This window comes from Pseudarthrobacter sp. WHRI 8279, assembly GCF_040224115.2.
GTDB lineage: Bacteria > Actinomycetota > Actinomycetes > Actinomycetales > Micrococcaceae > Arthrobacter.
On record NZ_CP168162.1, the window covers coordinates 3,594,140 to 3,650,992 of the forward strand.

At 66.1% G+C, this 56,853-nt stretch carries 49 protein-coding genes (2 of these 49 only partly in view); 22 read left to right on the top strand and 27 right to left on the bottom strand.

Going from position 1 to position 56,853, the window contains the following annotated elements; translation table 11 throughout:
• Both ABRP28_RS16495 and ABRP28_RS16500 read left to right on the top strand, forming a co-directional pair.
• Window positions 1–393 carry the final stretch of a LacI family DNA-binding transcriptional regulator gene (locus ABRP28_RS16495; protein ID WP_231456466.1) on the top strand. Its footprint begins 651 nt before the window's first position, so the window shows 393 of its 1,044 coding nt (coding positions 652–1,044); its start codon lies beyond the left edge, outside the window; it ends in the stop codon at window positions 391–393.
• A gap of 10 nt (window positions 394–403) precedes the next feature.
• Window positions 404–1,591, top strand: a complete 1,188-nt coding sequence (locus tag ABRP28_RS16500) for a mandelate racemase/muconate lactonizing enzyme family protein (RefSeq protein ID WP_350001496.1) — start codon at window positions 404–406, stop codon at window positions 1,589–1,591.
• Between the two features lie 141 nt (window positions 1,592–1,732).
• Here ABRP28_RS16500 and ABRP28_RS16505 read toward each other — a convergent pair whose 3' ends face one another.
• The 3 genes from ABRP28_RS16505 to ABRP28_RS16515 all read right to left on the bottom strand — a co-directional run bounded on the left by ABRP28_RS16505 (window position 1,733) and on the right by ABRP28_RS16515 (window position 4,435).
• The gene (locus ABRP28_RS16505) at window positions 1,733–1,978 is read right to left on the bottom strand and encodes a hypothetical protein (protein WP_350001495.1); all 246 of its coding nucleotides are present in this window, start codon (window positions 1,976–1,978) and stop codon (window positions 1,733–1,735) included.
• 254 nt (window positions 1,979–2,232) lie between these two features.
• Entirely contained in the window at window positions 2,233–3,339 is a 1,107-nt protein-coding gene (locus tag ABRP28_RS16510; RefSeq protein WP_350001493.1) for a RelA/SpoT domain-containing protein, read from the bottom strand.
• A 49-nt stretch (window positions 3,340–3,388) separates the two neighbouring features.
• Complete coding sequence (locus tag ABRP28_RS16515) at window positions 3,389–4,435, bottom strand: LacI family DNA-binding transcriptional regulator (RefSeq protein ID WP_350001491.1); 1,047 nt, start codon at window positions 4,433–4,435, stop codon at window positions 3,389–3,391.
• Between the two features lie 175 nt (window positions 4,436–4,610).
• Here ABRP28_RS16515 and ABRP28_RS16520 point away from each other — a divergent pair, with 175 nt between their 5' ends.
• The 4 genes from ABRP28_RS16520 to ABRP28_RS16535 all read left to right on the top strand — a co-directional run bounded on the left by ABRP28_RS16520 (window position 4,611) and on the right by ABRP28_RS16535 (window position 8,474).
• Complete coding sequence (locus tag ABRP28_RS16520) at window positions 4,611–4,829, top strand: hypothetical protein (protein WP_350001489.1); 219 nt, start codon at window positions 4,611–4,613, stop codon at window positions 4,827–4,829.
• A 190-nt stretch (window positions 4,830–5,019) separates the two neighbouring features.
• Window positions 5,020–6,084 (top strand): nucleoside hydrolase, encoded by a 1,065-nt coding sequence (locus tag ABRP28_RS16525; RefSeq protein WP_350001488.1) that lies wholly within the window; start codon window positions 5,020–5,022, stop codon window positions 6,082–6,084.
• Complete coding sequence (locus ABRP28_RS16530; RefSeq protein ID WP_350001486.1) at window positions 6,085–7,512, top strand: MFS transporter; 1,428 nt, start codon at window positions 6,085–6,087, stop codon at window positions 7,510–7,512.
• Window positions 7,509–8,474, top strand: coding sequence for a ribokinase (locus ABRP28_RS16535; RefSeq protein ID WP_350001484.1), 966 nt, complete (start codon window positions 7,509–7,511; stop codon window positions 8,472–8,474). The genes ABRP28_RS16530 and ABRP28_RS16535 overlap by 4 nt, the downstream gene beginning before the upstream one ends.
• A 9-nt stretch (window positions 8,475–8,483) precedes the next feature.
• On the opposite strand, the gene ABRP28_RS16540 is transcribed toward ABRP28_RS16535, so the two are convergent.
• The 3 genes from ABRP28_RS16540 to ABRP28_RS16550 form a co-directional block, all read right to left on the bottom strand.
• Entirely contained in the window at window positions 8,484–9,335 is an 852-nt protein-coding gene (locus tag ABRP28_RS16540) for an SDR family oxidoreductase (protein WP_350001483.1), read from the bottom strand.
• Window positions 9,335–10,915: a succinic semialdehyde dehydrogenase gene (locus ABRP28_RS16545; RefSeq protein ID WP_350001481.1), complete on the bottom strand. Its 1,581-nt coding sequence runs from the start codon at window positions 10,913–10,915 to the stop codon at window positions 9,335–9,337. The genes ABRP28_RS16540 and ABRP28_RS16545 overlap by 1 nt, the downstream gene beginning before the upstream one ends.
• An 81-nt stretch (window positions 10,916–10,996) precedes the next feature.
• Window positions 10,997–11,323 (bottom strand): GYD domain-containing protein, encoded by a 327-nt coding sequence (locus ABRP28_RS16550; RefSeq protein WP_350001479.1) that lies wholly within the window; start codon window positions 11,321–11,323, stop codon window positions 10,997–10,999.
• 104 nt (window positions 11,324–11,427) lie between these two features.
• Between ABRP28_RS16550 and ABRP28_RS16555 the strand changes: the two genes are divergently transcribed.
• From ABRP28_RS16555 to ABRP28_RS16565, 3 genes are read left to right on the top strand one after another with little or no spacing between them, the layout of a single operon-like run.
• Entirely contained in the window at window positions 11,428–12,228 is an 801-nt protein-coding gene (locus tag ABRP28_RS16555; RefSeq protein ID WP_350001478.1) for an alpha/beta hydrolase, read from the top strand.
• A 50-nt stretch (window positions 12,229–12,278) separates the two neighbouring features.
• Complete coding sequence (locus tag ABRP28_RS16560; RefSeq protein ID WP_350001477.1) at window positions 12,279–12,854, top strand: DUF1349 domain-containing protein; 576 nt, start codon at window positions 12,279–12,281, stop codon at window positions 12,852–12,854.
• A 51-nt stretch (window positions 12,855–12,905) separates the two neighbouring features.
• Window positions 12,906–13,871 (top strand): carbohydrate kinase, encoded by a 966-nt coding sequence (locus ABRP28_RS16565; protein WP_350001607.1) that lies wholly within the window; start codon window positions 12,906–12,908, stop codon window positions 13,869–13,871.
• A gap of 23 nt (window positions 13,872–13,894) precedes the next feature.
• Here ABRP28_RS16565 and ABRP28_RS16570 read toward each other — a convergent pair whose 3' ends face one another.
• Complete coding sequence (locus ABRP28_RS16570; RefSeq protein WP_350001475.1) at window positions 13,895–15,073, bottom strand: ABC transporter substrate-binding protein; 1,179 nt, start codon at window positions 15,071–15,073, stop codon at window positions 13,895–13,897.
• Between the two features lie 246 nt (window positions 15,074–15,319).
• On the opposite strand from ABRP28_RS16570, the gene ABRP28_RS16575 reads away from it, so the two are divergent.
• Window positions 15,320–15,778, top strand: a complete 459-nt coding sequence (locus ABRP28_RS16575; protein WP_350001472.1) for an SRPBCC domain-containing protein — start codon at window positions 15,320–15,322, stop codon at window positions 15,776–15,778.
• Window positions 15,779–15,819: 41 nt separating this feature from the next.
• On the opposite strand, the gene ABRP28_RS16580 is transcribed toward ABRP28_RS16575, so the two are convergent.
• From ABRP28_RS16580 to ABRP28_RS16595, 4 genes are all read right to left on the bottom strand, one after another.
• A complete protein-coding gene (locus ABRP28_RS16580) occupies window positions 15,820–17,118 on the bottom strand; it encodes a Y-family DNA polymerase (protein ID WP_350001471.1) in 1,299 nt (432 codons plus the stop codon).
• 24 nt (window positions 17,119–17,142) lie between these two features.
• Window positions 17,143–17,574: a LexA family transcriptional regulator gene (locus tag ABRP28_RS16585; RefSeq protein WP_188809791.1), complete on the bottom strand. Its 432-nt coding sequence runs from the start codon at window positions 17,572–17,574 to the stop codon at window positions 17,143–17,145.
• A 219-nt stretch (window positions 17,575–17,793) separates the two neighbouring features.
• Window positions 17,794–18,750, bottom strand: a complete 957-nt coding sequence (locus ABRP28_RS16590) for a polysaccharide deacetylase (protein WP_350001470.1) — start codon at window positions 18,748–18,750, stop codon at window positions 17,794–17,796.
• Window positions 18,751–18,766: 16 nt separating this feature from the next.
• Entirely contained in the window at window positions 18,767–20,299 is a 1,533-nt protein-coding gene (locus tag ABRP28_RS16595) for a cytosine permease (RefSeq protein ID WP_350001469.1), read from the bottom strand.
• Between the two features lie 108 nt (window positions 20,300–20,407).
• Here ABRP28_RS16595 and ABRP28_RS16600 point away from each other — a divergent pair, with 108 nt between their 5' ends.
• Window positions 20,408–21,955 carry a PucR family transcriptional regulator ligand-binding domain-containing protein gene (locus tag ABRP28_RS16600; RefSeq protein ID WP_350001468.1) on the top strand — a complete coding sequence of 516 codons (1,548 nt, stop codon included), beginning with the start codon at window positions 20,408–20,410 and terminating at the stop codon, window positions 21,953–21,955.
• A gap of 180 nt (window positions 21,956–22,135) precedes the next feature.
• Window positions 22,136–23,089 carry a DUF559 domain-containing protein gene (locus ABRP28_RS16605; protein WP_350001466.1) on the top strand — a complete coding sequence of 318 codons (954 nt, stop codon included), beginning with the start codon at window positions 22,136–22,138 and terminating at the stop codon, window positions 23,087–23,089.
• Between the two features lie 186 nt (window positions 23,090–23,275).
• On the opposite strand, the gene purU (ABRP28_RS16610) is transcribed toward ABRP28_RS16605, so the two are convergent.
• Genes purU (ABRP28_RS16610) through glyA form a run of 7 tightly spaced genes read right to left on the bottom strand, consistent with a single transcriptional unit; the run spans window position 23,276 to window position 32,179 of the window.
• Window positions 23,276–24,172 (bottom strand): formyltetrahydrofolate deformylase, encoded by an 897-nt coding sequence (purU, locus tag ABRP28_RS16610; RefSeq protein ID WP_350001464.1) that lies wholly within the window; start codon window positions 24,170–24,172, stop codon window positions 23,276–23,278.
• A gap of 3 nt (window positions 24,173–24,175) precedes the next feature.
• Window positions 24,176–25,549, bottom strand: coding sequence for an L-serine ammonia-lyase (locus tag ABRP28_RS16615; protein WP_350001463.1), 1,374 nt, complete (start codon window positions 25,547–25,549; stop codon window positions 24,176–24,178).
• Complete coding sequence (locus ABRP28_RS16620; RefSeq protein ID WP_350001462.1) at window positions 25,550–26,188, bottom strand: sarcosine oxidase subunit gamma family protein; 639 nt, start codon at window positions 26,186–26,188, stop codon at window positions 25,550–25,552.
• Window positions 26,181–29,126: a sarcosine oxidase subunit alpha family protein gene (locus ABRP28_RS16625; protein WP_350001461.1), complete on the bottom strand. Its 2,946-nt coding sequence runs from the start codon at window positions 29,124–29,126 to the stop codon at window positions 26,181–26,183. Before ABRP28_RS16625 ends, ABRP28_RS16620 begins: the two co-directional genes overlap by 8 nt.
• Window positions 29,123–29,560, bottom strand: coding sequence for a sarcosine oxidase subunit delta (locus ABRP28_RS16630; RefSeq protein WP_350001459.1), 438 nt, complete (start codon window positions 29,558–29,560; stop codon window positions 29,123–29,125). The genes ABRP28_RS16625 and ABRP28_RS16630 overlap by 4 nt, the downstream gene beginning before the upstream one ends.
• A 37-nt stretch (window positions 29,561–29,597) precedes the next feature.
• The gene (locus ABRP28_RS16635; protein ID WP_231457663.1) at window positions 29,598–30,818 is read right to left on the bottom strand and encodes a sarcosine oxidase subunit beta family protein; all 1,221 of its coding nucleotides are present in this window, start codon (window positions 30,816–30,818) and stop codon (window positions 29,598–29,600) included.
• Window positions 30,815–32,179, bottom strand: a complete 1,365-nt coding sequence (gene glyA, locus ABRP28_RS16640; protein ID WP_350001457.1) for a serine hydroxymethyltransferase — start codon at window positions 32,177–32,179, stop codon at window positions 30,815–30,817. The genes ABRP28_RS16635 and glyA overlap by 4 nt, the downstream gene beginning before the upstream one ends.
• Before the next feature lie 169 nt (window positions 32,180–32,348).
• Here glyA and ABRP28_RS16645 point away from each other — a divergent pair, with 169 nt between their 5' ends.
• Both ABRP28_RS16645 and ABRP28_RS16650 read left to right on the top strand, forming a co-directional pair.
• A complete protein-coding gene (locus ABRP28_RS16645) occupies window positions 32,349–33,020 on the top strand; it encodes a GntR family transcriptional regulator (RefSeq protein WP_350001455.1) in 672 nt (223 codons plus the stop codon).
• A 140-nt stretch (window positions 33,021–33,160) separates the two neighbouring features.
• Window positions 33,161–34,366, top strand: coding sequence for an MFS transporter (locus ABRP28_RS16650; protein ID WP_350001453.1), 1,206 nt, complete (start codon window positions 33,161–33,163; stop codon window positions 34,364–34,366).
• A 34-nt stretch (window positions 34,367–34,400) separates the two neighbouring features.
• Here ABRP28_RS16650 and ABRP28_RS16655 read toward each other — a convergent pair whose 3' ends face one another.
• From ABRP28_RS16655 to ABRP28_RS16675, 5 genes are all read right to left on the bottom strand, one after another.
• On the bottom strand, window positions 34,401–35,489 hold the full coding sequence (locus ABRP28_RS16655) for a LacI family DNA-binding transcriptional regulator (RefSeq protein ID WP_374152877.1): 1,089 nt from the start codon (window positions 35,487–35,489) through the stop codon (window positions 34,401–34,403).
• Between the two features lie 38 nt (window positions 35,490–35,527).
• A complete protein-coding gene (locus ABRP28_RS16660; protein WP_350001451.1) occupies window positions 35,528–36,433 on the bottom strand; it encodes a carbohydrate ABC transporter permease in 906 nt (301 codons plus the stop codon).
• The gene (locus ABRP28_RS16665; protein WP_350001603.1) at window positions 36,430–37,311 is read right to left on the bottom strand and encodes a sugar ABC transporter permease; all 882 of its coding nucleotides are present in this window, start codon (window positions 37,309–37,311) and stop codon (window positions 36,430–36,432) included. Before ABRP28_RS16665 ends, ABRP28_RS16660 begins: the two co-directional genes overlap by 4 nt.
• A gap of 110 nt (window positions 37,312–37,421) precedes the next feature.
• Window positions 37,422–38,756 carry an extracellular solute-binding protein gene (locus ABRP28_RS16670; protein WP_350001449.1) on the bottom strand — a complete coding sequence of 445 codons (1,335 nt, stop codon included), beginning with the start codon at window positions 38,754–38,756 and terminating at the stop codon, window positions 37,422–37,424.
• 43 nt (window positions 38,757–38,799) lie between these two features.
• Entirely contained in the window at window positions 38,800–40,236 is a 1,437-nt protein-coding gene (locus ABRP28_RS16675; RefSeq protein ID WP_350001447.1) for a family 43 glycosylhydrolase, read from the bottom strand.
• A gap of 280 nt (window positions 40,237–40,516) precedes the next feature.
• Between ABRP28_RS16675 and ABRP28_RS16680 the strand changes: the two genes are divergently transcribed.
• Together ABRP28_RS16680 and ABRP28_RS16685 are read left to right on the top strand one after the other, a co-directional pair.
• Entirely contained in the window at window positions 40,517–42,076 is a 1,560-nt protein-coding gene (locus ABRP28_RS16680; RefSeq protein WP_350001446.1) for a glycoside hydrolase family 32 protein, read from the top strand.
• Window positions 42,077–42,207: 131 nt separating this feature from the next.
• Window positions 42,208–43,014: an IclR family transcriptional regulator gene (locus tag ABRP28_RS16685; RefSeq protein WP_350001445.1), complete on the top strand. Its 807-nt coding sequence runs from the start codon at window positions 42,208–42,210 to the stop codon at window positions 43,012–43,014.
• 65 nt (window positions 43,015–43,079) lie between these two features.
• On the opposite strand, the gene ABRP28_RS16690 is transcribed toward ABRP28_RS16685, so the two are convergent.
• Window positions 43,080–44,012, bottom strand: a complete 933-nt coding sequence (locus ABRP28_RS16690; RefSeq protein ID WP_350001442.1) for a LysR family transcriptional regulator — start codon at window positions 44,010–44,012, stop codon at window positions 43,080–43,082.
• Between the two features lie 159 nt (window positions 44,013–44,171).
• Between ABRP28_RS16690 and ABRP28_RS16695 the strand changes: the two genes are divergently transcribed.
• From ABRP28_RS16695 to ABRP28_RS16720, 6 genes are all read left to right on the top strand, one after another.
• The gene (locus tag ABRP28_RS16695) at window positions 44,172–45,476 is read left to right on the top strand and encodes an aromatic ring-hydroxylating dioxygenase subunit alpha (protein WP_350001441.1); all 1,305 of its coding nucleotides are present in this window, start codon (window positions 44,172–44,174) and stop codon (window positions 45,474–45,476) included.
• On the top strand, window positions 45,473–46,888 hold the full coding sequence (locus ABRP28_RS16700; RefSeq protein ID WP_350001439.1) for a ferredoxin reductase: 1,416 nt from the start codon (window positions 45,473–45,475) through the stop codon (window positions 46,886–46,888). The genes ABRP28_RS16695 and ABRP28_RS16700 overlap by 4 nt, the downstream gene beginning before the upstream one ends.
• 242 nt (window positions 46,889–47,130) lie before the next feature.
• Window positions 47,131–49,062, top strand: coding sequence for a BCCT family transporter (locus ABRP28_RS16705; protein ID WP_231457877.1), 1,932 nt, complete (start codon window positions 47,131–47,133; stop codon window positions 49,060–49,062).
• A 3-nt stretch (window positions 49,063–49,065) separates the two neighbouring features.
• Complete coding sequence (gene purU, locus ABRP28_RS16710) at window positions 49,066–50,004, top strand: formyltetrahydrofolate deformylase (protein ID WP_231457876.1); 939 nt, start codon at window positions 49,066–49,068, stop codon at window positions 50,002–50,004.
• Window positions 50,005–50,038: 34 nt separating this feature from the next.
• Window positions 50,039–52,546: an FAD-dependent oxidoreductase gene (locus tag ABRP28_RS16715; protein WP_350001437.1), complete on the top strand. Its 2,508-nt coding sequence runs from the start codon at window positions 50,039–50,041 to the stop codon at window positions 52,544–52,546.
• Between the two features lie 186 nt (window positions 52,547–52,732).
• Complete coding sequence (locus ABRP28_RS16720) at window positions 52,733–52,951, top strand: hypothetical protein (protein WP_350001436.1); 219 nt, start codon at window positions 52,733–52,735, stop codon at window positions 52,949–52,951.
• Between the two features lie 103 nt (window positions 52,952–53,054).
• On the opposite strand, the gene ABRP28_RS16725 is transcribed toward ABRP28_RS16720, so the two are convergent.
• The 3 genes from ABRP28_RS16725 to ABRP28_RS16735 all read right to left on the bottom strand — a co-directional run.
• Complete coding sequence (locus tag ABRP28_RS16725) at window positions 53,055–55,409, bottom strand: FdhF/YdeP family oxidoreductase (RefSeq protein WP_350001434.1); 2,355 nt, start codon at window positions 55,407–55,409, stop codon at window positions 53,055–53,057.
• 139 nt (window positions 55,410–55,548) lie between these two features.
• Window positions 55,549–56,169, bottom strand: coding sequence for an MBL fold metallo-hydrolase (locus ABRP28_RS16730; RefSeq protein ID WP_350001432.1), 621 nt, complete (start codon window positions 56,167–56,169; stop codon window positions 55,549–55,551).
• Window positions 56,169–56,853, bottom strand: partial view of an S-(hydroxymethyl)mycothiol dehydrogenase gene (locus tag ABRP28_RS16735; RefSeq protein WP_350001431.1) — the 3' portion only. Its footprint extends 401 nt past the window's final position; only the last 685 of its 1,086 coding nucleotides appear in the window; its start codon lies off the right edge, out of view; it ends in the stop codon at window positions 56,169–56,171. The genes ABRP28_RS16730 and ABRP28_RS16735 overlap by 1 nt, the downstream gene beginning before the upstream one ends.

The following is a 56,853-nucleotide window of genomic DNA, read 5'->3' on the forward strand; positions in this document are numbered from 1 at the left end:
GGCGTGCCGGTGGACCCGCAGTACATCTACTCCGGCGGCAGGTTCCGGCGGGAAAGCGGCGTTAGAGGCCTGCAGGCGCTGCTCGAGCTGGACAAGCTTCCGACGGCGATCTTCGCCGGCAGCGACACCATCGCCCTGGGCATTCTCGGCGAGGCGGGCCGGCACGGCATCCGGGTTCCCGAAGACCTGAGCCTTATCGGCTTTGACGGAACAAACCAGGGCGAGGAGTCGGTCCCGTCGCTGAGTTCCATAGCCCAGCCGCTGGAGGAGATGGGCCGTGCGGCGTTCCGGTCTGTGCTGCGCCAGGCGCGGGGTGAAGTCCTGGATTCGCACCGCGTGGAGCTCGCCACCCACCTGATTGTCCGCGACTCCACGGCACCACCCGCCGCCTGAGGTCCTGCTGATGAAAATCACCAATCTCGACACTGTTGTTGTCGACTTCTACCGGACGAACCTCATCTTCGTCCGTTTGAGCACCGACGAGGGCCTTACCGGTGTTGCCGAAGCAACACTTGAAGGCCAGGAGCATGCTGTTCGGGGCGCGGTGGCGGTCCTCGCCGACGCTGTCCGCGGCAAGGATCCCACCTGCATCGCCCGGAACATCTACGAACTTAACCGCGACGCCTACTGGCGCGGGGGTCCCGTGACCATGACCGCCCTCAGCGCCCTCGAAATGGCTATGTGGGACGTTTCCGCACGCGCGCTGGGTGTGCCTGTCCACCGCATGCTCGGTGGCCAGGTCCGCGACCGGGTCCGCGCGTACGCCAACGGCTGGTTCTCGGGAGCAAAATCGCCGGAGGACTTCGCGGACGCCGCCGTGCAGACAGTTGCCCAAGGTTTCCGGGGACTCAAGTGGGACCCGTTCGAGGCCGCTGACCTGACCCTCGAGCCGCGGGAGCTGCGGCGCATGCTCGAGCCCGTCGCCGCTGTCCGGGAAGCAGTAGGCGACGATATCGAGCTGTTCATCGAAGGACACGGCCGTTTCGATGTCCCCACCGCAATCCGGGTTAGCCGTGAAATAGAGCAGTTCCAGCCCGTGTTCTTTGAGGAGCCCTGCCCGCCGGACGGAATCGACTCCCTTGTGGAAATACGCTCGAAGTCGCCAGTACCGATCGCGGCCGGGGAGCGCTGGTTCGGACGGAACACTTTTGTGCCCGCCCTGGCACGGCACGCAGTGGACTACATACAGCCGGACGTTACACACGCGGGGGGCCTGCTGGAGCTGTCATTCATCTCCACGCTGGCGGCAGCCCATTACATCCCCTTCGCACCGCACAACCCGAGCGGTCCGCTCAGCACCGCAGCCACCTTGCAGCTTGGCGCGATGCTGCCGAACTTCCGATACCTGGAAATTATGGCCTCCGACGTCCCGTGGCGCGGAGAGATTTCCAATGAGCGCCTCCGGTTGACCGAGGGGGGTGACATCCTCATTCCCGAGGGCGTGGGCCTGGGCATCGAACTCGACTTCGAGGCGATTGCCGAGCACCCCTACACGCCCCATCCAATGCGGATTTTCCATGATGCTGTGGCTGACATCAGGCCCCCGGACGCCCGGTCCTACTTCAACCTGGACGCCGCGCCGGTCAGCTGAACCATGGCAGGGCTAGGGGTGCTGGAGCCGCACGCGGGACGCTTCAACGGTATTTGCTGAGCTGAATTCCGAGGGGTGGCGCTTCGTCATGCCGGCCCGCCGCTGCTGACGCCTGATGCCTGACGCCCGACGGTGGCGGTGTTAGCCGCGGCGCGTGTAGCCGATTTCGGTGTCGCCCAGGGGTGCCGAGTGCAGGGTTACGTAGCTGCCCTGGGCTTTGCTCCCGGTGCGGGTGCCGCCTCCTGGCAGCGAGATGTAGCCTGCCTCGGTGCGGCGTGAGTCGGCCGGGTGACCGGGCAGGGTGACGTAGCTGCCGCCGCGGGGTGTACCGGCCGCGGTGGCCGGGGTTGCTTTGATGGTGACGGGACGTTCGAGTGTCTGGGTCATGCTGTTCTCCTGATGCGTGAGGTTAGGTGGCTGCGCGTCCGGGATCCCTGCCGTTCCCACGTGCCTCAGACCTGCGGGTGGTCCGCAGGGGGCAATGGGGGTGGGGTTCGATGCAGTGCGGGGAGCCGGCGCAGTGGCGCTCGGGGAACTGTTCACCCGCATACAGCCCGGACAGGGCTTCGATGGCCTGGTATCAACGTTACGGCTTATTTTGAGTGCATCAAAATAAGGTGGCGGAACTCACGGGGGAGCCCCTACTTCTTCGTCAGCCGGTACCGCTCAATTTGCCGCAGCCGCCGCATCAGGCTGTCGCGCCGCGGATGCGGGACGGCGTCGGACGCTTCCGCGGTGAGGTCGATGTGTTTGGTGCCGTACTGCCACAGCAGCAGGTCATCCAGCAGCCGGTCGGGGCCGGGGGAGTAGCGGTGGTCCAGGGCCCTCCGGACCTCGGTGATGCGGTTGGCGCTGAGCAGCCCTGCCAGCTGCATGGTCTGGTTGAGGCCGTGCGCGGCCAGGAGCTCGGCGGCCCAGCCCCAGTCGTCGTCCACCTTGCGGTCCACGTGCGGAAGCAGCGTCCGCCAGACATCCCTGATGCGGTTGGGCGTCAGCGGCGCCGCGCCCTCACCTTCGGCATCCCAGAAACTGCGGACTTCCTCGTAGCGCTCGTGGAGGTCGGCGAAGGCAGTCTCCACCGTCTCCAGCATGGCCGCGGTGGCGGTGAACTGCCGGTCGAAGTGCGGGGTCCAGGCACGCGGGTCCTCCGCCTTGAACCGGATGTCGTGCTCGATCTCGCTCCACGCGTGGGCAAAAATGGTGCGGATCTGGCACTCAAAGAAGTAGCTGCCGTTGGGCACGGCGTCCGGGTTGAAAACCTGCTGGTATTCCTTGACGGCCTCATTCTGGATGGTGCGCAGGATCAGGTGCCGGCTGGAATACCCGTAGGTGCCGGATTCGATGGAACCGATGTCCTTTTCGCGGTCACCCCGGCAGTCGAAGAGCTGGCGCTGGTGCTTGATGATGTTGGCCACCACCGCATTCTCGGCAGGCAGCTTGGTGATCACCCGGATCCCCACCATGTCGTTCAGGGTCCGGAACGGGTCCGGGAACTTCAGGACCGGGGGTCCGCCCGGCTCCAGCGGCTCCTCGATGCGGGAGATCTTTTCCTTGAAGGATTCCACCGTTTTGGTGCGCCCGGTGACAAACAGCGGCGTGACCTCGGAGTCCTTCAGCATGTCCCGCAGGGTCAGCAGGACGTCCCGGGTGACCAGTTTCAGGGCAGGGCGGACGCGCTCGTAGATCTCCACGTTTTGCTCCACGGATTCGCGCAGGCTCGCGTCCAGGCTGTCCCAATGACTCGGCATGGTTCCAGCTTACGGCCGGGCACTGACAGAACGACGGCGGCGGGCGCCTTCAGCGTTCCGCCACGGCCGTGGATCCGCGCACCACCAGTGAACTCTCCAGCGTGACCCCGGCCTGTTCGAGCACCTGGCCTTCCATGAGGCGGCGCAGCTGCTCCCCGGCCTTGAGACCCAAGGGAGTGGCGGGCAGGTGGACGCTGGTGAGGCCCGGATTGCTCGTGGCCGAATACGGAAGGTCATCGAAACCGGCCACCGCCAGCTCCTCCGGAATCCGCACGCCGGCCACGCGGGCCTCCTGCAGCACACCGTAGGCGTGAGTGTCGGTGCCGCAGACAACGGCGGTCACCCCCTCCCGCTGCCACCCCGGCCAGGCGGCGGCGAAGGCTGAAGCCGCCGTGCCGACGTCGATGGTGGTGCTGATAATGCGTCCCGCCCCGACGGTGATGCCGCGGGCAGCCGCCTCCTCCAGGAAGGCTTTCCGCCGGAGCGCAAAGGTTTCCGTGCCCGTGACGCTGTCCACGTACGCCACCTCGCGGTGTCCGGCGTCCGCCAGATGCGCCGCGAGTTCCCGCGCACCGCTTGCCACGTCCAGGTTCACCGACGGCGCGTAGGCCTCCAGCCCGGGCGCGTCCAGCAGCACAACGGGCGACGGCGACGCGAGGTCCTCGAGGAAGCCTGCGCTGGGTGCGTCCACCAGGAGTCCTGCCGGACGCAGGGACATCAGCCGCCGGACGTCGTCGGCCCGGGGCGACTCGCCGGCCTCCGTGACGGACAGCAGCAGCTGGTACTGCGGGCCCAAGGACTCCCGCACGCCGGCGATCACCTTGGCGAAGAACGGGTTGGAGATGTCCGGCGCCACCAGGATCACGATCGAGCTCACGCCCTTGGCCAGCGAACTGCCGATGCCGTCCACCACGTAGCCAAGCTCGGCGATTGCCTCCCGGACCCTGGAAATGTTGTCCTCGGAGACCCGGCCGGCGGTCTTGCCGTTGGCCACCAGCGAGACCGTGGCCGTGGAGACCCCTGCCCGTGCGGCCACCATCGCCGCCGTGATCCGCCGCGAACGCACGGGCTGCTGCAGCTGTTCCGCGGATTCCATACCTCGATCGTAGTAGGCAGCGCACCCGCAGGCTGTCCTCCAAGGCCAGGCATGCCATGGCATCACGCGCCGCGGAAGCGGCCACCGGACAGGAAAATGGGCGCTCCCCGGCGCTCCGAAAAATGGGGGTCATACAGGCCTTCCGGACCGGGGGCTCTGGTGGGACGATGCCCGTATGAGCGATACCAGCCATGCAACAGCGCGGGACCTTGGCCCCCACCAGCACGCCCACGTCGCGCCGACGTCCCAGCAGATCCGGACCGTGGGGCAGCGCCGGCGCGAGGCGGAGGAGAAGCTTGAACAGCACCTCCAGGAGGCCCGCCAAAGGTACGAACAGCACGAGGCCCAGGCCCACCCCGAAACCGGGAAGCCCAGCAAGGTGAAGCGCCACTAAACCGGTACCGTACACACGCGACACCAGCCAGCGCCCCTTCGCGCAGGCGCTGGCATCAAGCGCTTGACCTGCGTGTACGTCAAGCGTTTGACGTGTGCCCCACAACACTGCCATGATCTCTCCTGAACGCTTCAGCTCCCCGCGCAACAAGTGATACACCTGCGCGGGCCCCAACGACGTGGAGATCATCGTGGAACCCACTGCCCCTTCCCTTGACCGGCAATCTTCCGGCCGCAAAAAGATCATTCTTGACTGCGACCCCGGGCATGACGACGCTGTGGCGTTGCTGCTCGCCCACGGCAACCCGGACATCGACCTGCTGGCCGTCACAACGGTGGTGGGAAACCAGACCCTGGAAAAGGTCACCCGCAACGCCCTGGCCGTCGGCACCATCGCCGGCATCACCGGCGTCCCCTTCGCCGCCGGCTGCGGACGCCCCCTGGTGCGCAGCATCGAAACCGCCCCGGACATCCACGGGGACAGCGGCATGGACGGCCCGGAACTTCCGCCGTCGGACATTGACCTGGACCCCCGCCACGCGGTGGACCTGATTATCGACACCGTCATGGCGCACGAGCCCGGCACCGTCACCCTGGTGCCCACCGCCGGCCTGACCAACATCGCCCTGGCCGCCCGCAAGGAACCGCGCATCGTGGAACGCGTGAAGGAAGTGGTCCTCATGGGCGGCGGCTACCACGTGGGCAACTGGAGCGCCGTGGCCGAGTTCAACATCATCATCGACCCCGAGGCCGCGCACATCGTCTTCAACGAAAAGTGGCCCGTGGTGATGGTGGGCCTGGACCTGACGCACCAGGCGCTCGCCACCCCGGACGTCGTGGAGAAGATCGCAGCGATCGGCACCAGGCCCGCGAAATTCGTCACCGAACTCATGGACTTCTTCGCCCACACCTACAAGGACGCCCAGGGCTTCGACCACCCGCCGGTGCACGACCCCTGCGCCGTGGCCTACGTGATCGACCCCAGCATCGTCACCACCCGCAAGGTGCCGGTCGACATCGAGCTGCAGGGCAGGCTGACGCTCGGCATGACGGTGGCGGACTTCCGGGCGCCCGCGCCGGCGGACTGCCACACCAGCGTCGCCGTGGACCTGGACCATGAAAAGTTCTGGAACCTGGTCACCGAGGCCCTGGTCACCATCGGTAATCCGCTCATAGGTGCCGCGCGCACCACAACGGACACGGCCGACGTCGACCGCCAGGAACGTGCCGACCTCACCGCCGGAGGGGTCAAGTAAATGACCGCCACCGTCCTCGAAACCCGGACCGCGAAGGGCAACGTCACCGCCCTGATGGCCGCCCTGCTGGCAGCCTGTGTGGCCTTCCAGCTCAACGCCTCCATGCTCAGCCCCGCCTTGGTGACCATGGGCGAGGAGCTCAACACTGACCAGGCCGTCATCGGCCTCTCCCAGACCTGGTTCTTCACCGCGGCCGCCCTGTTCTCCCTGTTCCTGCCCCGCCTGAGCGACATCGTGGGCCGCAAGAAGATCCTTATGGGCATGATGCTCCTGATGGCCGTGGGGTCCGTCATCGCAGCCCTCGCCCCGGACGTTACGTGGCTCTTCGTGGGCCGCATCATCCAGGGCGTCAGCGGCCCCACCGTTCCGCTCTGCCTCATCATGCTGCGCTCCGCTGTCACCAACCCGCGCAAGTACGGCACCCTCATGGGCCTCATCACGGCCGTCAACGGCGGCGTGGCAGGCGTGGACTCCTTTGTGGGCGGTTACTTTGCCGAGCACTTCGGCTTCCGCAGCATCTTCTGGCTGATGGTGGTCCTGGCGCTGGTTGCCACCGCGCTCATCGCTGTCCTGGCTGGTGAAAGCAAGCCGGGTGCCGGCACCCGGATGGACTGGCTGGGTGTGTTCTTCATCGTGGTCGCCGTGGGCGCGCTGCTCACCGCCCTGAACGAAGGCGCCAAGCTGGTGGGCGCCTTCTCCTCCGGCACCCTGATGCTGAGCCTCACGCTGGTGCTGGTGTCCGCCGCCGCGTTCTACCTGTTCTGGCGGACCGAAAAGCGGGCGAGCCAGCCGATGGTGGAAACCGTGCACCTGCGCCAGCGCTCCACCTGGGCGCCGCTGCTCACCACCACGCTGACCATGACCGGCATCTTCGCCGTCATCAACGGCATTGTCCCCGCCTACGTCCAGGCTGCCGACCCCGGTTTCGGCATCGGGCCCACCGAGATGTCGCTCATCATCCTCACGCCCTACGCGCTGCTCGGCTGGGCGGTGGGGCCCCTCAGCGGCAGGCTCGCCCCGGTGCTTGGCTACACCAAGGTGCTGCGCATCGGCCTCCTGGGCAGCATCGCGGCGCTGGCCATCATCGCGTTCTTCGGCCTGGACAGCCTGCCCCTGATGATCGCCGGCACGGTGTTGCTGGGCATCATGTACGCCGGTACGGTCAACATCATGCTCAACGGACTCGGTGTTGTCCTTTCGCCCGCAGGCAACCCGGGCTTCCTGCCCGGCATGAACGCGGGCGCCTTCAACCTTGGCGCCGGGCTCAGCTTCCTGGTGCTGCCGGCGGTCCTGGTGGCGACGACGGCCCTCGGCGATGCTAAGGCGTCCTACCTGACCGTCGTGGTGGTCGGCCTCGTGCTCACCATCGCGGCGTTCGGCGCCTCGCTCCTGATCCCCAAGCCGGTTGAAGCCGAGGTGGCTGAGTGAGCGCCGCCGTCGAACAGACAGGCCGGATCGTCGTCGTCGGCTCCCTGAACGCGGACCTCACCATCTACTGTGAACGCCTTCCGCTGCCCGGCGAGACGGTGCACGGCAACGGGTTCGCGGTGAACCCGGGCGGGAAGAGCGCCAACCAGGCCGTTGCCGCCAGCCGGCTGGGCGGAAGCGTCAGCCTGGTGGGCGCGGTGGGGGAGGACCCCAACGGCGCCATGCTGCTGTCCTCCGCCGCCGGTGCCGGGGTGGACGTTGGGCGCGTCCGCATATCGTCCGAGCCCACGGGTGTGGCGGTCATCGCGGTCGATGCCGGCGGCGAGAACAACATCATCATCTCGGCAGGCGCCAACGGCACCCTGTCGCCGGCGGACGTGGCGGAGGCCTCGGACGTCCTGGAGCAGGCCGCCGTCGTCTGCCTTTGCCTGGAGGTCAGCCTGGACACGGTGCTCGCCGCCGCACAGGCAGGGCACGACGCCGGCGCAACAGTCCTGCTCAATCTCTCGCCGTACGGCGAGGTGCCGGAGGAGCTGACCGTCCTCACCGATGTCCTGCTGGTCAACGCGCATGAGGCCGCGCTGTTCCTGGGCGGCGACGCCGCTGCCCCGGGCCCCGACGCTGCTGATTCCGAGTGGGACAGGGTGCGCCTGCGGTTTGCGCAGCGGGGGATCCGCCAGGTGCTGGTGACTCTCGGTTCGCAGGGTTCGGTGGTGCTGGACTCTACTGCTCCCGAGGGTTCCAAGGTGGTCCGGATTGCGCCCACCACGGTCCAGGCCGTGGACACCACTGGAGCGGGTGATGCCTTCACCGGTGCCGTTGCCGTCCGGCTGGCCGCCGGGGACGCACTGGCCGGGGCCGCGGAGTTCGCTTCCGTGGCTGCGGCCCTGGCCACCACCCGGAAGGGGACGCAGGCTGCGTACCCGGAGGCGGCTGACGTGGCCCGCCTGCTTGGCGCTTAGGGAGTAAGTTCAGGCGCCGCCGCCGTTCTTGGCGCCGGGTGCCCCCGGAACGTCGGCGGGGCGACCGGTGAACCGGTCCATGGTCCGGTTGATGCCCAGGGTATCCATGAGCCGGTCGAAGGCTCCCACCGGAAGCAGCCGGGCGGCGGGGACCAGGTTCACCAAGGGAGGGAGGACCAGCTTCTGCCGTCCGCTTTCGACGGCGTCCAGCACCTTGGCCGCCACCGCCTCCTCCTTCAGGATGGGGAGGAGGCGCGGGAACCGGGTCCGCACGCCGTCGAACATGCCCGTGTCGATGTAATACGGGCAGACCACCAGGGTGCCGACGCCGGTCCTGCCCGCCCGCAGCTCGGCGCGCAGTGACTCGTTGAAGCCGAACGCTGCGAATTTGCTGGCCGAGTAGTCGGTCTGCCTGGCGACGCCCACCAGCCCGGCCGCGCTGGCAACGGTCACCACGGTGCCGCGGCCGCGGGCGGCCATGCCGGGGAGGAACGCGTGCGTCAACCAGTACAGTGCCAGGACGTTGACCTCGAAGGTCCGCTCAATATCCTCGTCGGCGGCATCCAGGAGCAGTTTTCCCGTGACCACACCGGCGTTGTTGATCAGCACGTCCACCGGACCTGCAGCCCCGGCCGCCGTCTGCACGGCCTCCTTGTCCGCCACATTCACCGTCTGCGTCTCCGCCACGCCGCCGGCGCTGCGGATTTCATCGCGGACCCGCGTCCCGCCGTCGGCCGAAACATCCCAGATGACCACCCGGGCGCCCCGCCGGGAAGCCTCCAGGGCCATGCGGCGGCCCAGTCCGCTGCCGCCCCCGGTGATGAGCACGGTGCTGCCGGAGAGCGCTGTTCCGCCGGCCATCAGCGCAGCCGCCCCATCAGCGTGAGCGCGCCCTTGATCAGCCTGGTGTACCGCTCGTTCCCCATGCCGGGCGGAGGGCCGACGGGAACAAGGCGCTGGCTCGCGACTGTCTGGGCTTCCGTGTACTTCAGGATGCCCTCCCTGCCGTGGCGCCGCCCCACGCCGGAATCCTTCATCCCGCCCATCGGGGCATCGTGCGACGCCCAGGCAGCGGAGTAGCCGTCGTTGACGTTGACCGTCCCGGTGAGAAGGCGCCGCCCCACCTCGCGGCCGTGCCGTGCGGACCAGACGCTGGCGTTGAGCCCGTAGTGGGAGTCGTTAGCCAGGGCCACCGCTTCTTCGTCGCCGTCCACCTGGTAGACGGCCACCACGGGCCCGAAGGTCTCCTCCCGCGCGACCACCATCTCCCCGGTCACGCCGGTGAGGACGGTGGGTTCGTAGAAGTACGGGCCAAGGTCCGGCCGCGCACGTCCGCCCGTGATGAGTTGCGCGCCCTTGGCCAGGGCGTCCTCCACATGCGCGCTGACCCGGTCCAGCTGCCGTTGGCCCGTGAGTGAGCCCATGTCGATGTCCCAGCCCGGTCCGGCACCCAACCGGATCGCTTCAACGTGTTTAGTGAAGGTTGCCAGGAAGTCGTCGAAGACAGCGCGGTGGACGTAGATGCGTTCCATGCTGATGCAGAGTTGGCCGGAGTTGGAGAAGCAGCCCTGCGCGGCACCCCTGGCCGCCTTGTCCAGGTCCGCGTCGGCGAGGACCAGGGTGGCATTCTTCCCGCCCAGTTCGCCCGAAAAGCCGATCAGCCGCTCCGCGCACTGCTGCGCCACCACCTTCCCGGTCCCGGAGGATCCCGTGAACATGAGGAAGTCGGCGCCGCCGATCAGGGCGGGGCCCAGCACCGGCCCGTCGCCTGTGACAATCTGGAACAGGTCCGCGGGAAGTCCGGCTTCCCGCAGCAGCTCCAGGGCGAGCAGCGCGGTGAACGGGGTCTGGGAATCAGGCTTGAGGACACAGGGGTTGCCGGCCAGCAGGGCGGGGATCGCGTCCGAGACGGCGAGGGTCAGGGGATAGTTCCACGGGCTGATGATGCCCACCACGCCCTTGGGGATCCGGTACTCCACTGTGCGCGTCAGGCCCGGCGCCGCTCCCGTGCGGCGGCGCGGACGGAGGAAACGTTCGGCCGTGCGCCGGTAGTAGGCCGCGGTCAGGGCGGCATCGGCCAGTTCCTCGAACGCGTTGAGCCGCGACTTGCCGCTCTCCGCCTGGACCAGGTCCAGGATCTCCGCCTCCCTGTGGAGGAGCAGTGCGTGGAACCGCGCGACGACGGCGCGGCGCTCGCGGAGGGGAACGGCGGCCCACTCCCGCTGGGCTGCCCGGGCGCTTTCGAGGGCGGCCACGACGTCGTCCGGCGTGCAGACGGGGACTGCGCCCACCAGGCTGCCGTCCAGCGGAGAGTAGGAAGCCTGCGTTCCCCGGCCCGGTCCGCAAGTCACCAGGTCCGGCAGGTGGGAAAGAGCCGCAGGCGCTGCAAGCTTTCGGCCGGTTGCTGCCGGCGTGGTTCCCGGCTGGGTGGTGCTGATCATCGTGGTCCCCTTTGGCTGCAATGTAATTCCCGAGCCTAGCCGCAGGAGGGCCGCCGATCCTGGACCGGTAGTCCCGGAAATTCAACTGCCCGGCGGCCGGTACTTGATCTCGGCAGCCTTCTGCAGCGCTTCCATCGTGTCCTCCACGCTCATCAAAACTGTGGTTTCAAACGAGCTCAGCGCGCCGCCGCCGCTGATGGCCAGTGCTACCGCCGCCATGGACACATTGTCCGGTGCTTCCCACAGGTTGTAGCCGTCATGGCTCCCAAAGGCGTACCAAAATCCGTGCAGCTTTCCGCCCACGGATTCGATGTACGCCTGCGCGGCTTTCCGCCGGTCCTCCGGGTTGTTGATCAGCCGGCCCCAGGTCTCCGGCGTGTAGCTGAACTTCGACAGATAGAGTGGCATTTTCCTATCCCTTCATTGGGTTCTGGAGTGCGGATTTACCCAGAATGGCAGTGCACGGATGGCACGGCAACGGCTTTGTCATTGGCTGGCGGTACGCTCGGCACATGGTGCAGCGGCATAGGTATGAGTACGGCGGGGACACCAGCCAGTGGGGCGAACTGTTCCTTCCTGACCTGCCAAACGGCGGTACGGACCGGGGCGTAGTGGTGGTGATCCATGGCGGCTACTGGCGGTCGAAGTACGGGGCCGAGCTGGGGGAGCCGCTGGCCGAGGATCTCGCCGCGCACGGAATGGCGGCATGGAACCTGGAGTACCGCCGGGCAGGGAACGGCGGCGGCTGGCCGCACACGTTCACCGATGTCCTGGCGGGCATCGACAAACTGCAGGAGCTTGCCGCGCCCCATGCCCTGGACCTGGACAGGGTGGTGGCGCTGGGCCATTCCGCGGGCGGGCACCTCGCGGTGTGGGCGGCGGGCCGCGACCGGCTGCCCCGGCTGGGGCTGGTGGGTGAGCACAGCGAGGTTGGAGCGAGGGACGACGGCGTCCGCCTCACCGGGGTGGTGAGCCAGTCCGGCTTGCTGGACCTGGCGGAAGCGGAGAAGATGCACCTCAGCGATGGTGCGGTGGCCAACTTCCTGGGCGGGCCGCCGTCGGAATTCCCCGGCCGGTACCGGTACGCGGATCCGATGGCCGCGCTGCCCTTGGACATTCCCGTCTACGCCGTCCATGCCACGGAGGATGAATCCGTGCCGCTGGCGATGTCCACCTCCTATGTGGAGGCGAGCGGGCCCGGGCCTGTGCCGGCGCGGCTCGTGACGGTGCCCGGGGACCATTTCGGCTTGATCGATCCCCATGCCCCGGCCTACGGAACATGCCGGGAACTCGTCCGGGAGCTGATTCGCTGAGCGCGGCGGAGGCGCAATGAGGCGCGCCGGCCTGCAGTACAGTGGCGGCCATGGACATTCCCTGGCAGCACGGTACCTGGACCAACCCGCCCGTTTCCGCCGTCGAGCACGGCACGGATCTGCTGGTCACTGCCAAGGAGGGCAGCGACGCCTGGCGGGTGACGTCGTACGGCTTCGTCCATGACAGCGAGCACGCGCTTCTGGCGCCATTCCGGCAGGATTCCGCCATGGAGGTGGAATTCACCGCAGGCTTCTCGGAGCAGTTCGACCAGGCCGGGATCTTCGTGCGCGTTTCCGCCGAGCGGTGGGTCAAGGCCGGCGTCGAATTCACCGACGGCGCCTGCCAGCTGGGGGCGGTGGTCACCGACGGGATGTCCGACTGGTCCCTGGCCCCGGTTCCGGCCTGGAAGGGAAGCCGGGTGCTCGTCCGGATCAGCCGCAGCGGCAACGCATTGACCATCCGGGCCAAGGCAGGGGACGGGGCCCTGCAGCTGGTCCGGGTGGTTCCGCTCGATCCTGCGGAGGCAGCCCAGGCGGGCCCCTTTATCTGCGCCCCGACCAGGGCGGGACTGGCCGTGCCCTTCCACGCCTGGCGGACCACGGAACCCGACGGCGCCCTGCACTGACCCCGCCCGGCTGGCCCCTGACACCGCGGCCGCCGTCACGGACAGCGTCAGCTGCCCTCTTTCTGGCAGAGTATGACCATGCTCACTGTTATTGGCGAAGGCCTTGTTGACGTTGTCCAGCGCGCCTCGGGAATCGAAGCCCACGTGGGCGGCAGCCCGCTGAACGTGGCGGTGGGCCTGGCCCGCCTGGACCACCCCGTACAGTTCATCGGCCGGTACGGCCGGGACGCCTACGGCGACTCCGTCGCAGCGCACCTGCGGGCCAGCTCCGTGATGCTTCCTCTGGGACCGGACGAGCTGCCCACCAGCGTGGCCACCGCCCTGATCGACGACGACGGCGCCGCCACCTACACGTTCGACCTCACCTGGGAGCTTCCCGGCATCGCCGACCGTCTCGCCTTCATGCTGCAGGGCACCACGCTGCTGCACACCGGCTCCATCGCCACCATGCTGGCCCCGGGCGCCACCGACGTGCTGGCCGCCGTCGAGTACGCCCATCCGCACGCCACCATCAGCTTCGACCCCAACTGCCGGCCCAGCATCATCACCGATGTGGACTACGCGCGCCGGCACACTGAGAAGTTCGTGACCCTCGCGGACGTGGTCAAGGCCTCCGACGAGGACCTCGCCTGGCTGTACCCGGACATGGACGTGCTGGATGCCGCGCGCCGCTGGTTGTCCCTGGGCGGATCCGAGGGGCCGGCCATGGTGGTGGTCACGCGCGGTGCCGACGGGCCCTGGGGAGTGTGCCACGCCGGCGAAGCCAAGGTGCCGGCACCCCGGGTTGAGGTGGCCGACACCTTGGCTGCGGGCGATTCCTTTATGGCGGCTCTGTTGTCCGGGCTGGTGGACCGCGGCCTGGATGGCGCCCAGAACCGCAAGGACCTGCGCGAACTGCCCGCCGAGGGGCTGGCCGAGCTCCTGGGGCATGCTGCCCGGGCCGCCGCGGTGACGGTTTCCCGGCCGGGTGCGAACCCGCCGACGCGCGCGGAGCTGGACGCGCTCCTGGGGGAGTAGGCAGAACTGGAGGGGGCTTGGCGTTACTCCTTCCCCAGCCCCGCAGCCGAAGTCTTCTCGCCCGTTACGCCGTTGAGCGCGGCCAGGTCGAAGATCCCGTTGATATCGGCCTGCTTGGTGGTGCCGGCGGCGACGCCGTCGGCCAGGAGCTTCTCATAGGTTCCGGCCAACGGGTCCACGGTGAACACGATGTTCTTCAGCGAACGGTCAATGACCTCGGCTTTCAGCTCCGCACCCGCGGATTCCTTGAGGGCAGCGTTGATGACGCTGGCCTTGTCGGCATCGGCCGCGTTATTCAGCCATTCGATTGACTTCACGTGGCCCTTGAGCAATGCCTTCACGGTCTCGGGGTGTTCGGCGGCGAATTTCTGGTTGACGATCAGGATGGTGGTGGGGAACTCGCTCGGTTTGCCGGACAGCGAGCCGTCCCAGAGGTCCCTTTCGTCCACCAGTACCTTGGCGCCGGCGGTGAGCACCAGGCGTGAGGCCCAGGGCTCAGGCAGCCACGCGCCGTCGAGCTTTCCGTCCTGGAAGAGCTTCAGCGTCTGGGCGTTCTCGGTGGGGTTGATCGCCACGTCCCCGCTGCCGTCCACGTTGGTCTTGTAGCCCTGGGATGCGAGCCAGGCTCGCAGGGCGACGTCCTGCGTGCCGCCGAGCTGTGGGGAGGCGAGGGTTTTGCCCTTCAGGTCCGCGGCGGAACTGATCTCCGGCTTGACCACCAGTTGGGCGCCGCCGGCTGCAGCGCCGGCGATGATGTTCACTGATTCGCCGCCGCTCTTCACGAACGAGTTGATGGCGGGGTTCGGGCCGATGTAGGTGGCGTCGATGGCGCCGGCGTTCAGGGCCTCGATCGCCGCCGGGCCGGCGTTGAACACCTGGGTGCTGAGGCTGGTGCCGCCGAGCTCCTCCGCGATGTAGCCCTGGCTGACCCCCACCAGGGCGGGCGCGTGGGTGACGTTGCCGAAGTAACCCAGTTTCAGCTCCGCGGCCGTGTTGGCGGCGGGCACGGCTTCCTTAACTGCGGCCGGGCCGCCGCTGGTGACGGCGGAGGCGACGGCGGCGCCCCCGCCAATGAGGGCAAGGATGCCGACGGCGATGCCTACCTTCAGCCCGAGCGGCCGTTTGGGAGCGGCGGACTGTCCGGCAACGATTCGGGTGGAGCTTTGCTGGTTATAGGGGCTCTGGCTCGAGGGATCTGACACTGGAGTTCCTTTGCTGGGGCGGATACTGAGACGAGATTACGGAGCGCCCGGCAGCCCCACAATCGTTCCCGTAGCGGGCGTTCACGGGACGTCTCGGTAGCTCAACGGGACGTAGCGCAGCGACAAGAAACGTCGCCGGACGTCTTTTTCCAGGGCGCCTGAAGGAGTGCCCCCTGTGCAATGGGTTCCAAGGGTTGCCGTTCACCGGGGCCTGTTTCCGGGCCTGAAGCAGACGTACGATCAGGCATGGAAAAGCTGAAATTTGAGGTAAAAATCAACGCTCCCGCCGAGGCAGTCTGGGCCACGATGCTCGAGGATGCCACGTACCGGGAATGGACGAGCGCTTTCAGCGAGACGGGTTCCTTCTATGAGGGCGACTGGAACCCGGGCAGCGAAATTCGGTTCCTCGGCCCGGACGGCGAGGGGTCCGTGGGAGGGATGATCGCAACAGTTGAGGAAATCAGGCCGCATGAGTTCGTCTCCCTGCGATATCTCGGCCAGATCGTAGGTGGTGTGGAGGACAGGACCAGCGATGCGGCGAAGGGATTCATTGGAGCCCACGAAAACTATTCATTCACCGAAGCCGGCGGCGTGACGAGGGTCGAGGTGGAGCTTGACAGCGTGGACGAGTGGGCGGCAATGCTGAATGACACTTGGCCCGTGGCCCTCGCCAAACTCAAGGACCTCGCCGAAGCCCGGGCCTGACCTCTGGCCGTGGACGCCTGGGTGGTTCAAACAGCAGCCGTTTAGGCGGCTTTGACGAGCGGGAGTTCGTCCCAGTGGGTGGTGTAGCGGGGCGAGCGCATGTTCCGTTTCATGGTCCAGTCCAGGCCCGTTTTGATCCCGCCGTGCCCGAGGCCAATGGAGCCGCGTCCGAAGCGGCTGCTTACGTCTTCCAGGAGGGTGCCGATGCGGCGTTCCTCGTGCCGGTTCTCGAACAGCTCCAGCGGGGATTGGTTGCCGGTGGGCCGCAGGTCCGTGAGCATGAGCCCCACTTTGGCGTACCTCACGCCGTCGCGGATATTGGGCAGCAGGGCGTGCGCCGCCCGGGTGAGCAGGAGCGGGTCCGCTGTGGGCATCGGCAGCGGGACGCACACCGATGGATAGGACTGTTCCTGCCCGCTGAAGGGCGAGGTGCCGGCGAATGCCGTGAGGACTTTCGCCTGCAGCCCATGTTTGGCCAGCCGCGCGCTCGCATTCTGGCCGTAGATGCTGAGGACCTGCCGCAGCCCGGCAGCGGTGGTGACCGGGGTGGCGAAGGAACGCGAAAAGATCAGCTGGTCCCGGCCCAGGCGTTCCTCCTCCATGGGGATGCAGGGTGTGCCGTTGAGCTCCAGGACGGTGCGCATCATGACTACCGAGAACTTGTCCCGGATGGCCACGGGGTCGGCGCGGGCGAGGTCCAGGATGGTGTGGATGCCGATCGCGTTCAGGCGTTTGGCCAGGCGGCCGGCGATGCCCCAGATTTCCTCGACGGACAGGCGTGCCAGCAGTTGCTCCCGCACGGCAGCAGGAACGCTGTCCCAGTGGCATACCCCGCCAAACGCGGGGTTGTTCTTAGCCCACTTGTTGCACAGCTTGGCCAGGGTTTTGGTGGGCGCGATTCCAACGCATACCGGCACCCCGACGTTGCGGCGGACGGCGTTTTTCATGGTCCTGCCCAGAGCCAGCAGCTGCTCCGGCTCACCCTTCACCCCGAGGAAGGCCTCGTCGATGCTGTAAACCTCCAACCACGCCGAGTACCTGCTGAGCAACTCCATGACCCGGGCACTGATGTCCCCGTAGAGTTCGTAGTTGCTGGACTTGGCCACCAGTCCCCATTCCTTCGCGCGGGGCGCGAGTTTGAACCATGGCTCGCCGGTGGCAATGCCCAGGGCTTTCGCTTCGGGGGAGCGGGTCACGGCGCAGCCGTCGTTGTTCGAAAGCACCACCAGCGGCCTGCCCTCCAGCGAAGGATCGAAGGCACGTTCCGCCGAGGCGTAGAAGCAGTTCACGTCCACGTGGGCGATCTGCGGCATCTGCCGCATGATGGCGGGCTTGCTCATGGCAGTGCCTGCGGACGGCGGTGGCTAGACATGGTGCAGGCACCTCGTGGCCACGCCCCAGATGGTCAGCTCGGAGAGGGCAGGCACCCTGATGTCCGGATACTTTGGATTTTCCGCCTGCAGCACCACTCCCGTGGCAGTCAGGCGCAGGCGCTTCACGGTCAGTTCCCCGTCCAGTACGGCGATGACCACGGACCCGTCCTTCGGTTCCAGCGCCCTGTTGACGATCAGCTCATCACCGTCGCTGATGCCGGCGCGCTCCATGGAATCTCCCGTTACACGGACAACAAAGGTGCTGGTGATGTCCTTGATCAGGTGGGCGTTCAGGTCGATCCGGCCATCAAAGTAGTCCTGCGCCGGCGAAGGGAACCCCGCGGCGACGGGCACCGGTGAGATCAGCACCGAGAACAATGAGGCGCCCGCATCTATCACGCGGGGACCGATAATAACGCCCACAACACACCTTTATTCGAATATATGTTCGATTACTTCAGTGTAGTCCCTGCCTCTGACAAAGCCATCCCCTCCGGACTGCAGGCCGCGCCGCCGTGGTGGCATCCGCCGTCGCGCCTTAACAAACAGCAACGCTGCCGCGCCTGACGTAGACACCCTTTAAATACAGGAGTGGTGCTGTCCTCATGGGACAGCACCACTCCTGGTTCAAGCTGTTTCCTGTTAGCCGGCAACGGCGGGCCGCGACTCCCGCACCACCGACGGCGTGAACTTCGCCCCGGTGTCCGGGAAGGAAGGCACCTGGATCCGGGCGTGGGTGTGGACTTCCTGAACCGTCCGGCGGGTGTGCTCCGCGATTTCCTCCATGGTGGCCACCCACATGCCGTCCATCCCTTTCACTCGCTCAATTAGCCGCTCCAGGGCCACAGCCTTGGAGGGCCGGCCGGAGATGAACGGGTGGTTGGTGAGGACGAAGCAGCTGCCCTGCGCGTGGTGCGCCTCGGCCTCAAGCGTCCACATTTCCAGCACCTTCGCCGGGCTTTCGATGACGCCGCTGCCGGTGACGCCGGGGTAGAACGCGTACTGCTCCCAGTCGTCCAGCGCCCAGTCCACCGGAATCTCCACAATGTCCCGGGAGTCACCCGGGGCGACGCTGAAGCGGTAGGGGGCGTCGCCGTCGAGCAGGCTCGAATCGTAAAGGAAGCCGCGATCGGCGAGCAGCGCCGGGGAGTGCCAGTTCAGTTCCCACCATGGCGCCCGGTAGCCAACCGGCTCCACTCCAGCCACCTTGGCCAGCGCCTCCAGGCCGCGGTCGATGTACCGGGCCTCCGTCTCGGCGTCGATGCCCTGCATCGGCTCGTGCAGGTAACCGTGGTGCGCCACCTCGTGTCCCGCATCCACGATGCGCCGGACGGTGTCCGGATAGCACTCGGCCGTGAAGCCGGGGATGAAGAAGGTGGCGCGGATGTCCTGCCGCCGGAGGATCTGCAGCAGCCGGGGGACTGCGACCTTGGGCCCGTAGGACTGGTGGGTCATCAGGGACATCCGGCTGGTGCTCTTGGGATCGTGGGCGATGGTGCAGGATTCGGCGTCGACGTCGAAGGTGAAGGAGGCTGCTGCCTGCTTGCCCTCCGGCCAGGTGATCGGGTGGGCGGAGTCCGGGAATGCTTCAAAGGTCATGGCAGGTGTTCCTAAATTAGAGGCCGGCCTGGGCGCTGGGCCTGGCAGGGATTCCGGCCAGGGCCGGGGAGGGCTGGGCGTCGGTACTGGCGGCCGGGGAGGATTCGAGGTACTTGCGGTGTACCCTCGGGCCCAGGATGGCGTAGCTCGTGGCGCTCGCCAGCCCGCCGGCCAGCCAGGATAGATCCAGGCCGCCCATGGCCACGGCGAAGGGGCCCTGCATGGCGGGGACGAGGCCGTACATAAACAGCCAGGTGGCGAAGATGCCCACCAGGAGGGAGGTGACGCCCGCCCAGTTGACGCCCGGCAGCCGCTTGGTGCCCACGCCGTCGAACAGCCGCGCGGGGTTGCCGGGCCAGCGCTTCTCGATCCAGAAGTAGTGCACCAGCATGACGCCGCCCCAGGCAGCCACCCAGGCCACCAGGCCGATGAGCCACGCGTCCAGGACCGCTGCGAAGTCCTCCTGGAAGATGAAGAAAACGACGGCGATCAGCGAGAAGACGCCGACGAACAGGTTCAGCTTGCGGCGGCTGATGGTGATGTCCAGTGACTGGGTGGCCACCGAGAAGGTGTAGATGTTCAGGATGTTGGTGGCGATGGGGCCGTGCAGCACCATCAGCAGGACGGGCAGCGCCAGGACCCCGAAGTTCTGGACGATGAGCTTTCCGGGGTCGATCTCGCCGCTGTTGGTGGCCAGGCTGGCACCCAGGACGCCAAGCCAGACCACCGGGATGAACTGGCCCAGGACGGACGCCAGGTAGACCTTCTTCTTGGGAACTTCCGTGCTGACGAAGCGGGAGTAGTCGGCGGCGTACGTGAACCAGGTGATGCCCCAGCCGATGCCGATGGCGGTCATCACGGCGCTCATGGCTGCGATCCGCTCGGAGCCTTCCAGGATGTTGCCTGCTGGGCCGGCGTAGGCCCAGTCGATCTTCATGCCGAACCAGGCAACAGCGGACATGACGGCCAGGATGATGATGGTGGGCGGGACGGTCCACTTTTCAAAGGCGGCGATTGCCTTGTAGCCAAACCAGGCAATGGCTACTTGGGTGGCCATGATCCCCGTGGCCACAGCAATTTTCCAGGCATAGTTCTGCGCCGTGGGATCCACCCAGCCAAGCGTTCCGAACAGTGCCATCACCAGGTCCAGGATGATCCAGGTGTTCACGGCGCACCAGCCGATCACCAGGAGCGCCTGGATGGCTGCCGGGAGGTAGTTGCCCCGCCGGCCGAAGGCGGCCCGGGCCAGGACCATGCCGGTGGCGCCCGTCTTCTGGCCCAGCAGGACGAAGCAGCCAAAGAGCAGCATGCCGATCAGGTTGCCCAAGACCAGGACGGTGACGGTGTCCGCGAAACCAAGCCCCAGGTGGATTCCGAGGGCGCCGAGCACCCAGTTGATGGGGGCCAGGTTGGCGCCGGCCCAGATCCAGAATTGGCCGGAAACTTTGTGCGTGCGCTGTGACTCGGGAATGGGCTGGAGCCAGGCCTCGCAGTCCTCGGCCGGCGCCATTGCCGGCCCTGACTGCTTCGTGGAGAGGTTGTCTTGCATGGGGAAAGCCTCCATAAGTGAAAGGGATAGATCCAGATTATGTGGCTCATGCCACAACCACCACATACAATGTGTCGTGAAGATTTGCCTTCTATGCGACGGAGTGTCATGCCAATACGGCTGCAGGATGTTTTGAAACATTCCACCCTCACCCCCGCGGATCCAGTAATCCGCGCGGCTGCTGCCATTGCGGCCCAGACGCAGCTGCGCTGGATCCACTCCAGTGAGGTCTTGGACATCGCCCCGTTACTTGGCGGAGGTGAGCTGCTGCTCACCGGCGGCCAGGCGCTGGCCGCGGCGACGGATAAGCGGCGTATCGGCTACATCTGGGAGCTGGCCGAACGTGGGGTGGCCGCGCTGGCCATCGAGACGGGCGCGGCCCTGCCGTCCATTCCGTCCTCCATGGTGGGAGCAGCCGAAGCTGCCGGTCTTCCGTTGATAGAGCTGCGCAAAGTGGTGCCCTTCGTGGGCGTCATGGAAGCCATCAATTCATTGCTGGTGAGCGAGTCGGCTGCGCACCTGCAGCAGGCTGACCGGGCAAGCCATGCCATGGCGGTTGAGCTGGCCCACGGCGGCAGCCTTGACCGGATCCTGGCCGTCCTCGCTGAGGCGGTGGGCGCCGAAGTTGTCCTGACTTCCAACGCGGGAGCTCCGCTGGCAAGTGCATTGCCTGCCGGCCACGCCGGGGATGCCGGGCCGGTGCCAGCCTCAGACGCCGACCAGGACCGTGCACGCACCACCCATATAGACGTGTCCGTGCGCGGCATACCTTCCGCGCGTTTGAGCCTCCACACGTTGGCTGGAGGAGATGTGAACCTGGCGAGGATTGCCGGGAACCGATCGGTGGACATTCTGGCGCTGGCCCTGCTGCAGCGGATGCCGCCCGGCCTGAAGGAGATGGCCGGGGCCGCACTGATCCGCGCCGTTGACTCCGGCACGCAAAACTGGCGGCTCCAGCAGCTCGCACCGGCTGCGGGGATCCCCCCGGCTGCGCAGCTGGTGGCAGTTGTGATCCGTTCCCCTGGTTCGCGGCAGCTCCGTACAACAGTGGAGCAGCTGTTGGACCGGGTGGGCCGGCACAGTGCCAGCTATGCGGACAACCAGGAGCTGTTGGCGCTCGCCGCGTTGCGGACCGGTAAAGCGCAGGAGGACCGGAGCGAGATCCTGGCCGGGCTCCGGACGCTCGAATTGCCCGAGGGCAGTATCAGCGCGGTAGGTCCCGTGGCTTCAGGGATTTCGGCAGCACCGTGGTCGCTGGCAGAGGCGCGGCTGACGCTGGATGTGGGAGCCGGCGACGAGCTGCGGTCTTCCGGGGCACGCCTGACGGGGGCGCTCGACGCCGAGGCGTTTGCGGTGGAACGGATGGCATTCCATTCCCTGGACGCCGCCCGGCGCGAGGATTTTGTGCGCCAGCAGCTGGGGTCCGTGCTCGAATACGACAAGCAACGCCGCTCGCAGCTGGCTGAGACGCTGCGGGTATGGCTGGACTCCGGCTGCAACACTGCCCAGGCTGCGCGGGAGCTGCATCTGGAGCGGCAGTCCATGCACCAGCGGCTGCAGCGGATCTTCTCCCTCTGCGGCGGCGACCCCCGCAGCACCGGCCGCCTCGCCGCCCTGCACCTGGCCACCCGCCTCGCCGCCCTGCACTCCGAGTAGGACGCTCTCTCACTTGATGTCGGTTTTCCGGTGACGCTCTCTCACTTGATGTCGGTTTTCCGGCGACGTTCTCTCAGCTGATGCGGGTTTCGGGCCGATCCTCTCTCACTCGTCCGTAAGCTCGCCGGTGCCTGTGGATAACTTCTGCAGCCGCGTGCCGTCTCGGGGCAGAATGCCAGCATGCGAAAGCAAGTCCTGCCACTTCCGTTGGCAACAGCTCCCTTCACCTTCGTCGCGGCCGGGGCTTCGGGTGTCACCGTCAACCGGCTCCGGCGGAAGGACGTGGTCAACGTGGGCCGGGGTCTTTACCGACCAGCGGACTGGGACTTCGATCTGGAAGGAGCCGCGAGGGCGTTGTCCGCTGCCTCACCCGGGGCCTGGATCTCGCATGTGACCGCGGCGCGGCTCCGGTGCCAACTGCTGCCTCCATGGCTGGCCGACTCTACAGAGCTGCACCTCAGCAAGCCCCGTGCACTGCCGTCAGTCCGCCGGAAGGGCATCTTCGGGCATACCGTTCTGGCGCGTGAAGATGAGGTCGAACTGGTCGATGGCATCCGCCTGAGCACGCGGTCCCGCACCTGGCTCGATTTGGCACGCGACCTGCCGCTCGATGACCTTGTGAGCATGGGTGACGAGCTCATCCGCATCCCGCGCGTGGATTTCGAAGGAAGGACGGAGCCCTACGACACATTGGCGGGGCTGCGCATGCTGGTGGGACGGCACCCGAATCTCCAAGGCATCGTCAGGGCTCGTGAAGCGTTGGACCTGATGCGTGTGGGCGCCGACTCCGCGCCGGAAACGCTGCTTCGGCTGGCTATTGCCAGCGCCGGCTTACCCGAGCCGGAACTCCAGGTGCCATTGCGCGCCGGAGACGCGCGGTCGCCGTCGGCCGATCTCGGCTACCGTCATCGCCGCCTTGCGATCCAGTACGACGGCGGGCACCACCGCGGGGAGGCCCAGATCTTCAGCGACAGGCGGCGGGATAAGGCTTTTGAATCGGCCGGCTGGATGGTCCTCATCTTCGACAAAGATGACCATGCTGACGACTTTCGCCGCGCCGTGGGACAGATCAAAAGGGCGCTCCGGAACGGCTGGCTCGACCACCCTTACGCGTCGGGGTTCGCCAGCAAATAGACGTTGGCGGAGACGGGCACCTGACGACGGCGGCGCTAAGGCAGTGTCGCTCCCTCACCGGAAGTGAGAGAGCGACACCGGAAAACCGACATCAAGTGAGAGAGCGTCACAGGAAAACCCGCATCAAGTGAGAGAGCGTCCGGCCAAAACCGACATCGAGTGAGAGAGCGTCGGGTGGGGGTGGGGCTAGCGGAGGACCACCGTGCGGTTGCCCTGCAGGATGACCCGGCCCTCGCAGTGCCAGCGCACCGCGTTGGACAGGGCCTTGCATTCGGTGTCGCGCCCGGCGGCCACCAGGTCCTCGGGCCCGTAGGTGTGGTCCACCTCCACGGTCTGCTGCGAGATGATCGGGCCCTCATCGAGCTCGCTGTTGACATAGTGCGCGGTGGCACCGACAGTCTTCACCCCGCGCGCGTACGCCTGGTGGTACGGCTTGGCGCCCTTGAAGCTTGGCAGGAACGAGTGGTGGATGTTGATCGCCTTCCCGTCCAGCTTGCGTGTCAGGTTATCGCTGAGCACCTGCATGTACCGGGCCAGCACTACGAGCTCCACGTCGAACTCGTCCACCAGTTCCAGCAGCCGCGCCTCGGCCGTGGGCTTGGTATCAGCCGTGACCGGCACGTGGAAGAACGGAATCCCGTGCCATTCCACCAGCGCCTGATGGTCGGTGTGGTTGGAGACCACGGCCACCACGTCCACCGGCAGCTCGCCGATCCGCGCCCGGAACAGCAGGTCGTTGAGGCAGTGCCCGAACTTGGACACCATGATCAGCACCCGCCGCTTGGAACCGTGCGGCTCCAGCCTCCAGCGCATCCCGAACCGCTCTGCGACGGGACCGAAAGCGGCCCGCAGCGTGTCCGCGGTGGAGGCATCGCCGTCGGACGCAAAATGCACCCGCATAAAGAAGTGCCCTTCGCTGCGCTCGCCGAACTGCTGGTTGTCGATGATGTCGCAGCCGTGCTCCAGCAGGAAGCCGGACACGGCGTGGACAATCCCGGGCGATTCAGAACAGTCCAGCGTCAGGACATGCTCCACAGTGGTCACCGGCTGCGGGACGGAAGTTTCAATGTCAGTAGCAGTCATGGTTCAGCACTCGATCACATTCACGGCAAGGCCCCCTCGGGACGTTTCCTTGTACTTGGTTTTCATGTCGGCACCCGTCTCGCGCATCGTCTTGATGGCTTTGTCCAGGGACACCTTGTGGCTGCCGTCGCCGTGCAGGGCAAGGCGGGCGGCGTTGATGGCCTTCACGCTGGCGATCGCGTTGCGCTCGATGCAGGGGATCTGCACCAGCCCGCCCACTGGATCGCACGTGAGGCCCAGGTTGTGTTCAATGCCCACCTCGGCGGCGTTCTCCACCTGGGCGGGCGTGCCGCCCAGCACCTCGCAGAGCCCGGCGGCGGCCATGGAGCAGGCGGAACCCACTTCACCCTGGCAGCCCACCTCGGCACCGGAGATGGAGGCGTTGATCTTGAACAGGATTCCGACGGCGGCCGCGGCCAGCAGGAAGCGGACCACGCCGTCGTCATTGGCGCCGGGCACAAACTTCACGTAGTAGTGCAGCACCGCAGGAACGATGCCCGCCGCGCCGTTGGTGGGCGCGGTGACGATGCGTCCGCCTGCGGCGTTTTCCTCGTTCACGGCCAGTGCGAACAGGTTCACCCATTCCATCGCCCGGAGCGGATCAGTCACGCCGGTGTCCGCGGTCAGGGTTTGGAACAACGACGGCGCGCGGCGGCGGACGTTGAGCCCGCCGGGAAGGATCCCTTCCGCGGCGCAGCCGTTGTCCACGCATTCGCGCATGACAGCCCACAGCCCCAGCAGCTTCTCCCGGAGTTCCGCTTCAGTCCGCCAGGTCAGTTCATTGGCGAGCATCACGTCGGAGATGGACATGCCCTCGCGCTTGCAGATCTCCAGGAGCTCGTCCGCTGTGGTGAACGGGTAGGGCAGGACGGTGGAGTCCGCCACCACCCTGTCGCCGGCGTCCGCGTCCCCGTCAACAACGAAGCCGCCCCCAATCGAATAGAAGCTCCGTTCGCTCAGGACGGACCCAGTGTGGTCCAGGGCGCGGAAGGTCATGCCGTTCGGGTGGGCCGGAAGGGACTTGCGCCGGTGCAGCAGCACGTCCTCGTCCCAGTTGAAGTCCACCCGATGGTCCCCGCCGATCCACAGCTCGGCGTCCAGGGCAGCTGCGGCAACCTGGTCGTCGGCCGTGAAGGTGTCCACGGTTTCGGGGTCCAGCCCCTTGAGGCCCAGGACCACGGCCTTGTCCGAGCCGTGGCCCCGGCCGGTGGCGCCGAGGGAGCCGAACAGTTCAGCCTGCACGCGCCGGGTGGAGCTCAGGTGTCCGTCGCCCTTGAGTCCGTCGGCGAACAGCTTCGCTGCCCGCATCGGCCCGACCGTGTGTGACGACGACGGCCCGATGCCAACGGAGAACAGGTCCAGGACGCTGAGGGCCATTTAGGGGACCTCGGGGGAGGCGTACTCCCGCATCGCGTCGAGCAGCCAGCGGCCCAGGAAATCCGCGAAGGACGCCCGGGGGAAGAGCCGGAACGTCTCCTCGCCGGTCTTCCAGAGCACCACGGGGATGTTGCCGATTTCGGTGGACAGTGCCGTTCCGGCCTTCAGGACACGCGGGTGCAGGTCCAGTGAGCAGCCCTTTTCCAGGACGGCCCTTGAGCGCGGTCCGGTGAGCTCGAAGGTGGTGCGGTTGGCGGAAAGGTCCACCACCTGGCCGGCACCGTCACCGAGTGCCTCACGCAGCGCACGCAGAAGGTCGCCGCCCAGGGACTCGTGGGCTTCCCGTGGGGCTACCACCAGGAACTCTTCCGGCCCTAGCCACAGCACGGACGTTTCAGGGTTGCCGGCCACGCCGCCGCATCCGGACGGCAGTCCGCCGGTGACGGCGGCGATGCGCTGCCCGGCGTCGCTGTCCCGGTTGACCCGAAGGCCCACCATGGTCAGGAACGCCACTTCGGACAGTTCCACCACGCCCCGGACGGAACCGGTTTCAAAATCTGCGCGGAGCTGGGCGGCGGGGCTGACACGGAGTGAGAGGTTCTTCTCGTAGGAGGTTGCGGGTGCTGCTGTTTCAGCCATCTTTGCGGGTCCCTTCGGGGTCAAAAAGTACGGTTTCGGCGACGACGACGTCCACCAGCTGGTCGCCGGCGGCAGCCACCAGGGTCTCGCCGATCCGGTTGCGGCCGTTCTTGATCAGGGCCAGGCCGAACGACCTGCCGAGCGCCGCGCTGTGGTAGCTGGAGGTGACGAAGCCTTCCATCGGTACCGGCCCGTAAGCCGGGTTGGTGGAACGGCCCTTCTCCACGAGCTGGGTACCTTCCGGCAGCCGCAGCGTCCCGTCCACGGGCAGGACGCTGACCAGGTGCTTGCGGTCCTCGCGCTGGCCGTCGGCCCGTGAGTAGGAGCGCTTGCCGATGAAGTCCTTGGCCTTGGAGACGATCCACTCCATGCCGGCATCCTGCGGGGTGACGGTGCCGTCCGTGTCCTGGCCAACGATCGGGTAGCCCTTTTCGGCGCGGAGCACGTGCATGGTCTCAGTGCCGTAGGGGGTGATGTTGAACTCGGCCCCGGCGGCTGCCACTGCCTCCCAGGTGTTCAGGCCGTACCAGGACGGCACGTTGATCTCGTAGGCCAGCTCACCGGAGAAGGAGATCCGGCAGATCCTGGCCCGGACGCCGGAGGCCAGGGTGGTTTCGCGGAAGGTCATGAACGGGAAGGCTTCGGCTTCCAGCCCGCCGTTGGCGGCCAGTTCCGGTGCCACCTTCGCCAGGACCGCGCGGGATTTGGGCCCGACGACGGCGATGGTGCTCCACTGTTCGGTCACCGAGGTGCAGTGCAGGTCCAGTTCAGGCCATTCGGTCTGCAGCCATTCCTCCAGCCAGTCCAGCACCTTCGCGGCGCCGCCGGTGGTGGTGGTCATGAAGTAGGTGTCGTCGTCCAGGCGCAGGGTCACGCCGTCGTCGAAGATCATGCCGTCCGCCATGCACATCACGCCGTAACGGGCGGAACCCGGGGCGAGCTTCTTGAAGGCGTTGGTGTAGATCCGGTTGAGGAACTCACCGGCGTCCTTGCCCCGGATCTCGATCTTGCCCAGGGTGGTGGCGTCCATAAAGCCCACGGAGTCGCGGACGGCGGCGCATTCCCGCAGCACGGCAGCGTCCATGTCCTCCCCGGCCTGCGGGTAGTACCAGGGCCGCTTCCACTGCCCCACGTCCTCGAACAGCGCGCCCTTCTCTACGTGCCAGGGGTGGATGGACGTCTTGCGGGCGGGGTCGAACAGTTCGCCGCGCTGGCGTCCGGCCAATGCCGCGAAGGCTACGGGCGTGAACGGTGCGCGGTAGGTGGTGGTGCCGATGTCGCCGATGCCCCGGGAGGCCTCGCCAGCGGTCCGGAGCGCGGCGGCGATGACGCCGATTGCGTTGACGCCGGAGGTCTTGCCCTGGTCGTTGGCGGTGCTGATGGAGGTGTAGCGCTTGATGTGCTCCACTGAGCGCATGCCGGCTCCGGTGGAGCGCAGCACGTCAGCCACGGACTGGTCACGCTGGAAGTCCACGTAGTGCTGGTGCCAGTCGTCCGGGGTGCCCTGCTCGCCGGGGACCAGCCACAGCTGGCGGGTGGGGGCGGAGGCCTTCGGCTCGGCGAGCGGTGAAGGTTCGACGGCGGATGCAAAGCCGGCCGCGATGGCCGCCGAAGCTCCGGCGGAGATGCCCTCGGCCAGGCAGTCGGCGGTATCGAAGGAGCCGCGGCCGGAGCCGATGGTCTGCTGGTTGGGAACCACGGTGCTCGGCACGAAGGCGGCCAGCTCCTCGTCCCAGCGCAGCTTGCCCTGGCGCTGCGAGTGCAGGTGCACCAGCGGGCTCCAGCCGCCGGACACAGCCAGCAGGTCGCAGGCGATCTGCTCGATGCCGGAGGTGAGCTCGCCGTCGTCGTTGATGCTGCGGACGGTGACGCCGTCCAGGCGGCCATTGGTTCCGGCGGCGGACGTGTTGGCCACGGCGCTGCCGATCAGCACCCGGGTTCCGGCTTCGACGGCGGCAGCAGCCACGGCGGTGAGCTGCGGACGGGCGTCCACCACGGCGGCGACCTTGACGCCGGCGGCGCGCAGGTCAGCGGCCACGGCGTAGGCGCTGTCGTTGGTGGTGCTGATGACCACGCGCTGCCCGGCGGCCACTCCGTAGCGGTTCAGGTAGCTGCGGACGGCGGAGGCGAGCATGATGCCGGGGCGGTCGTTGTTTTCGAAGACCAGCGGGCGTTCGTGGGCGCCGGGAGCCAGTACCACCTGGTTGGCACGGATGTGCCAAATACGCTGCCGGGATACTCCGGAAGCGGCGGGGGAGGACAGGTGGTCCGTGCGGTTCTGGACGGCGATCACGTAGTTGGCGTCGTAGGCGCCGAAGGCCGTGGTGCGGTTCAGGACGGTGGATTCGGCGCCGGAGACGAGTTCGGCTTCGACGTCAGCCACCCATTCGAGGGCGGGCTTGCCTTCGATGGTCTCGGCCAGTCCGGGTGCCGTGGATCCGGACAGGAGGGACCCGCCCAGTTCGGGCTGGTCGTCCAGGAGCATCACGCGGGCGCCGGTGCGGACGGCTTCGCGGGCCGCGGCCAGGCCGGCAGGGCCCCCGCCGACAACGAGCACGTCGGTGTGGACGTACTTCTTGTCGTACTCGGCGCGGTCCTCCTCCGGGTCAAGTTTGCCCAGGCCGCTGAGCAGCTCTGCCTTCAGGCCGTCCACCAGGGTGACGGTGGTGGCGGGGAGCATGGACTCGGCGACGTCGCCCGGGAAGCGCGCAGCGATCTTCACCGTCGCGTTGGATTCCTCCACGCCGGCTGACATGATGCCGCGGGGCCGGTCCTCGTAGAGTGAGTTGCCGGCGTTGATGCGGCCGTTGGCGATAAGGGCCGAGGCGAGGGTATCGCCGGGGTGGCCGGTGAATTCCTCGCCGTCCACGGTGAAACGCCAGGAAATGGTGCGGTCGATGCGGCCGCCGGAAGCGAGGCGGGCGTTCTGGGAAGTCACTTGGTTGCTCCTTCCGGGGCGGTGGTGCCGGCGTTGGTACTTGGTGCGGGGAGGCTGGTGCCCGAAATGCTCGTTCCGGATGTGCTCGGGGCCGCGGTCCCGGTGGTGGTGCTGTCAGCGGCAAGGCTGGCGGTGCCGGTTTCGGCGGTCACCTTGCCGGCGGCGTCCGGGCGGGGCGTGCCCATCGGGTAGATGGCCTGGATCTCGTAGGTGACGGTGTCGCGGAGCATGTTGAACCACTGGCGGCAGCCGGTGCTGTGGAGCCAGCGCTCGGCGAAGGCGCCCTTGGTGTTGTCGCGGTAGAACAGGTACTCGGCCCACTGGCGGTCGGTCAGCTCGTTGGGGTTTTCCGGGTAGGGCACGTGGGCCTGGCCGCCGTAGTGGAACTCGGTCTCGTCGCGGGAGCCGCAGTTGGGGCAGGAGATGAGCAGCATGTGCGTCTTCTTTCTAAAGTGCAGTGTTCGCTGGCGGCTAGTGGGCCACGGCGGCGGCGCCGTGTTCGTCGATCAGCGCGCCGGTTTCGAAGCGCTCCAGCGCAAACGGCTTGTTAAGCCTGTGCGGGGTGCCGGTGGCGATGTTGTGCGCGAAGGTCATGCCGGCCGCCGGAGTGGCCTTGAAGCCGCCGGTGCCCCAGCCGCAGTTCACGAACATGTTCTCCACCGGGGTGTTGCCCACGATCGGGGAGGCATCCAGCGTGGTGTCCACGATCCCGCCCCAGGTCCGGAGGACGTGGGCCCGGGCGAAGATGGGGAAGAGCTCGACGGCGGCGGCCATCTGGTGCTCGATTACGTGGAAGGAGCCGCGCTGGCCGTAGCCGTTGTAGGAGTCCACGCCGGCGCCCATGACCAGTTCGCCCTTGTGCGCCTGGGAGACATAGACGTGCACGTGGTTGGACATGACCACCGTGGGGTGGACCGGCTCGTGCAGTTCGGAGACCAGCGCCTGCAGGGGGTGGGACTGGATGGGGAGCCGGAACCCGGCCATCTCGGCCAGGACCGAGCTGTGCCCGGCGGCGGCCAGGCCCACCTTTTCGGTGTTGATGGTGCCGCGGTTGGTCTTGACGCCCACCACGCGGTTGCCGTCCTTGACGAAGCCGGTGACTTCGCAGTTCTGGATGATGTCCACGCCCATCTCGTCGCACTTGCGGGCGAAGGCCCAGGCAACGTGGTCGTGCTTGGCTATGCCTGCGCGGGGCTGGTAGGTGGCGCCCATGACGGGGTACCGGATGTTGTCGCTGATGTTCAGGATGGGGCAGAGTTCCTTGACCTGCTTGGGGTCCAGCCACTCGGCGTCCACGCCGTTGAGCTTGTTGGCCCCGACGCGCCGCATGCTTTCACGGACGTCGCCCAAGGTGTGGGCAAGGTTCATGACGCCGCGCTGGCTGAAGAGGAAGTCGTATTCCAGCTCCTCGGGCAGGATCTCCCAGAGCTTGAGGGCGTGCTCGTAGATCGCCGCGCTCTCGTCCCAGAGGTAGTTGGAGCGGATGATGGTGGTGTTCCGGGCCATGTTGCCGCCCGCCAGCCAGCCCTTTTCCAGGACGGCGATGTTGGTCATGCCGTGATTCTTGGCCAGGAAGTACGCGGTGGCCAGGCCGTGCCCGCCGCCGCCCACAATCACGGCGTCGTAGGAGGACTTGGGCTCCGGGTTGCGCCAGAGGAAGTCGGGGTGCTCGGGGAGGAGGTCTGCGCTCACTGGGCCGCTCCAATCAGGTCTGCTTCGAAGGCTGCAACGTCTGTGCCGCCGTCGTTCTGGGAAAGGTGGGGGTAGAGGGGGAACTTCTCCGCCAGGGCGGTGACGCGGGCGCGGAGTTCGACGGCGGTGCTGTCGCCCAGGGACGTGGTCCCGGAGGCGACGCTGCCTGCCGAGGCGATGAGCGCCGTCGCAATGATGTCCGCAACTTCTGTAAATTCCTCAGCGCCGAAGCCGCGGGTGGCGAGGGCCGGCGTGCCGATCCGGAGGCCGGAGGACACCATCGGCGGGCGGGGGTCGAAGGGCACGGCGTTGCGGTTCACGGTGATGCCGATGCGGTGCAGGGCGTCTTCGGCCTGCTGTCCGTCCAGCTCGGAATTGCGGAGGTCAACCAGGACCAGGTGGACGTCGGTGCCGCCGTTGACCACGGAGATTCCGGCCGCGGCAACGTCGTCCTGGAGGAGCCGTTCGGCGAGGAGCTTGGATCCCTCCAGGACGCGCTCCTGGCGTTCCTTGAATTCGGGGGAGGCGGCGAGCTTGAACGCCACGGCCTTGGCTGCGATCACGTGCTCCAGCGGACCGCCCTGCTGGCCCGGGAACACGGCGCTGTTGATCTTCTTGCCGTACTGCTCCTTGGCCAGGATGACGCCGCCGCGCGGGCCGCCGAGAGTCTTGTGCGTGGTGGTAGTGACGACGTCGGCGTACGGCACCGGGTTCGGGTGCAGGCCGGCCGCGACCAACCCGGCGAAGTGGGCCATGTCCACCATGAGGTAGGCGCCAACGAGGTCGGCGATGCGGCGGAACTCAGCGAAGTCCAGCTGGCGGGAGTAGGCTGACCATCCGGCAACGATCAGCTTTGGGCGGTGCTCCAGGGCAAGGGCCTCAACCTCGGCCATATCGATGCGGAGGTCGGATTCGCTGACGTGGTACGGGACCACGTTGTAGAGCTTTCCGGAGAAGTTGATCTTCATGCCGTGCGTCAGGTGGCCGCCGTGGGCCAGGCTCAGGCCCATGATGGTGTCGCCCGGGTTCAGCAGGGCGAACATGGCGGCAGCGTTGGCCTGGGCGCCGGAGTGCGGCTGGACGTTGGCGAATTCTGCGCCGAACAGGGCCTTGACCCGGTCGATGGCCAGCTGCTCCACAACGTCCACGTGTTCGCAGCCGCCGTAGTAGCGCTTGCCCGGGTAGCCCTCGGCGTACTTGTTGGTGAGGACAGAGCCCTGTGCCTCCATGACGGCGGACGGGGCGAAGTTCTCCGAAGCGATCATTTCCAGCGTTGACTGCTGGCGGCCCAGCTCACTGTTGATGGCCTGCTGGACCTCGGGATCGACTACCGAGAGTCGCTCGTTCAACTGCTCAACCACGGGTGCTCCTTTGAAATACCACTTGCTGTCTAACTGATATATCAGTGTGAGCTCAATGGTATGATTGGGATCACAGCAGAGTCAATAGCTGCATGAAAGTGGCACAGGACTTCCGGTTGGAGGCGTGGTCACTGCATGCAGGAGTCAGCACGGAGAACGGAGCGGCACTATGAATGCACTTCTTGCCCTGCCTCAGACTGAGGACGAGGCGCCATCCCAGGCGGAGGCCGCCTACCGGCAGCTGCGGGACAAGCTGATCATGCTGGAGATCCGTCCGGGTGAGCCCATCAATGAGGGCCAGCTCGCGGCCGAGCTGGGCTTCGGGCGGACTCCGGTGCGCGAGGCCATCAAACGCCTGGAAGTGGACCACCTCGCCGTTTCCTATCCGCGCCGCGGGACCTTCGCCACGAATGTGGACTTCACCGAACTGGCGGATGTTTCGGAGATCCGCGAACTGCTGGAGCCGCTGGCCGCACGCCGGGCAGCCAAGCGGGCCAGTGAGAGCATGCGCCGCGAACTCCTGCGGGTGGCGGAGGCCATCGCGGAACTGGGGCCGGGCCAGGCCGAATCGCGCGAACTCATGCGTTACGACCTGATGGTGCACCGGCTGATCTATAAGGCCGCTGCCAACCCGCACCTGGAAAGCACCCTGATCCGTTACGACAACCTGGCCACCCGCATCTGGTGCGTGGTGCTGGACAAGGTGCCGTCAGTCAGCGGCCACATCACCGAGCATGTGGACCTGCTTAAAGCAGTGGCCGACGGTGACGCCGACAAGGCAGCCGAACTGGCCCTGCACCACGTCACCAGCTTCGAGGAAACCATCCGCAAGGTGCTGTAGCCCCCGGGACCCTCTCGCACTTAACGCCGCATAAACCGGGACCCTCTCGCACTTACTGTCGGTTTTACCGGAACCCTCTCGCACATACTGTCGGTATTACCGCGACCCTCTCGCACTGAAAAGGATGGAAGAACGCAACGATGCCCTCCGCCACCCGGAACGCACAGGACCGAACGGTCAGGTTCGGCTTCGCCTTCATCGGTGTCCTGCTCATTGCAGTCAACCTTCGGGTGTCCTTTGTCAGCGTGGGACCGGTCCTCGCGAACATCAGCACCGACCTTGGCCTGTCCAGCGCTGCAGCGGGGTTCCTGACGGGCCTTCCGCTCATTGCTTTCGCCGTCTTTTCACCCCTGGCGCCCGGCTTCGCGACCCGCCTGGGCCTCGACCGTGCGCTGTGGATGTCGCTGCTGATCCTGGCCTCGGGCATTGTGCTCCGCTCCCTGCCTGTTCCCGGCTTCATCTGGGTGGGCACAGCACTCATAGGCCTCGCGATCGCGTTCCTCAATGTCCTGGTCCCTTCGCTGGTGAAGCGGGACTTTCCCTCGAAGGTCAGCAAGCTCACCGGAAGCTACACCGCCACCCAGGCCGCCTTTGCCGCCATGGGGGCCGCCGTCGTCGTGCCCGTTGCCCAGACTTCCTCTGCTGGATGGCGGCTTGCCCTCGGGATCTGGGTGGGACTTGCCCTCATCGCTATGGCGGTGCTCCTGCCCTGGCTGCGCCGGCACAGCTCCGGCACCATGAATGCCGCCGCGCCGGAGGTGTCCCACCAATCGCCTTGGACCTCGGCTTTGGGCTGGCAGGTGACCATTTTCATGGGGCTGCAGTCGATCGCCTTCTACGTCCTGATGGCGTGGCTGCCTACCATCGAACAAAGCCGCGGGGTCCCGGCGACTACCGCCGGCATCCACCTGTCCGTTTTCCTGCTGGTCAGTGTTTTCGCCAGCCTGCTGGCAGGGGGCATCCTTCACCGCGGGTCGGACCAGCGGCTCGTTTCCTTCGCCAGCGGCGCGGTGATGGTTGTGACGTTCCTGGGCCTGGCGCTCGCACCGGACCTCATCCTGCTGTGGGTCCTCCTGGGGGCAACCGGGTGCGGAAGCCTCATTGTCATTGCCCTCTCGCTGTTCAGCCTCCGGACGGTGAACTATCCGCAGGCGGCGTCGTTGTCCGGCATGGCGCAGTCGGTGGGCTACGGCCTGGCTGCTGCGGGGCCGGTGATGTTCGGTGCCCTTCGCGATCTCAGCGGAGACTGGACGCTTCCGCTCCTGGCGACCGCGGGCATCATGGCGGTCCTTGCCCTGACGGGTGTGCTCGCGGGGCGGAACCGGGTGATCAGCGCACCGGCATGACCACCCGCCGTCGTTCTTTTATCCGAAGCCCAGGTCAGGCCCGCGCCTGGGCCTTCACCGAGGTCCGTTCCACCGCGGGGCAGTGGATTTTCGCAACCCCGCCCGTGCCGGTTCCGGGCGGCCCATCAAGCCCGAGCAGCATCCGCACGCCCGCGGCGCCCAGCTCATAGTGGGGGAGGGACACCGTGGACAGCGGGGGCCGCAGGTGGGCGGCGATGACTTCCTGGTTGTCGAACCCCACCACGGCCATGTCGTCGGGGATGGACAGGCCTTGCTCGCGCAGGCCGTCGTAGAGGCCCATGGCCATCCGGTCGTTGTAGCAGTAGACGGCCGTCACGCCTCGTTTGAGGAGTTCCCCCGTAGCCCGGTAGCCGCCTTCCTGGTCCGGATAGGCCTCCAAAACCAGGGCCGGGTCGAATGGAATCCCCGCCTTCTCGAGTGCGTCACGGTACCCCTGGAGCCGCCCGTCCTTGGCCGGCGCCGGAATGGTGGCGTTGATGAAGGCGATCTTCCGGTGCCCGTGCCCCAACAGGATGTCCGTGGCTGAACGGCCGCCCTGGACCTCGTCGGGCACCACGGCGCGGGTTCCAGGCTCGTTGGAGAAGCAGTTGACCAGGACGAAGTCGGCTTCGCGGAGCGGGGTTGGAATGTCCGTCTGGCGGTGGAACCACGTGGAGTAGAGGATGCCGCGGACTTTGTATTCGAGCATCATCTGGATGGCGTCCTGCTCGAGCTCGTTGTTGCCCTCCGTGTTGGCGATGAGGAGGGCGTACCCGTGCTTCCACGCCTCGTCCTGCGCGCCGTGGATGATCTGGCCGGCGAAGGGCGTGGTGGCAACGCCGTCCGCCACCAGGCCGATGAACCGGGACGTGCCGCTGACCAGGGTCTTAGCCATCGCGTTGGGCCGGTAACCCAGGGTCCGGATGGCGTCCTGCACCCGCCGGCGGGTCTCCTCGGCAATCCGGGCGGCCTTTTTCTTGTTGACCACCAGCGACACTGTTGCCGTGGAAACACCGGCCGCTTCTGCCACGTCGCGGAGGGTGACGGGGTGCGCGCGCTCCGGGGTTTTCGGCGCCCGGGCGCCAGGGACCGGCGCCTCCGCACCATTCTCCATTGAACTCATCTGCCCTCCTTGAGGAGTATATCCATCCGCCGTTGCCGTCATCCCTTGTTCGCCCCGCTTTCGAGTCCCTGGATCATGGCCTTGTTGAGCACCAGGAATACCAGCAGCAGCGGGGTGATGGTCACGCATACGGCGGCGAACGTTGCCGTCCAGTCCACCTTGCCCATGGCGCCGATGTAGTTCTGCAGGCCCAGCGGAATGGTCTTCAGGTCCTCGGACAGGACGAAGGTGTTGGCGAAGATGAAGTCGTTCCAGATAAAGATGCTGTTGACCAGGACCACGGTCACCACGGTGTTCAGGGACAGCGGCATGGTGATCAGCCCGAAGATCCGGTACGGGCCGGTGCCGTCCAGGGACGCTGCCTCGTACGTTTCCTTGGGGATGTACTCGTAGAACGAGCAGAACAGGTAGATGGCCATGGGCAGCGAGAACCCGGCCAGCGGGATGATCATGGACAGGTACGTATCCAGCAAATTCACTGCCGAATAGTCGATGAACAGCGGGACCAGGGCGATTTGCACCGGGACGATGATGCCGATCAGGAACAGCCCGCGGACCAGCTTGCTGAGCCGGAACCCCAGCACCTGGATGGCGTAGGCGGCCATCATGCCCAGCAGGACGATCAGGATGTTCGCCCCCATGGTGACGATGAAGCTGTTGAGGATGTTCCGTCCCAGGTCCCCCGTTTCAAAGGCCCGTGCATAGTTCTCCCATGTCAGGGAGCTGGGCAGGGCGAAGGGATCGCCGGTGGCGAAGTCCTGTTCGGTGCGGAGGCTGGTCAGGAACAGCCACGCCAGCGGGTACACCTGCACGATCACGATCAGCATGATCAGCACGCGGGACAGCGTCCGGAACAGGTCCGGCCTGCGCCGGCGGCGCTTCACCGGCGGCCGTGAACGTACGACGGCGGCGGGCGGGGTGGGTGGGGCTGCCTGGGTGATCATGAGTCTGCCTTCCGCTTCAGCAGGAACAGGATGAGGCCGACGGCGACGAGGCACTCAACCACGATGAACACGGAGATGGTGCTGGCGTAGCCGAAGTCCGTGCTGGTGAACGCCGTCTTGTACATGTAGGTGGTGAGCAGTTCCGAGGACTGCCCCGGACCGCCGTTGGTCATCAGGTAGGGGATGTCGAAGCCGCGCAGCCCGTAGGTGGTGGCCATGATGGTGGTGGTGATCCATACCGGACGGATGTAGGGGAAGCGGATCTTGGTGAACAGCGTCCACCGCGAAGCGCCATCCAGGACGGCGGCTTCCTCAAGCTCCTTGGGCACCGCGAGCAGGGCCGCATAGATGATGAGCATGTACAGGCCGGTGAAACGCCAGCCCTCCGGTGCGGACACCGCTGCCAGGACCGTGTTGACGTCCGAGAGCCACGGCCGTTCCAGGCTGCCGAAGCCAACCCAGTGGAACAGCTGGTTGAGCAGGCCCACGGGTTCCAGGGAGTAGATCCGCACGAAGAGGAACGCGATGGCCACGGTGGAGATGACGGCCGGCAGCAGGTAGAGGGTCTTGATCAGCTCGCGTCCGCGGCGGAGCGAGGTCAGGAGGCTGGCCACCACCAGGGCGCCGCCCAGCTGCAGCACCAGGCAGATGGCCAGGTAGATGAGGGCGTTCAGGAACGCCCGCCAGAAGATATCGTCGGCAACGAACATCCGGACGTAGTTGTCCAGGCCCACGAACTCCATGTCGCTGATGCCGTTCCAGGAAAAGAAGCTCAGGAACAGCGACTGGAGAATGGGAAAGAGGACTGCTGCGCCGTAGAGGAGCAGCGGCGGAAGCAGGAAGACCAGGACCGAGGTCCGTGACCTGTTGGGCAGCATCCTGTTGGGTTGCATGGCGGGGCCTTTCGGGGCCTTGCGGGCGGGGGACCGCTGGATCCCCCGCCGCGATGGTTACGTGAAGAAGTAGCGCCTGGGTGAAGAAACAGCGCTTACTTGAAGAACTTCGGGGCGTTCTGCGCGATGGTCTTGTCCATGGTTTCGGTGAACTGCTCAGGGGTGACATTGCCCTGCACGAGCAGCACCAGCTCCTGCTGGAGCCGGCCGTTGGTGGTCGGATCCAGCTGGGTGTCCCAGGGCATGGCCTGCTTTTCGCCCAGGCTGTTGGCCTGGTCCAGGGCCTTCTGGTACAGCGGCGTGGCGTTGGCCGGGACAACGGTTTCGACGTCGGTGGTGGGGGAGAGTGCCCCGGTGGCGGCATATTGGGCGGGGTACTTTTCCAGGGCGAACTTGAGGAAGTCGCTCACCAGGGGATCGTAGGTCTTGGCGTTCACTGCCATGCCGATGCCGGACGGGGACACGAACTCGTTGGCCGCCGTCACGGACCCTGCGGTGGTGGGGAGGGTGAAGAAGTCGATGTCGTTGCGGACGGCCGGGTCCAGCTTGTCCGTGGCCAGGCTGGGCAGTTCCCACGTGCCGATGTTGTACATGGCGGCCTGCCCGGAGGTGAACTGGTTTTGCGCGTCCGAGTAGCCCTGGGCGGAGAAGCCTTCCTGGAAGCACTTGGCCTTGCCCAGTTCCGCCATCCAGTTCACGGTCTTCTGGCCGGCGGGATCGCTGAACTTCGCTTCGCCCTTCTTCAGTTTCTGGACAAACTCGGGGCCCGCTTCGCGGAACGGCTGGTAGGCGATGTAGCGCTCCAGCGGCCACTGGTCCTGGCCATCGATGGCAATGGGGGTGACGCCTGCGCTGCGCAGGGCGGTGCACATGGCCGGAATGTCATCGAGCGATGTTGGTACCGCCACTCCGGCCTTCTCCAGCAATGCCTTGTTGTACCAGATGAATTCCAGCTCGAACTGGAAAGGGATCATGTAGAGGGACCCGTCGTCGAAGCGCTGGTAGTCCAGGGCGCCAGGACGGTAGTTGTCGTAGATATCCAGTGATTCCAGCAGCTGCTCGGCGTCCATCATTTTGCCCTGCTTGGCCAGCTGCTGGGCGAAAGGCGTGGCGTCCGTGTCGAACAGTTCGGGCAGCTTGTTGGCTGCCGCCAGGGTCTCGAGCTTCTGGATGTAGGAGGGCCGGTCCGGGGTGGTGATCAGGTTGAGCTCAAAGCCCGGGTGGTCCTTGGCATAGTCCTCGGCGAGCTTCTTCATGATGTTGATGACCGCGCCGTCGGCAGGACGGGACAGCAGCCACGAGATCTCGCGGGCCTTGATCTCGCCAGTGGGGCTGACGTTGGAGGGATCGGTGGAGCTTGCGCCGCCACAGGCGGTGAGCGCCAGGGCGGTAACGGCTGCGGCGGCGGCAGCGCGGAGCATTTTCTTCATTGGGTCAATCTCCCTTGATTGGAACGGATGGTTTGGGTGATATTCAGTTGTCGGTGCGCTTGCGTACTTCGAACTCTGTGACGGTTACGGTGCCCTCGCCGGCGAACACGCCAATTCCACCGGCGGGAAGGTCGTAGATGCGAGTGCTGAGGGCCACCTGGCGGTCCACGACGGCGACGCACAGGTCGCCGTCCACCACCACTTCCAGCGTGTGGCTGCCGGGCGAAAGGTCGCAGGGGCGTTCCAGCTCGATGGCGTAGGGAACGTCGCCCGAGACATGCCATTGGGCCTCCCCGGTGATGGCCCTGGGCCAGCGGTCGAACACCAGGCGCCCGCGCTTCGGCTCGAGGCGGAGGACGTAGGAGTGGTCACCGTCCGGGCTGGCGCGCAGCAGCAGCCCGCATTCGGTGGTGCCGGCCTGGATGTCCAGCACCGCCCTTGCATAGAACTGCGTGGGCAGATCGTTCGCTGCGACGGTGGCGCTGTAGGAGTCCGGTACGTCCAGCCGGATGGGCAGCGGGCGCTCCAGCTCAAGCGGGATCCCGTCCCAGAAGCTGTCCACCAGCTCGTCCGCGAGGCCGAACGCCAGCGTCCCGTCGGGGTTCTGCCGTGCCTCCAGGACGGACATGGTGCCCGCCCACTGCCACGCGCCGTCGTCGGAATTGCCTTCCTTGCTGGCAATCCAGCCGAAGAAGAACCGCCGGCCGTCCCGCTCCGCCGTCTTGGAAGCGTAGAACGCGCGCCCGTCGATGCTGTCCAGGTCCGGGACGGTCCACGGTCCCGTGGGGCCCTTGGCCATCCGGTACCGGGTGGTGAAGTTTTCGGAAAACTCGGAGTAGACCATGTACCACCAGCCGCCCCACTCGAACACGTCAGGGCATTCATGGGTGACGTACCTGCGGGGATCCCAGAAAGGTTCGGTGTGCTCCCAGGTCATCAGGTCAGTGGAGACGCACTGGGCGATGACGCCGCGGCGGCGTTCGGGGCCGCTGGAGTGCCGGGCCGCCAGGAGCATCCGCCACAGGCCGGCTGCCTCGTCACGGAAGACGAACGGATCCCGCCAGTCCCCGGATTCGAGCCCGTCCGGCGCGCCGAACGTAAGCTCGGGGTGCTTGACCCAGGTGCCCATGCCATCCGTGCTGGTGGCGTGCATGACCAGCTGCAGCGGCAGTCCGTCCGTACCGAGATTGCCTGGATTCTGCCCCGTGTAGAAGAGGTGGTGGATGCCTGACTCGTCAGCAACGATGCTTCCGGTGTAGCAGTTGAAGTCCAGGTCCTCCGTGGTTCCGTGGGGAAGGGCAACGCCATGGTCCTGGAACTGGATGAGGTCCTTGGTGGTCACCAGGTTCCAGGCCGTTCCAGGCTTCGGGTCGGTGCGGACCTCGTGAAGGTAGAAGAGCCAGAACTCCCCGTCCTTCTGGAAAGGGATAAGGTCTCCAACCCATGCATCGGCGGGCTGGAAGAAGACTGGGTAGCTCATCGGCGTTGATGTCCATTTCTGCTAAAGCGTTTGATCACCCTGAAGCTAGCGCGAAAAGCGAGGCTGATCAAGCGTTTTAGCAAAATTAGTTCCGAAGCGTGTTTTGCGACGTTCTGTGGCGGGGACCGCTTTTGCTGAAACGCTTGACCACACGGTTGCTGCTGGGTATGTTCTTCTGCTAAAGCGCTTAAGCAAGCCGGTGATCCCATCAGCGAACCAGCGAAGGTTCCATCACCCCGAGCGCCCGGCGGAGCAGCCGCCCCCTGAGAGGAAGTCAACGATGACACATGCCTTTTCCCGCCGCCACGTCCTGCAGGGCACTGGCGCAGGAGCGCTGGCCCTGTTCATGGGCAGCGCTACATCTGCCGGCCCGGCCGGGGCCGCACAGGCCTCACTGCGGGCCGCGTACCACATGACTCCACCTGCCGGCTGGCTGTGCGACCCGCAACGTCCGGTATTCCTTGACGGCAAGTACCACCTCTACTACCTGCACTCCACGCAGAACAACGGCCAGGGCGGCTGGGACCACGCCACCACGGAGGACGGCGTGGCGTTCGCCCATCACGGCGATGCCCTGCCTCTGCAGCCCGACTTCCCCGTATGGTCCGGATCCGCAGTGGTGGACACGGCCAACACGGCGGGCTTCGGCGCCGGGGCGGTCGTGGTCCTTGCCACCCAGCCGACGGGCGGCATCCGCAAATACCAGGAGCAGTACCTGTACTGGTCAACAGACGGCGGCTACACGTTCACTGCGCTGCCTGACCCGGTCATCGTGAACACGGATGGCAGGGCCGCGGTCACGCAGGCGGAAATCGACAACGCCGAATGGTTCCGGGACCCTAAGGTCCACTGGGACGCGGCGCGCAACGAGTGGGTCTGCGTGATCGGCCGGGCACGGTATGCGGCCTTTTATACGTCCCCGAACCTTCTGGACTGGCAGCTGAAGCGCAACTTCGATAACCCCAACCCGGCGCTGGGCGGAATTGAGTGCCCCGACCTGTTCGAGATGACGGCCGACGACGGCACCAGCCATTGGGTGCTCGGCGCCAGCATGGACGCCTACAGCATCGGGCTGCCCATGACTTACGCCTACTGGACGGGCGCCTGGGACGGGGAGCAGTTCCTCGCCGACGACGTCACCAATCCGCAATGGCTGGACTGGGGCTGGGACTGGTACGGCGCCGTCACCTGGCCGGCCGTTGAGGCGCCCGCGACGCGGCGGTATGCGATCGGTTGGATGAACAACTGGAAGTACGCCGCCCGCGACGTTCCCACCGACGCCTCCGACGGGTACAACGGACAGAACTCGATCGTGCGGGAGCTGCGCCTGGAACGCCAGGGAGGCGGCTGGTACAGCCTGCTCAGCAGCCCCGTTGCAGCGCTCTCGAACTACGCCGCTTCAACCACCACGCTCCCGGACCGGACCGTGAACGGCAGCTACATCCTGCCCTGGTGCGGCCGGGCCTACGAGCTGGAACTCGACATCACCTGGGACACCGCCACGAACATCGGGGTCTCGGTGGGCCGCTCCGCCGACGGCGCACGCCACACAAACATCGGCAAGTACGGCAGCGAGCTGTACGTGGACCGTGCACCCTCGGACCTTGCCGGCTACTCGCTGGTCCCATATACCCGGGCCGCGGCGCCCATCGACGCTGCCGCACGCTCGGTGCACTTGCGCATCTTCGTGGACACCCAGAGCGTAGAAGTCTTCATCAACGCAGGCCACACAGTGATCTCGCAGCAGGTGCACTTCGCGGACGGAGACGCCGGGATTTCCTTCTACGCGGACGGCGGGCCTGCAACCTTTTCCGGCATCACCATCCGCTCGTTCCAGTAGCCTGCCACGGAGATCCGCGGCGACCCCCGCGAAGGTGGGGGCCGCCGTCGTTCTTGCCCACAGCAAAAGGCCTGCGCTGATTTTGCCCGTGGTTGATTTCACGCGGCGCTTGCTACTTGAGAGTATTAGCCATGGCTTCGAACAATGAGCGCGAACCCGACGTCGATGCTGAAGCGGGCCACGGCGGCGTCCAGTCAGTGGACCGTGCCCTCGCGGTCCTTGAGATCCTGGCGCGGGACGGCCACGCCGGCGTGAGCGACATCGCCGAGGAAATGGGCATCCACAAGTCCACGGTTTCGCGGCTGCTGGGCTCGCTGGTGAGCCGGGAAATGGTGCACCAGAACAGTGAGCGCGGAAAGTACCAGCTGGGATTCGGCATCCTGCGCCTGGCCAGCTCCATCCCCGGCAGGTTGAGCCTGGTGCGGGAGGCCCGTCCGGTCCTGGAGGCCCTGGCGGACCAGTTCAAGGAGACCGTGAACCTTGCCGTGCTGCGCTCCAACTACGCGGTGAACGTTGACCAGGCGATGGGGCCCTCAACCCTGGCCACGTATGACTGGGTAGGCAGCCTGACCCCGCTGCACGCCACCTCCAGCGGCAAAGTCCTGCTGGCCGCGCTGTCCGCGGATGACCGGGACCGGATCCTGAAGGAGACAGGCCTGCCGGCACGCACCCCGCGCACTATTACCAACCGCAAAGAGCTTGAAACCGAGCTGATTACCGTGGCACGGGACGGCTACGCCGTCACCCAAGAGGAATTCGAAATCGGGATCAACTCCATCTCCGTGCCGGTGTACAGCCACTTGGGAACGGTCATCGGCGCCATCAGCATCTCCGGTCCGGCCTTCCGCTTCGACCCCGGGAAAGAGCCGGGGCTGGCCGGGGGCCTCAAGGAGGCGGGCCTCCAGGTGAGCGCCAAGATGGGCTACACCCCGCGCTGATGCGCCAGCGTCCCTGGGGAGGATAAGGAAGCTGCCAGCCGCCGGGGCGCCCCACGCCGGCAGCCCTAGAGATCCTCTTCGAGCCGGGCGGTGAGGATCCGGTTGGCATTGGCCTGCAGGATGCCGAGCGACTCCTGGATCAGGGGCGAGGCGATGCTGCCCCGGCGCACCGCGACGACAATGCGGCGCGTGGGTTTGGCCTTGCCGGTGATGCGCAGCCGGACCACGTTTTCGGCACCATGCAGGGGCGCCAGCCGGGGCAGCAGGCCGACGCCCAGCCCCGCACCCACGAATGCGATGTGGGTTTCCCATTCAATGGCTTCATGGGCAATCCGCGGTGTCACCCCCACTGCCGTGAACGCCGCGGTGAAGAGGGAATGGTAGGTGGAACCGGCGGCCTCCGTGATCCAGGGTTCCGAAGCCAGCTCTTCGAGCGTCGCTGTCTCCCGCGATGCCAGCGGATGGTCACGGGGAATGATGACGTCCAATGGGTCGTCGAGCAGGACTCTCTGTTCGAAGCGCGGATCGTCCTCACCATAACTTTCGGACTGCATGGCGACAATGACTGCAAGGTCGATTCGTTCCGCAACCAACAAGTCGAAGCAGCGGGCCGGATCAGCCTCAAGAACCTGCACTTCGAGCAGGGGGCGTGTTGTGCGCAGGGCAGCGGCCAGCGGCGCGAGCAAGTGGGCGGCTGCGGAGGAGAATCCGCCAAGGCCAAAGTGGGGCTGCACCTGGTCGCCGGCCTCCATGGCTGAGGCGCGCAGGCTCTCCCACTGGGCAATGAGCGGATCCGAGCCCGCCACCAGGAAGCGTCCCGTGGCGGTAAGCCGCACGCCCCGGCCGTCTTTCGCCAGCAGCTGCATTCCAAGCACGCGCTGGAGCTCCCGCAATTGCGCGGAGACGGCAGAGGGGGAATAGCCCGTGAGCTCCGCGGTCGCGCCTATGGTGCCGCACCGGGCGAACACGCGGAGGGTAATGAGCCTGGGATCGATCATGCACCTATTCTGCATGGTTATCTTCAAAATCTTGCGCTTTTGTTGCAGTTCATGTGTCCCTAATCTCATCACTACAAGGTCTTCGACCACGCCGCTGGCACCCGCGACCCCGTGGTTGACACGCAACACCCGCTACCCATGCCTCCCTGGAGAAAACCCATGACTGCTTCAGTGAACGTGCCCCTCAATTCACGCGGAAAACTCGCTGCATCATTGCCTGCCGAGCAGCTGGCAGAAATTGCCGCGTTGTTTGAGTTCCGGCACACCGGCTACTCCCTCGATGCCCCCTTCTACACCGATCGCTCGATCTTCAACATCGACATGGAGGCCATTTTCGGCCGGCACTGGATCTTTGCCGCCAGCACCGCGGAGCTCCCGGAGCCGGGCGACTACGTCACCGTCGACTACGGGCCCTACTCCCTGATTGTGCTGCGCAACGACGACGGCGCCGTGAACGTCCTGCATAACGTATGCCGCCACCGCGGCGCCCGCGTCCTCACCGAAGCTGCCGGGTCAACTGGAAACCTGGTCTGCGGCTACCACTCCTGGACCTACTCCCCGGAGGGCAACCTGATCCATGCCTCCGCGCCGGGGGAAACAAAGTTCGACAAGAGCTGCTTCGGCCTCAAGCGCGCCCACGGCCGTGAGGTCGCCGGACTGATCTTCGTCTGCATTGCGGATGAACCGCCGGCGGACTTCGACGAAACCGCAAAGATCTTTGAGCCCTACCTGGCGCCCCACGATCTCTCGAAGACAAAGATCGCCTACCAACAGAACATCATCGAAGAGGGCAACTGGAAGCTCGTCATGGAGAACAACCGTGAGTGCTACCACTGCGACGGACACCCTGAGCTCGCCTGCTCCCTCTTTCCCACCTGGGGCCTGACGGAGGGCCTGATCCCGACCCATCTTGAGGAAGTGTGGGACCGGAACAAGGCGGCCCAGGCCTCCCTCGAGGAGCGTTGCCGCCGCTACGGCCTTCCCTACGAGGTGGTCGAGCAGCTTGACACGCGCATCGCGGGAATCCGGATCTCACGGGAATCGCTCGATGGAGAGGGTGAATCGTTCTCCGCCGACGGGCGCAGGCTTTCCAAGAAGCTGCTCGGCGACTTGCGCGACTTCCGCCTGGGCCGCTGCTCGATGCACCTGCAGCCCAACAGCTGGTTCCATTTCCTCGGCGACCACGTCATCACGTTCGGTGTCTTCCCCATCAACGAACACCAGAGCCTGGTACGCACCACGTGGCTGGTTGCCGACGATGCCGTGGAGGGCGTCGACTACGACCTGGAGAAGCTCACCTACACCTGGAAGCAGACGAACCTGCAGGACAAGGCATTCGTGGAGCTCTGCCAGCAGGGTGCCGGCAGCCCTGCCTACGAGCCCGGTCCCTACATGAAGAGCGAATACCAGGTCGAGGCCTTCATCAACTGGTACGTGCAGCGCGTGCAGGAGCACTTGGCATGATTGAACTCCTCACCGAAACGGCAATCCAGGAACCACAGCGTATCCGCGGTCTTGAGATGCCGTGGAACAGGGTGATGGGAAGCACCGAGACGCCCGCCCGGGCAGCCCGTGCTTTGGGCCCATGGCATCCGCAGGAGTTCACCGCCGAATGCGTCGAGACCGTTCCCGAGGCCGGCGCCATGATGACCTTCGTGTTCCGCCGCTGCGACGGTGCGCCCCTGGCATTCCGCGCGGGCCAGTACGTGAACGTCGCGTTTCCCGTGAATGGCGAGGACCAGGAACCGGTAGACCGCAGCTACTCGCTGTCCAGTTCGCCCACCCAGCCGTGGACCTTCAGCATCACGGTCAAGTGCGACCCCACGGGACTGGTCTCGCCATGGGTGCACGAGAACATTAAGCCGGGCACGGTTCTTGAGATGCTGGGACCGGTGGGGGCATTCCACCTCCCCGATGCGGACCGGCGGGCACGGTACCTCTTGCTTGCCGCCGGCGCAGGCATCACTCCCATCATGTCCATGGTGCGGACCATCCACTCCCTGCCCGGACACGCCGATGTTGTGGTGCTCTACCACGGCTCGGATGCCGGAGGCTTTGCCTTCCACCGGGAATTGGCCTACATCGCCTCCGTGGACCCGCGCGTCAAGGTGTACTACTCCCTGGGCGACCGCAGCGTGCCGGAGGGGTGGGAAGGACTCAGCGGAAGGCTGACGGCGGACATGCTCGAGGAGGTGGCCCCGGACGCCAACGGACGCCAGGTGTACGCCTGCGGTCCTGAGGGTTACCTGAACACCGCCACCGAACTGCTCAAGAAGGTCGGTGTCGACGACACCTCCATCTACGTGGAGTTCTTCTCCGGAGACCGCCAGACGCTCCTTGAATACCAGGCGGAGGTGGCACTTGCGGCCGACGTCGCGGAGGAAATCGCCGAGGAGATCGCCGAATCCGCCGAGGACTACTTTGAAAGCCAGCCCGCCGCGTTCGGGCTCTACGAGCCCGGCTACGACGCCGACGGAACGCTGCAGGCCTCGGGACTGCCGCTGGAAGTCAGCAACCCGGATGTACCCGGTTCCGGCCCCTCCGCCGACAGCCCGGGCGGGGAGCCGGAAGCCGGTCCCGCTGATGCCTCGAGCTTCGACACGGTGGGAACAGGCAGCCTCACCATGTCCTTCATGCGTACCGGCATCAATGTGCGGATCGACCCCACCGAGCACGTCCTCGAGGCGGCCCAGCGTGCCGGCGTCAGGATTGGCGCGAACTGCAAGGAAGGCATGTGCGGCTCCTGCAAGGTCGTCAAGCTTTCAGGGGAGATCGAGATGAACCACCAGGGCGGCATCCGGGCGCGGGAAATCGCCGCCGGCAAGTTCCTGCCCTGCTGCTCCGTTGCGCAGACGGACCTGGTGATCGATGCCTGACCCCTGTTCGGGCCACTGCCCAGGCGCAACCCAAACCCCTGAAATAGGGCCTAAACCTTCGCCAAAACCTTGACACGGGGCTGTGACCCCAGCCACTCTGTTGCTTATTGCGAGACGTGTTGATCTTTGCGGAACAATCACAGCGCAAAGCCAAACCCACTCTGAGGACGAAACTTCAACATTCCGACCGGCACGGGGACGCCGGATTACAACGCCGATGTATCCGAATTAAGGACTTAGACATGGCACTAAATACCGGTACCGCCATCCAGGATGGCACCAACGATCCCGCTGTCGACGATGACAGCAAGGTAGTAGAGCCCGAAGTGCTGCACGAAAACGATGGGCAGCTGCTTCAGGAGCTGCGTGAGAGTGAGACGGATCTTTCCGCCGGACGACGCCCCCGTCGCTCGCTCGAGGGGCTTGACAAGGTTACGTTCGGTGTAACGGGTGCACTTGCGCTGGCCTTCGTTGTTTGGGGTTTCGCAGATTCCGCATCTCTGGGCACGGCCTCCACCGCCGCACTCGGATGGGTCATCGAGAACACTGGCTGGATCTTTGTCAGCCTGGCATCCCTTTTCGTTATCTTCGTCCTGTGGCTGGCCTTGGGGCGCTTCGGCACTATTCCGCTTGGCAGGGATGGTGAGAAACCCGAGTTTCGGACCATGTCCTGGATCGCGATGATGTTCAGCGCAGGCATGGGTATTGGCCTTGTCTTCTACGGCGTTGCTGAGCCGCTTTACCACTACGTCGCTCCGCCGCCCGGAACAGTACAGGGGGTTAGCCCCGAAGCCATACAAACTGCCATGGCAACCTCGATCTTCCACTGGAGCATCCATCCCTGGGCGATGTTCGCGGTGGTTGGCATCGCGATGGCATACAGCACTTTCCGGCTTGGCCGGCGCCAGCTCATCTCCTCGGCATTCACTTCTCTCTTCGGGAAGCGGGCAGAAGGGCCGGCGGGCAAGGTCATCAATATGCTGGCTATCTTCGCCACCCTTTTCGGAACGGCTGCTTCCCTGGGCCTCGGAGCCCTGCAGATCGCCAGCGGCCTGCAGTTCAACGGCTGGGTTGGTGAGATCGGATCCCCTGTACTGGTCCTGATCATCACCGCGCTGACCGTCCTCTTCGTGATCTCGGCAGCCTCAGGCATCGCCCGGGGTATCCAGTGGCTTTCCAACATCAACATGGTGCTTGCCCTGGCCCTGGCGGCAATCGTCTTCCTTGTCGGTCCCACTCTGTTCATCCTTAACCTGATTCCCTCAGCCGTCGGCGATTTTGTGCGGGATTTGCCGACCATGGCTTCCCGTACGGAGGCCGTGGGGGACGAGGCGCTCCGTGAATGGATGTCCGGCTGGACCATCTTCTACTGGGCCTGGTGGGTGTCGTGGGCACCCTTTGTCGGTATCTTCATCGCACGCATCAGTCGCGGGCGTACCATCCGCCAGTTCGTCACCGGCGTCCTCCTGGTGCCCAGCGTCGTGAGCGTCATCTGGTTCTCCATTTTCGGCGGCACCGCTTTTGACATCCAGCAACGTGCTGATGCGACGCCGGACAGCACCGACGGCCTGGTCGACATCGTTGATGGCGCACCAAGCATCTCGTTCCAGGGCGCGTTGTTTGACTTGATCCGGAACCTGGAAGTTCCGGCAGCGGTCGGCATTGGCATCGCACTGCTCGCCATGGTCCTGATCGGAATATTCTTTGTCACCAGCGCTGACTCGGCCTCCATCGTCATGGGGTCACTCAGCTCCAACGGACAGTTGGAACCGTCAAAGCGGGTGCTTGTTTTCTGGGGGGTCCTGACCGGAGCCATTGCCGCTGTCATGCTGCTGGCAGGCGGGGACGACCCAAGTGCGGCGCTCAACGGGTTGAAAAACATCACCATCGTCTCCGCACTTCCCTTCGCCATAGTCATGTTCCTGCTGTGTTTCGCGTTGGTTCGGGATCTCCGGCGTGACCCCATTTCCCTACGGCACCGTCTGGCGGAGTCTGTCGTTGACCGCGCTATCCGTGCCGGCGTCGATGAGCACGGCGGTGTCCAGTTCGATCTTGTGACAAAGCATGAGTGTGACGACCACTGCGCGGACACTACGCGCTGCCCTGGAGACTCCACAGGCCAAACGCCCGTTGTTTCCACCAAATCCAAGCCCGACACCAGCACCCAGGAGTAAACCTTGACCATTGTTCTTGAAAGCCGCTCACCTGGCAGTGCGACTGCCGCGGCAGGTGCCGCAACCGCCGCAACCCGCAAGGCCGAATTCGTCCTGACCCTGTCCTGCCCGGACAAGCCAGGCATCGTCAGGGCCGTTACGACGTTCCTGGCTGACCGAGGCTTCGACATCGTGGAGCACAAGCAGTTCGATGACCACGTCAGCGGCAATCTCTACCTCCGTACCGCCTTCACGGCAGGAGCGCCGGCAGACACTGACGTCCCGGACACTGTCGAAGTTCTCACGGAAGCGTTCCAGCCAATCGGCGAGGACTTCGGAATGAACTTCACCATCCACGACGGCAGGCCGCAGCGCCTGCTGGTGATGGTCTCGAAGTTCGGGCACTGCCTCAACGACCTCATCTTCCGGTGGCAGGCCGGCAGCCTTGGCGCCGAAATCGCCGTCGTGGTTTCCAATCATGAAACCCTCCGCCCCATGGCTGAGGCTGCAGGGCTGCCCTTCATCCACGTTCCGGTCACCGCCGAAACCAAGCCCCAGGCCGAAGCCCGGCTGCTGGAGCTGGTGGCGGAGTACGACGCGGACCTCGTTGTCCTGGCCCGCTACATGCAGGTGCTGTCCAACGAGCTCTGCGGAAACCTGCGCGGCCGTGCCATCAACATCCACCACTCGTTCCTGCCCGGCTTCAAGGGTGCCAAGCCGTACCACCAGGCCTACGACCGCGGCGTGAAGCTCGTCGGCGCCACTGCCCACTATGTGACGGCGGACCTGGACGAGGGTCCCATCATCGAGCAGGAGGTCTTCCGCGTGGACCACAGCCTGGATGCGGACGCCCTGGTAACCGTGGGCCGGGACGCGGAAACACAGGCGCTGGCCCGGGCCGTGAAATGGCACTGCCAGCACCGGGTCCTGCTCAACAACACCCGCACCGTCGTCTTCCGCTAACGCGAACACCAAGCCAACAGGAGAAACAACACCCATGAGCTCATCACCACGCGTTGTCATCATCGGCGCCGGCATTGTCGGAACCAACCTTGCCGACGAACTCGCCACCCGGGGCTGGACCAACATCACGGTGGTGGAACAGGGCCCGCTGGAACTTGCCGGCGGCTCCACCTCGCACGCGCCCGGCCTGGTCTTCCAGAACAACCCGTCACGGACCATGACCGAATTCGCCACCTACACGGTGAACAAGCTGCTCGCCCTGAGCAAGGACGGCGAATCCTGCTTCAACCAGGTGGGTGGCCTTGAGCTGGCAACCACCCCCGAGCGCCTGGCCGACCTCAAGCGCAAAATGGGCGTGATGACCTCGTGGGGCGTCGAAAGCCGGATCGTCGACGCTGACGAATGCGAAAAGATCTACCCCCTCCTGAACACCGGAAAGCTCACCGGCGGCCGCGAGGTCCTGGGCGGCCTGCTCATCCCCACCGACGGCCTGGCCCTGGCCGCCCGTGCGGTACAGCTGCTGATGGAGCGCTCCAGCGAGGCGGGCGTAACGTACCAGGGCAACACCACCGTGACCGGCATCGCCCAGGAGGGCGGCAGGGTGACCGGCGTCGAAACCGACAACGGACTGATCCCGGCGGACATCGTGGTGTCATGTGCAGGTTTCTGGGGCCGTGAACTCGGCAAGATGGTGGGGCTGGAAGTCCCGCTGCTGCCGCTGGCCCACCAGTACGCCATCAGCACCCCGCTGCCCGAACTCGAGGGCGACAACGAGCTCCCCAAGGGTGCCAGCAAGCCCATCCTGCGCTACCAGGACAGGGACCTGTACTACCGCGAATGGGGCGATCGCATTGGCATCGGCAGCTACGCCCACCGCCCCATGCCGGTGGACATGTCCGCCCTGCCGAAGGTCTCCGCGGAGGAAATGTCGGACCACCGCATGCCCTCGCGCCTGGAGTTCACCCTGGAAGACTTCCTGCCCGCGTGGGAGGACAGCCAGGACCTGCTGCCGGCGCTGCGCAGTTCCGAAATTCAGGACGGCTTCAACGGCATCTTCTCCTTCACGCCGGACGGCGGCCCGCTCATGGGCGAGGCCCCGGACCTCCAAGGCCTTTTCGTGGCTGAGGCTGTGTGGGTGACGCACTCGGCCGGCGTGGCCAAGGCAATGGCTGAACTGCTGGTGGAAGGCCGGTCCCGCACCGACCTGCACGGCTGCGAGCTCACCCGTTTCGAACAGGTGCAGACCTCCGACGCCTACGTCAGCGAAACGTCCCAGCAGAACTTCGTGGAGATCTACGATGTGATGCACCCGCTGCAGCCCAGGGAATCCCCGCGGGACCTGCGCGTCAGCCCGTTCAACGTCCGGCAGAAGGAGCTCGGGGCCTTCTTCCTGGAGTCCGCCGGCTGGGAGCGCCCGCACTGGTTCGAGGCCAACCGCAGCCTGCTCGAGGAGCTGCCGGCAGAATGGCAGGCACCCGAGCGGGACGAGTGGTCCGCCATGTTCTCTTCCCCCATCTCCGCCGCCGAAGCGTGGAGGACGCGCACCGCCGTCGGACTTTATGACATGACGCCGCTGAAGCGGCTGTCCGTGGTGGGTCCCGGCGCGCAGGCGCTGCTGCACCGGCTCAGCACGGGCAACATTGCCAAGAAGCCGGGTGCCGTGACGTACTGCCTGCTGCTGGAGCACGACGGCGGCATCCGCAGTGACGTGACCGTCGCACGGCTGGCGGAGGAGGACTTCCAGCTGGGCGTCAACAGCAACGTGGACTTCGACTACCTACGGGTGGAGGCCCGGAAGCAGTCGGCCGCGGATCCGGCCCAGTGGGTGCATGTTTCCGACATCACCGGCAGCACCTGCTGCATCGGCTTGTGGGGCCCGCTGGCGCGTGAAGTGATCGGCAAGGTCAGCTCCGACGACCTGACCAACGACGGGCTTAAGTACTTCCGCACCAAGGAAATCTCCGTTGGGGGCATCCCGGTCACCGCCATGCGGCTCTCCTACGTGGGCGAGCTCGGCTGGGAGCTGTACACCACCGCCGAATACGGGCTGAAGCTGTGGGACCTGCTGTTCGAGGCGGGCCGGGAACACGGCATCATCGCCGCCGGCCGCGGCGCGTTCAACAGCATGCGGCTCGAAAAGGGTTACCGGCTGTGGGGCACGGACATGACCTCCGAGCACCACCCGTACCAGTCCGGCCTGGGCTTCTCGGTGGCCAAGGACAAGACAGGGTTCGTGGGTTGTGAGGCTCTTGCTGCCCGCAAGGAACAGCCCGCCACCCGCACGCTGCGCTGCCTGACGGTCGACGACGGAACGTCCATCGTGCTGGGCAAGGAACCTGTGTACGTGGACGGTTCCGCGTCCGGTTACGTCACGAGCGCCGCTTACGGCTACTCCGTGCGGAAGCCGATCGCCTACGCGTGGCTGCCGGCTTCCGTGTCTATCGGTGATTCCGTGGAGATCGAGTACTTCGGGAAACGCATTGCCGCCACGGTCTCGGCCGAGCCGCTGTTCGACCCGGGCATGGAGCGCCTCCGCGGCTAGCGCTTCCTACCCCCCCCCCGCGAGATGGCATTTGACGGCAGTCCCGGCGCGGGACATTGCCATTAAGTGCCATCTCGCGGGTAGATCTGCCGGCTGCGCTCCTGGGTGCCTGGCGGCATAACTGCGCTCCTGGGCGTCTGGCGGCATAACCTTGCCTCGTCCTGCTCCTGGTGCTTGGCTGGAGGGATGGCTGACGAAGAGGTTTCCAAGAACGTTCCTTCAGACGAGCACCTGCGGCAGGATGTCGCACCGGAATCCGGGGGAGAGCCCCAGGAGGCACCGGACAGCGGCTTTACGCCCGGACAGACTAACGCGGGCCAGCAGGTGGGCGGGCTCGCCTCGGCCAGCGGCTACGGCAAGGGCCTGGATCCCGAGGCCGAGCCCGACGGCAACAACCCCGTCTAAGCAGCGGCCCACGGTACAGAAAGCGACAACTACACAAAAGCGACGGCGACCTTCGGCACGTGCCGAAGGTCGCCGTCGTCGTAATGCCTATAAAGCCCTGGAACTATCCCGCCGCGGCAGGCTCCAGTTCTTCGGAAGACTCCTGGCCAGTGGTTTCGGCGAGGTGCGGCACGAAGCGGACGAACATGGCCTTGAAGCCGGGCGTGTTGGATTCCCGGGCCACGTTTTCCTTGTGGACCAGGGCGTTGGCTTCGGGGAAGTACGCGGCGGCGCAGCCTTTGGCGGTGGGGTAGGCCACCAGGCGGAACTTGTCCGCCTGCCGGTCGTGGCCGCGGAAGGTGCTGACCACGTCCACCAGGTCACGGTCCTTGAAGCCCAGTTCCACCAGGTCCTCGGGGTGGACCAGGATGACGCGGCGGCCGCCGGAGATGCCCCGGTACCGGTCGTCCAGGCCGTAGTAGGTGGTGTTGTACTGGTCGTGGCTGCGGATGGTCTGGAGCACCAGGTGCCCGGTGGGCGGGGTGAGGTATTCCAGCGGGCTGACGGTGAAGCGGCCCCGGCCGATGTCGGTCTTGAAGGACCGGGTGTCGCGCGGCGGGTTGGGCAGCACGAACCCGTTCTTGGTCCGGACCCTGGCGTTGAAGTCCTCGAAGCCGGGCAGCACGCGGGAAATGTGGTCCCTGATCACGTCATAGTCCTCGGCCATGGCCTTCCAGTCCACCGCATGGTTGGGGCCGAACGTCGCCTCGGCCATCCGCGCCACGATCACCGGCTCGGCGAGCAGGTGCTCGGAGACCGGGGCCAAGCGGCCCTGGGTGGAGTGGACCACGGACATCGAGTCCTCCACTGAGAGGAACTGGGCGCCGTTGGGGTGCTTGTCATCCTTGTCCGTCCGGCCCAGGGTGGGCAGGATCAGTGAGGTGCGGCCGTGGACAACGTGTGAACGGTTGGGTTTGGTGGAGATGTGCACCGTCAGCCCGATCCGCTGCATGCCGGCTTCCAGGGTCTCGGTGTCTGAGCAGGCCAGGGAGAAGTTGCCGCCCATGGAGACAAAGACGTCCACCTCGTCCCGTTCGAACGCCTCCATCGCCTCCACGGCGTCGTACCCGTGGTGCCGCGGCGAGGTGATCCCGAACTCGGTATCCAGCGCTTCCAGGAGCCATTCCTTGGGCTTTTCCCAGATGCCCATGGTCCGGTCGCCCTGGACGTTGGAGTGCCCGCGGACGGGGCAGGCGCCGGCGCCGGGCTTGCCGAAGTTGCCCTGCAGGAGCAGGACGTTGACCATTTCCTTGATGGTGTCCACCGAGTGAGGCTGCTGCGTTACGCCCAGGGCCCAGCAGAAGATGGTGGCCTTGGAGGCCACCAGCATGGAGGCAACCTTTTCGATCTGTTCCCGGGCCAGCCCCGTGGCCTTTTCGGTTTCGGCCCAGTCCAGCTCCCCGCGGGCATCGCGGTAGGCGGCGAACCCGTCCGTCTGCGCCTCGATGAAGGAATGGTCGACGACGGTTCCCGGGTTCCGCTCTTCCTCCGCCAGGAGCAGGTGGCCCAGGGCCTGGAACAGCGCCAGGTCACCGCCCACCTTGATTTGCAGGTATTCGTCCGCGAGCGGGGTTCCGCCGCCCACCACACCGGAGACGGTCTGGGGATCCTTGAAATTGAACAGGCCTGCCTCGGGCAGCGGGTTGACCGCCACCACCTTGCCGCCCTTGTCCTTGCACTCCTTCAGCGCGGACAGCATCCGCGGATGGTTGGTCCCCGGGTTCTGTCCCACCACGAAGATCAGCTCGGAATCGTGGATGTCATCCAGGGACACCGTGCCCTTGCCGATGCCTATCGTCGGGTTCAGGGCAGAACCGGAGGACTCGTGGCACATGTTGGAGCAGTCCGGCAGGTTGTTGGTACCCAGCGCCCGCGCGAACAGCTGGTACATAAACGCTGTCTCGTTCGCGGTGCGCCCGGAGGTGTAGAAGACGCAGCGGTCGGCCGTGGTGGCCCGCACATGCTCACCGATCAGCTCAAACGCCTCCGCCCACGAGATGGGGGAGTAGTGCGTCTCGCCTGCCCGAATCACTACGGGTTCACTCAGCCGGCCCTGGTTGCCCAGCCAGTATTCGGTCTTCGTGGAGAGTTCGGCGATGGAGTGTTTCGCCCAGAATTCGGCGCCGACGGTCCGGAGGGTGTTCTCCTCGGCCACGGCCTTGGCGCCGTTCTCGCAGAACTCTGCGGTCTTGCGCTTCTTGTCCGATTCCGGCCAGGCGCAGCCGGGGCAGTCGAAACCGCCCCGCTGGTTCAGCCGCAGCAGGGAGTGCGCCGTGCGGGCCACGCCGGCCTGCGCCACGGCGCGTTCCAGTGCGACCATCACGGCCTTCACGCCGGCGGCCTCGGCCTTGGGCTTATGGACTTCGAGGTTGTCCTCGTCAATATCCGCAACGGGGGCGGGCTGCTTACCGAACTTCATTGTTCCAACTTCCTTACCGGCACAGATCTTCCTGGTGCCTGCTTTTACTGCGCTGCGAATGTACTGCTGCCCGCTGCGGCGCCGCGAAGGCGCGCCAGGCAGTCCCGGCGCGCCCCTCGCGAGTTCCTTGTGCCGCCGGCTACTGCGAAACCTTTGCCAGCGTTTCCTTTTCCGCCCCGATGGTGGTGTTGTCGCCGTGGCCGGTGCGGACCACAGTCTCGGGAGGGAGGGTGAGCAGGCGTTCCCGGATCGAGGCCAGGATGGTGGGGTAGTCGCTGTAGGACCGTCCGGTGGCGCCCGGGCCGCCGTTGAACAGTGTGTCCCCGGTGAAGACCGTTGCTTCGCTTTCCAGGTAGAAGCAGGTGGAGCCGGGGGAGTGGCCGGGTGTATGGATGGCCCGCAGGACAGCCCCGCCGACCTCGAACACGTCCCCGTCGTTCAGTTCCCGGTCCGGCTTGGCGTCCGGGTAGACCTGTTCCCAGAGGACCAGGTCCTCGGGGTTCAGGTAGATCGGGGCGCCTACGGCCTCGGCAACCTCACGCGCAGCGCCGATGTGGTCGTTGTGCGCGTGGGTTTGAAGGACGGCAAGGACCTTCCGGCCCCGGACCTGGTTGATGATCGCGGCGGCGTCGTGCGGGGAGTCGATAATCACGCACTCCTCGTCATTGCCTACGATCCAGACGTTGTTGTCCACGTCCCAGGTGCCGCCGTCGAGCGAAAAAGTGCCCGAGGTGACCAGGTTCTCGATGGTGACCGCCATTAGAGCTCCACCACCGAACGCAGCACCTTGCCCGCGTGCATCTTGTCGAAGGCTTCCTCCACCTGGTCGATGGTAATGCGCTCCGAGACGAAGGCATCCAGGTCCAGGTTGCCCTGCTTGTAGTGCGCCACGAGCATGGGGAAGTCTCGGGAGGGCAGGCAGTCCCCGTACCAGGAAGACTTGAGCGAGCCGCCGCGGCCGAAGACGTCCAGCAGCGGCAGTTCCAGCTTCATGTCCGGCGTCGGGACGCCCACCAGGACCACGCGGCCGGCGAGGTCGCGGGCGTAGAACGCTTGCTTGTAGGTTTCGGGACGGCCGACGGCGTCAATCACCACGTCCGCTCCGTTGCCGTTGGTGAGGGCCCGGATGGCCTCGATGGGGTCCTCTTTGCTGGAGTCGATGCCGTGGGTGGCGCCGAGCGACTTGGCCATGTCCACCTTGTTCGCATCGATGTCCACCGCGATGATCGTCGTTGCACCTGCCAGCTTGGCGCCGGCGATCGCGGCGATGCCCACACCGCCGCAGCCAATCACCGCGACGGACTCTCCGCGCTTGACCTCGCCGGTGTTGATGGCAGCGCCGATGCCGGCCATTACGCCGCAGCCCAGCAGCCCGACGGCGGCAGCATCAGCCTCCGGATCCACCTTGGTGCACTGACCGGCGGCAACGAGGGTTTTCTCCGCG

Bases quoted from the DNA above. Each gene is read 5' to 3' on its own strand.
- ABRP28_RS16500 (WP_350001496.1), top strand. From the start codon at position 404: ATGAAAATCACCAATCTCGACACTGTTGTTGTCGACTTCTACCGGACG.
- ABRP28_RS16505 (WP_350001495.1), bottom strand. From the start codon at position 1,978: ATGACCCAGACACTCGAACGTCCCGTCACCATCAAAGCAACCCCGGCC.
- ABRP28_RS16510 (WP_350001493.1), bottom strand. From the start codon at position 3,339: ATGCCGAGTCATTGGGACAGCCTGGACGCGAGCCTGCGCGAATCCGTG.
- ABRP28_RS16515 (WP_350001491.1), bottom strand. From the start codon at position 4,435: ATGGAATCCGCGGAACAGCTGCAGCAGCCCGTGCGTTCGCGGCGGATC.
- ABRP28_RS16520 (WP_350001489.1), top strand. From the start codon at position 4,611: ATGAGCGATACCAGCCATGCAACAGCGCGGGACCTTGGCCCCCACCAG.
- ABRP28_RS16530 (WP_350001486.1), top strand. From the start codon at position 6,085: ATGACCGCCACCGTCCTCGAAACCCGGACCGCGAAGGGCAACGTCACC.
- ABRP28_RS16540 (WP_350001483.1), bottom strand. From the start codon at position 9,335: ATGGCCGGCGGAACAGCGCTCTCCGGCAGCACCGTGCTCATCACCGGG.
- ABRP28_RS16545 (WP_350001481.1), bottom strand. From the start codon at position 10,915: ATGATCAGCACCACCCAGCCGGGAACCACGCCGGCAGCAACCGGCCGA.
- ABRP28_RS16550 (WP_350001479.1), bottom strand. From the start codon at position 11,323: ATGCCACTCTATCTGTCGAAGTTCAGCTACACGCCGGAGACCTGGGGC.
- ABRP28_RS16555 (WP_350001478.1), top strand. From the start codon at position 11,428: ATGGTGCAGCGGCATAGGTATGAGTACGGCGGGGACACCAGCCAGTGG.
- ABRP28_RS16560 (WP_350001477.1), top strand. From the start codon at position 12,279: ATGGACATTCCCTGGCAGCACGGTACCTGGACCAACCCGCCCGTTTCC.
- ABRP28_RS16575 (WP_350001472.1), top strand. From the start codon at position 15,320: ATGGAAAAGCTGAAATTTGAGGTAAAAATCAACGCTCCCGCCGAGGCA.
- ABRP28_RS16580 (WP_350001471.1), bottom strand. From the start codon at position 17,118: ATGAGCAAGCCCGCCATCATGCGGCAGATGCCGCAGATCGCCCACGTG.
- ABRP28_RS16590 (WP_350001470.1), bottom strand. From the start codon at position 18,750: ATGACCTTTGAAGCATTCCCGGACTCCGCCCACCCGATCACCTGGCCG.
- ABRP28_RS16595 (WP_350001469.1), bottom strand. From the start codon at position 20,299: ATGCAAGACAACCTCTCCACGAAGCAGTCAGGGCCGGCAATGGCGCCG.
- ABRP28_RS16600 (WP_350001468.1), top strand. From the start codon at position 20,408: ATGCCAATACGGCTGCAGGATGTTTTGAAACATTCCACCCTCACCCCC.
- ABRP28_RS16605 (WP_350001466.1), top strand. From the start codon at position 22,136: ATGCGAAAGCAAGTCCTGCCACTTCCGTTGGCAACAGCTCCCTTCACC.
- purU (WP_350001464.1), bottom strand. From the start codon at position 24,172: ATGACTGCTACTGACATTGAAACTTCCGTCCCGCAGCCGGTGACCACT.
- ABRP28_RS16615 (WP_350001463.1), bottom strand. From the start codon at position 25,549: ATGGCCCTCAGCGTCCTGGACCTGTTCTCCGTTGGCATCGGGCCGTCG.
- ABRP28_RS16620 (WP_350001462.1), bottom strand. From the start codon at position 26,188: ATGGCTGAAACAGCAGCACCCGCAACCTCCTACGAGAAGAACCTCTCA.
- ABRP28_RS16630 (WP_350001459.1), bottom strand. From the start codon at position 29,560: ATGCTGCTCATCTCCTGCCCCAACTGCGGCTCCCGCGACGAGACCGAG.
- ABRP28_RS16645 (WP_350001455.1), top strand. From the start codon at position 32,349: ATGAATGCACTTCTTGCCCTGCCTCAGACTGAGGACGAGGCGCCATCC.
- ABRP28_RS16650 (WP_350001453.1), top strand. From the start codon at position 33,161: ATGCCCTCCGCCACCCGGAACGCACAGGACCGAACGGTCAGGTTCGGC.
- ABRP28_RS16655 (WP_374152877.1), bottom strand. From the start codon at position 35,489: ATGAGTTCAATGGAGAATGGTGCGGAGGCGCCGGTCCCTGGCGCCCGG.
- ABRP28_RS16660 (WP_350001451.1), bottom strand. From the start codon at position 36,433: ATGATCACCCAGGCAGCCCCACCCACCCCGCCCGCCGCCGTCGTACGT.
- ABRP28_RS16665 (WP_350001603.1), bottom strand. From the start codon at position 37,311: ATGCTGCCCAACAGGTCACGGACCTCGGTCCTGGTCTTCCTGCTTCCG.
- ABRP28_RS16670 (WP_350001449.1), bottom strand. From the start codon at position 38,756: ATGAAGAAAATGCTCCGCGCTGCCGCCGCCGCAGCCGTTACCGCCCTG.
- ABRP28_RS16675 (WP_350001447.1), bottom strand. From the start codon at position 40,236: ATGAGCTACCCAGTCTTCTTCCAGCCCGCCGATGCATGGGTTGGAGAC.
- ABRP28_RS16680 (WP_350001446.1), top strand. From the start codon at position 40,517: ATGACACATGCCTTTTCCCGCCGCCACGTCCTGCAGGGCACTGGCGCA.
- ABRP28_RS16685 (WP_350001445.1), top strand. From the start codon at position 42,208: ATGGCTTCGAACAATGAGCGCGAACCCGACGTCGATGCTGAAGCGGGC.
- ABRP28_RS16690 (WP_350001442.1), bottom strand. From the start codon at position 44,012: ATGATCGATCCCAGGCTCATTACCCTCCGCGTGTTCGCCCGGTGCGGC.
- ABRP28_RS16695 (WP_350001441.1), top strand. From the start codon at position 44,172: ATGACTGCTTCAGTGAACGTGCCCCTCAATTCACGCGGAAAACTCGCT.
- ABRP28_RS16700 (WP_350001439.1), top strand. From the start codon at position 45,473: ATGATTGAACTCCTCACCGAAACGGCAATCCAGGAACCACAGCGTATC.
- ABRP28_RS16705 (WP_231457877.1), top strand. From the start codon at position 47,131: ATGGCACTAAATACCGGTACCGCCATCCAGGATGGCACCAACGATCCC.
- ABRP28_RS16715 (WP_350001437.1), top strand. From the start codon at position 50,039: ATGAGCTCATCACCACGCGTTGTCATCATCGGCGCCGGCATTGTCGGA.
- ABRP28_RS16720 (WP_350001436.1), top strand. From the start codon at position 52,733: ATGGCTGACGAAGAGGTTTCCAAGAACGTTCCTTCAGACGAGCACCTG.
- ABRP28_RS16725 (WP_350001434.1), bottom strand. From the start codon at position 55,409: ATGAAGTTCGGTAAGCAGCCCGCCCCCGTTGCGGATATTGACGAGGAC.
- ABRP28_RS16730 (WP_350001432.1), bottom strand. From the start codon at position 56,169: ATGGCGGTCACCATCGAGAACCTGGTCACCTCGGGCACTTTTTCGCTC.